Genomic DNA, 56,099 nt, shown 5'->3' on the forward strand with positions numbered 1-56,099 from the left:
TATCGGTTTCAAGGGTACCGAAGACCTGGGCAACGGCTACAAGGCAATCTTCAACCTGGAAGCGCGCGTCGAGCTCGACACCGGCACCCAGCAGCCGACCCTGATGAACGACAATCCGGGCACCTACCTGCTGCGCGGCATGACCGGCATCCCCCCTGCGATCCTGTCGCGCCTGCAGTCCCTGATCCAGCCGCCGGGCGGCCCGGCCGTCAACCAGGAACGCGCGCTGTTCGACCGCACCGCGATGGTCGGCCTGATCACGCCGGTAGGCGCCGTCCTGCTGGGCCGCATGTACACCCCGGGCTACGAAGTGTTCAACAAGGCCGATACCTTTGAATCGGGCACCGGCGGCACCTGGGGCCACGTGACCGGCGGCACCGCCGGCTTCACCGCGCTGGGCGCGGACATCCGCTCGCAGGAAGCCATCCAGTACCGCATCGCCCTGCCGAACGGCATCGGCGCTTCGCTCATGTACGGTCCGAAGGGTTCGGGCTACCTGGGCCGCTACAACAAGTTCCGCGCCGGCGCCGTCACCTACACCGCCAATGGCTTCGACGTCGGCATCGGCTACAACCACGGCTACGACCAGCAGAACCGTCCAAGCCTGCGCACCACCACCGTGGGCGGCTCCTACCAGCTGAACGAGACCTGGAAACTGTTCGCCGGCTTCCACAGCCAGCGCAACAGCAACTCGGTCCTGATCGCCGACTACACCGCCGGCTGGGACCAGGGCGTGACCCCGGTCCTGACCCAGCAGGGCATCCCCGCGACCACCCAGGCTCAGCTGCGCGGCATCTTCACCCGCGCGATCTCCGCCAACACCCAGCAGGACGCCAACAGCTACCAGGTCGGCGCACACTACAAGCTGGGCAGCGGTCGCATCATGGCGCAGTACGCACACCAGAACGACCGTACCGCCACCAACAGCGACGCCAACCTGTACGCGCTGGGCTACGACCACTTCCTGTCGAAGCGCACCGACGTCTACACCGTTGCAGCCTTCATCAAGAACAAGGGCCTGGCGCAGTACTCGCCGGGTACCTCGGGCAACCCGGGCGGCTTCACCGAGACCCCAGGCGCGGACGGCCGTTCGCTGCAGATCGGCATCCGCCACCGCTTCTAAGGCGCTGCCGGCCCCAAGAGACGCCCCACTGGGGCGTCTTTTTTTATGTCCGTCGATATCTGACCGTCAGGTAAAATGACGGATAGACTTTTTTACCTGCCTACTTCCATGACCATCGAGACACTCGACGCCAACGCCGTTGCCCAATACCTCATCGACCACCCGCAATTCTTCGAGGAGCACGCCGGACTGCTGGGCCAAGTGAAGCTGTCGAGCCCCCTGACCGGCCGCGCCGTGTCGCTGCAGGAGCGCCAGATGGAAGTCATGCGCGACAAGTACCGCGTGCTGGAACTGCGCCTGGCCGAACTGACCCGCCGCGCCGAGGAAAACCACGCGATCGCCAACCGTTTCCATGCCTGGAACCAGGCCCTGCTCGCCTCCAGGGGCGGCGCCGCCATGCCGCGCGACCTGGTCGATGCGCTGCGCACCGAATTCATGGTGCCGCAGGTCACGCTGCGCCTGTGGAACCTGGCGCCGGAACATGCCGACACCTGGTTCGCCAGCGGCGTGTCGGACGACGCCCGCCTGTTCGCGGCCAGCCTGCGCGCGCCTTATTGCGGCCTGAACAACGACTTCGAAGCCGTACGCTGGCTCGACGACCCGGCCACGGTGCGCTCGACCGTCCTGATGCCGCTGAGCATGGAGGGCAAGACCTTCGGCATGCTGGTGCTGGGCGCGCCGAACGACGACCGCTTCACGGCCACCATGGCGACCGACTTCCTGGTCCACATCGCGGCCACCGCCAGCACCGCGCTGGCTCCGCTGCGCGCCTGAACCCATGACGGCGGCGCCGACGGACCTTGCCGCACGCTACCTGGGCGAGCTGGCCACCCAGCGCCAGCTCTCGCCCCATACGATCGCGGCCTACCGGCGCGATCTGCAGGAACTTTCTACCCTGGCCGGCCACGAGGACTGGCAGAAACTGAGCCACCACGACGTCCGCCGCTTCGCCGCCAAACTGCACGCCGGCGGCCAGTCGCCGCGTTCGATCGCGCGCAAGCTGTCCGGCTGGCGCGGCTTCTTCGACTGGCTGGCGCACCAGCTTGTGCTTAGCGCCAATCCGGTCGAGGGCGTACGCGCGCCGCGCCGTCCGAAAACCCTGCCGAAAGCCCTATCGGTGGACGATGCGGTGCAACTGATGGAAGCGAATGCGCACGGGCACCCGGAACCGGCCGAGCTGTGCGACCGCGCCATGTTCGAGCTGCTGTATTCGAGCGGCCTGCGCGTGTCGGAACTCGTTTCGCTCGACATGGTCTATACCGAGGGCGGCAATGGCCTACCCGCCTCGCTTGGCTGGCTGGACCTGCAGTCCGGCGAAGTGGTCGTCACCGGCAAGGGCCGGCGCATGCGCCGCGTGCCCGTCGGCGCACCGGCGCGCGCCGCTTTGTCCGCCTGGCTGGCCGTGCGCCCCGTGGCCCGCGACGGCAGCGCCGCGCTGTTCCTGTCAAGCCGCGGCACCCGCATGACGCCGCGCGTCGTGCAGACCCGGCTGAAGGCGCACGCGCTGCGCGCCGGCACGCCGGTGCACGTCCACCCACACGTATTGCGGCATTCGTTCGCGTCGCACGTGCTGCAATCCTCGGGCGACCTGCGCGCGGTGCAAGAGCTGCTCGGACATGCGAGCATCACGTCGACCCAGATCTATACGGCGCTCGATTTCCAGCACCTGGCCGCGGTGTACGACAAGGCCCATCCGCGCGCAAAAACCAAGTAAGCGCAAAATAGGCGGACACAACGTGAAGCTTGAGCAACGTCAAGACGCTGCACGGTTCATGGTGATGTAACACGAAATCCGGCATAATCGCCCGATTCTCCCGCGCAGACAGCGGGCCCAAGCGACAGCAAGGCGAACATGGAACCAATCCCAAGCACCATCCTGACCGGCTTCCTCGGCGCAGGCAAGACCACCCTCCTCAACCGCATCCTGCACGAGGAGCATGGTCTGCGCATCGCGGTCATCGAGAACGAATTTGGCCAGGAAAACATCGACAACGAGATCCTGGTGCGCGACACCGGCGAGCAGATCGTCGAGATGAACAATGGCTGCATCTGCTGCACCGTGCGCGGCGACCTGATCGTCGCCCTGACCAGCCTGGCGCAGAAGCGCGCCGCCGGCGAAATCAGTTTCGATCGCGTGGTCATCGAAACCACCGGCCTGGCCAATCCGGGGCCGGTGGCCCAGACCTTCTTCGTCGACGAAGAAGTGGGCGCCAACTACATGCTGGATGCCGTGGTGACCGTGGTCGACGCGCGCCACGCCATGATGCAGCTGGACACGCACGAAGAAGCCCAGCGCCAGGTCGGCTTTGCCGACAAGATCCTGCTCTCGAAAACGGACCTGGTGGATGCGGCCGCGGTCGACGCCTTGAAATCGCGTCTGCACCGCATCAACCCGCGCGCCCCGATCTCGACCAGCGACTTCGGCCGTGCGCCGATCTCGGAAGTGCTGGACCTGCGCGGCTTCAACCTGAACGACAAGCTGGAGCTGGATCCGGACTTCCTGCGCGCTGAAGAGCATGCGCACGATCACGATCACGATCACGATCACGAGCATGAGCACGGCGAGCATTGCGGCCACGATCACGACCACGCCCACGGCGAAGCCTGCAATCACCAGGATCACCACCACAGCCACCACACCGACGACATTGCCGCCTTCGTCTTCAAGAGCGAGCGCGCCTTCGATCCGGAGCGCCTCGACCAGTTCCTGGGCAGCATGGTGCAGGTCTTCGGGCCGCAGATGCTGCGTTATAAGGGCGTACTCTCGATGGCGGGCGCCGACCGCAAGGTCGTGTTCCAGGGCGTGCATCAAATCATGGGCAGCGACCTGGGGGCAAAGTGGGGCGAAGACGAAACCCGTGGCAGTAAAATGGTGTTTATTGGTAAAAATTTACCAAAAGACGTATTTATCCGCGGACTGGAACAGTGTTTGGTATAAACTACATCAGTTTTGCGGGCGCGCCATGGCCCGCCTGACGCCCTGCCACAGGGTTGGCGGGCCGCGGCGCTACCGCGCACATCGTCCTGCCGCCAGCCGGCGTGTCGGGACAGGCAGTGAAGGACGGCGGTCGCCGTCCGGGCAGCGCTCACATATGCATGAGTTGCAAATGTGCTAATGCTGAGTTGCTGCTAAAATGAAAACCTCTGTCGTATCGAAGGCATCATGACTAAAACAACGAAACCGAATACCGCCGCGCAGCTCGAAGAACGCCTTCTGACGGAAGAAGAAATTCGGGCGATGAGCGACGACGACTACATGAATCCGGCACAGCTGGCGTTCTTCCGTAACCGCCTGCAAGAGCTCGAGAAAGAGCTGCTGAAAAATGCCGGCGAGACCACGGAACACCTGCGCGAGACCGTGCTGGTGCCGGACCCGGCCGACCGCGCGACCATCGAAGAAGAACACGCGCTGGAACTGCGTACCCGCGACCGTGAACGCAAGCTGCTCAAGAAGGTCCAGCAATCGCTGCAGGCCATCGAGAACGGCGAGTACGGCTGGTGCGACGAAACCGGCGAACCGATCGGCGTTGCGCGCCTGATCGCCCGCCCGACCGCGACCCTGTCGCTGGAAGCCCAGCAGCGCCGCGAACTGAAGCAGAAGCTGTACGGCGACTGATTCTTCCCCCCTCCACAAGAAAAGCATGCACCGCAAGGCGCATGCTTTTTTTATGCGCGCCAATACCTGGCGTGCATATCTTTTGTTTCCCATCGGATACACTAGCGGACGGCGTGCGTGAAGCGCGTGCGCGCAGCACGTGCCGCGCGCAGCCGTGCTACCGTCATGTTCGTGCCGAGCAGGTGTGTAGGTAACTATTGATCCGCGGGGACCATGGGGCTGTTCTCCTTCCTGAAGAAAAAAAGCGATCCGGCAGACGCGGAGCTCGTCGTGCTGGACACGCGCCTGCGCGCGGGCGAGCCTTCGCGCCTGGACAGCGAGGCTGAACGGGAGCGCCAGCGCGCCATCGCCCGCGCCACCGCCGCCAAGATCGACGAGATCGAGCTGGCGATGGCCTCCGACATTTTCGATGACGAGCCGGCCTGGGGCAGCGCGGCGCGCCACCCGGCCGCGGCTGCCCCTGCGGCCCCTCAGGCAGTGCCCGCCGAGGAACTGCCCGACGCCGCCGCCCTGCCCGCCAGCGCGCCGGCCGTCGAGGAAAGCGCCATCCTGTACGCCAACGGCCAGGCTGCGGCCGCCGAAAGCCTGCTGCGCGACAGCCTGCAGGACTTCGGCCGCCACGAACGCCTGCCGTGGTGGATGCTGTTCGACCTGTACCAGGCCACCGGCCAGGAAGCGGCCTTCGAGAGCATCGCGATCGACTACGCCAGCCACTTCGAAACCTCGCCGCCGGCCTGGCAGCCGCTCCTGCCCGGCCCCGGCACGCCGCAATCGGCCGGCGTGGCCGCCACCGAAAGCCTCGGCCCCGTGCTCGACGACGCCATCGCCCCGCGCCTGGCGCGCCTGCTGGCATCGAACGCGGCGCTGGTGCGTATCGAGCTGGGCGCGGTGCGCAGCGCCGACGCCGGAGGCTGCGCCCAGCTGCTGCAGGCCCTGCAGACGCTGCGCAAGGAAGGGCGCGAGCTGGTGCTGGCCGGCGCCGACACCCTGATGACGACCCTGCGGCCCATGCTGGCGGTGGGCGACCGCGCCTCCGGCGAGGCGCCCTGGCTGCTGCTGCTCGAACTGCTGCTGCTGTCGAACCGCGAGAAGGATTTCGAAGAGTCGGCGATGGATTACTGCGTCACCTTCGAGGTCTCGCCGCCCTCCTTCGAAGCGCCAAGGCGCGTCTCGACCGCGGCGCCGGCGGCGGGCAGCGGCGACCGCTTCCTGCTGCCGGCGCTGGCAACAGGCGACTGCGCGGCCCTGCTCGACGCCATCGATGCCTATGCCGCCGGGCGCGACCTGCTGGTGCTGGACTGCTCGCGCCTGGCGCGCATGGACTATGCCTGCGCCACCGCCCTGCAGGGCCCCTTGCGCGTGCATACGGAGCAAGGACGCCGCGTCGAGCTGCGCGAGCTGAACCACCTGGCGGCAGCCCTGCTGCGCCTGCTCGGATACGGACAGGAGACCGAGAAACTGCGGGACAGCCTGCGGCTCTACCCGCACCGTTACTGAACATCGACCGTTTTTCCTGCGCGACAGTTTTTAGCCGCGCTTGTCTTGCAATTTAATGCACTCACCCCATCTGCGGGTGGCTAGACAACCACGAGGCTAAAAATGGAACAATTTCACGGCACCACCATCGTCAGTGTGAGGCGCGGCAGTCAGGTCGCGCTGGGCGGCGATGGCCAGGTCACGCTGGGCAACGTCGTTATGAAGGGCTCGGCGCGCAAGGTGCGCAAGCTGTACCAGGGCAAGGTCCTGTGCGGATTCGCCGGCGCCACCGCCGATGCCTTCACCCTGCTCGACCGCTTTGAAGCCAAGCTGGAAAAGCACCAGGGCAACCTGATGCGCGCCTCGGTCGAACTGGCCAAGGACTGGCGCACCGACCGCATGCTGAGCAAGCTCGAGGCCATGCTGCTGGTCGCCGACAAGGAAGTGACCCTGATCATCACCGGCAACGGCGACGTGCTCGAGCCGACCGACGGCATCGGCGCGATCGGCTCGGGCGGCGTGTACGCGCAGTCGGCTGCCAAGGCCCTGTACGAGAACACCGACATGGCGCCCGCGGAGGTCGTCAAGAAATCGCTCACCATCGCCGGCGAGCTGTGCATCTACACCAACCTGAACCACATCATCGAGACCCTGGAATGAACCAGTCCCCCATCATGAACATGACGCCCCCCGAGATCGTCTCGGAGCTGGACAAGCACGTGGTCGGCCAGGGCAAGGCCAAGCGCGCGGTCGCGATCGCGCTGCGCAACCGCTGGCGCCGCCAGCAGGTACAGGAACCGCTGCGCCACGAGATCACCCCCAAGAACATCCTGATGATCGGCCCGACCGGCGTCGGCAAGACCGAAATCGCGCGCCGCCTGGCCAAGCTGGCCGACGCGCCCTTCATCAAGATCGAAGCGACCAAGTTCACCGAGGTCGGCTATGTCGGCCGCGACGTCGACACCATCATCCGCGACCTGATCGACATCGGCGTCAAGCAGACCCGTCTCAGTGAGCAGAAGAAGGTGCGCCAGCGCGCCGAGGACGCGGCCGAAGACCGCATCATCGACATCCTGGTGCCGCCGGCGCGCGACTTCGGCTTCAACGTGAGCAACGGCGACAGCAAGGAAGGCGACGCCACCCGCCAGACCTTCAGGAAGCGCCTGCGCGAAGGCTCGCTCGACGAGCGCGAGATCGAGATCGACGTGGCCGAACCGAGCCCGCAGATGGAAATCATGGCGCCGCCGGGCATGGAAGAAATGACCGAGCAGATCAAGTCGATGTTCGCGGGCGTCGGCAATGCGCGCAAGAAGCCGCGCAAGCTCAAGATCAAGGACGCGATGAAGCTGCTGGTCGACGAGGAAGCCGCCAAGCTCGTCAACGAGGACGAGCTCAAGCAGAAGGCGATCGCCAACGTCGAGCAGAACGGCATCGTGTTCCTGGACGAGATCGACAAGATCGCGACCCGCTCCGAGCACGGCGGCGCCGACGTCTCGCGCGCCGGCGTGCAGCGCGACCTGCTGCCGCTGGTCGAGGGCACCACGGTGAACACCAAGTACGGCATGATCAAGACCGACCACATCCTGTTCATCGCCTCGGGCGCGTTCCACCTGTCGAAACCATCGGACCTGATCCCGGAGCTGCAGGGCCGCTTCCCGATCCGCGTCGAGCTGGAATCGCTGTCGATCGAGGACTTCAAGAGCATCCTGACCTCGACCGACGCCAGCCTGACCAAGCAGTATGAAGCGCTGCTCGCGACCGAGGGCGTGAAGGTCGACTTCACGGAGGAAGGCATCCACCGCCTGGCCGAGATCGCGTTCTCCGTCAACGAGCGCACCGAAAACATCGGCGCGCGCCGCCTGTACACGGTGATGGAAAAGCTGCTCGAGGAAGTCTCGTTCACGGCCGGCGCGGAAAAAGACCAGACGGTCACGATCGACGGCGCCTATGTCAACGCAAGGCTGGACGCGCTGGCGGTCAACGAAGACCTGTCCAGGTACGTGCTGTAATCATTGTTGAAGGAGGACTGGCGATGGCAAACAAGGCACTGGCGACGCGGCAAAAGATGCGGCTGCGGGTGGAGCCGTCCCAGAATTTCGGCAAGCCGCGCAACCCGATCGCAGCCCTGGCCAAGGCCAGGTCCGCCGGGGCACACGCGAAGCCACTCTCGAACGAGCGGCAGGAGGCCAAGCGCATGCTGAAGAAGGTCAAGCTGGTCGCGGACGACGAAGAGTAAACCTTTCACCTCCCCAGACTTTCCCCTTGGCGGGCCGCGCGAGCGTGCCCGCCTTTTTTGTGTCCGACTCAGCGTGGATATTGCCTGGAGCACTGTTCACAGGTAAATTCACTCGACATTACACATTCAGGAAAACCATGAGTTCACCGGAGCTGGTACTCGACGTGCTGCGCGCCGAACTGCGGGCGGCAGGCATCACCTACAAAAGCCTCGCGGACCGCATCGGCGTGAGCGAATCGAGCGTGAAGCGCATGTTCGGGCAGAAAGACATGGCCCTGTCGCGCCTGGCCCAGATCTGCCAGGTGACCGGCATCGCCCTGGAAGACGTGCTGCGCCGCGCCGCCGACGCCCGGCCCCAGGCCGACGCCCTGACGCTGCCGCAGGAAACCTCGCTGGTGGCCAACCCGCGCCTGCTCCTGATGGCGATCTGCTGCCTCGGACACTGGTCGCTGGAACAGGTGATCGAGACCTATCGCCTGACGGAACCGGAATGCATCACCCTGCTGGCCGAACTCGACCGGCTGGGGCTGATCGAACTCAAACCCCTGAACCGCTACAGCCTGCGCGTGTCGAATGCTTTCCGCTGGCTGCCGGGCGGCCCGGTGCAGCGTTACTTCCGCGAGCACGTGGTGGCCGACTATTTCGCGGGCGGCTTCGACCGCCCGGGCGAGACCCTGATGTGCCTGCCCGCGCGCCTGTCCAGCGCCAGCGCCCAGGAACTGGCCCAGAAGATCGAGGGTCTGGCCGGCGAACTGGCGCGCCTGCACCGCAACGACCGCCGGCTGCCCCCGCCGGAACGCGACGGCTATACCCTGCTGCTGGGCTTCCGGTCCTGGGAGTTTGCCGCATTCACGGCCTTGCGGCGGAGCTAGGAAGCGCTCAGCGCACGTCCAGCAGTTCGATATCGAAGATCAGGGTGGCGTTCGGCGGAATCGGACCGACGCCGGAGGCGCCGTAGCCTTTGTCGGCCGGCACGATCAGGGTGCGCTTGCCGCCCACCTTCATGCCCTGCACGCCTTCGTCCCAGCCCGGGATCACCTGGCCGCCGGCGACCTGGAAGCTGAAGGGCTCGCGGCCCACCGAGGAATCGAACTGGGCGCCGTGCTGGGCCTCGGCCTTCGGGTCGTACAGCCAGCCGGTGTAGTTCACGACGGCAGTGCTGCCGGCCACGGCTTCCTTGCCGGTGCCGGTAACGGTGTCGATCTTCTGCAGGGCGGCGGCGCCCGCCTGCGGCGCCTGCGGGGCTTCGTTACGCTTGCAGGCGGTGACGCTCATGGTCAATGCCAGGCCGAGGAGGCAGGAGGAAATCAGCTTGTTCATGGGTTCTTTCGTGGTTGCGTGATTGCCGCTGGAGCATACAGCGTGGATGCCTTCATGACAATACGCGCCCTTCCGGCATCAGCCACAGGATCGCCAGCAGCACGTGGATCAGCGCGCCCAGCGGCGGATACCACAGCGACAGCACGACGGCCAGGGCGTATAGGAGGATCGAGATCCGGTTCTTGCGGCTGCCCCAGGCCATCGCGTGCCTGGCGTCGACGTCCAGGCGCCAGGACAGCAGCATGAAGGAGATCGAGCACAGCAGCAGCACCACGCCGTACAGCGCCACCGGCACGGGCGCCATCGGGTGCTCGCCGGCCCAGGCGGTCACCCAGGGAATCAGCGACATCCAGAACAGCAGGTGCAGGTTGGCCCACAGGGCCGCGCCGTCCACCTTCGCCACCCGGTCCAGCAGCGCATGGTGGTTGACCCAGTAGATGCCGACGTAGACGAAGCTGAGCGCATAGCGCAGCCAGCCCGGCAGCGTCTCCAGCAGGTCGGCGACTTCGGTGCCGTGCGGCGGCTGCAGCTCCAGCACCATGATCGTGATGATGATGGCGATGACGCCGTCGCTGAAGGCCTCGAGGCGGTTCTTGCTCATCGCGAGATTCACGCCGCCTCCGGTTCCGGCAGCACCAGGTGCAGGCACAGGATCGCGACCGGCACGATCAAGGCCACGAAACCGACGGCGAGGTAGGCAAAGGCAGCCAGCGCGCAGCCGAGGGCGAAGGCCAGCACCGGCCAGAAGAACTTGGCGCAGCGGGCTTTTGTCGCCGCGTCGGCGGCGCCGCGCAGGCGGTCGACCGTGTCGATCACGAGCTGGGTCACGTTCCCCGTCATCATCGAGGTCGGCGCCAGGTGGGTGAGCAGCAGCTTGCTGGCCGCGCTGTGCGCGCCCATTGCCCCGGCGCCCAGCAGGCCGGCAGCCATCGCCAGCGCGCCGACATGATCACCCACCGGCTCGGCCAGCATGCCGCACACCATGAAACCCAGCAGCAGCACCAGCTGCAGCGCATAGGATGGCTTCACCGCGGAGCTGCCGCGCCGCTCGCAGCGCGCCACCAGCAGCCGCGCCGCCGCCACGCCCAGGATAAAGGCCGGGAAGGCCAGCAGCTTGAGCAGCGAAGGTGTCTGCGCCGGGTCGGCCAGGGACACCGCGATCAGCACGAAGTTGCCGGTGACGTGGGCCGTGAACAGGCCGAACAGGGCGATGAAGCCGAGGGTGTCGACATAGCCGGCCAAAAAGCCCATGCCTATGCCCTGCAGGCGCTGGAAGGAAGCGGTCTTCATGTTCAGAACGCGAAGCAGCTGCAACCGAAGGCGCCCCAGAAGCCGCCGAAGTCTGACACGGGAACATTCGACTTGCGCGCGCGGTCGTGGCTGTGGGCATGCACGCCACAGGGGCCGCTGCACTGGTGCGGCAGGGCCATGTGCGACTGCTGCGCTTGGGGGGCCGCCTTGCGCCAGTGGCCCGGCACCTTCTGGACCGGCGACCATTCCGGCAGCACCGGGATCGGCGCCGGGCCCAGATCGCTGAATTCGGCAGCGCCGTAGACCACCTTGCCGCCCACGATGGTCAGGACCGATTCGATCGCCTTGATGTCTTCGGCGTCCACGGTGAAAAAGTCTTCGGACAGCGCCACCAGGTCGGCCAGCATGCCTTCCTGGATGCGGCCCTTGCGCCCCTGTTCGTTCGAGAACCAGGCGCTGCCCGCGGTCCACAGTTCGAGTGCGACGCCGCGGTCGAGCAGGCCGTTCTCGCCGTACAGCGGCAGGCCGCCGACGGTGCGGCCGGTGACTAGCCAGTACAAGGCGGTCCACGGGTTGTAGCTGGCCACGCGGGTGGCGTCGGTGCCGGCGCCCACCGGCACGCCCATTTCCAGCATGGTCTTCACCGGCGGCGTGGCCTTGGCCGCTTCCGCGCCGTAGCGGTCGACGAAGTACTCGCCCTGGAAGGCCATGCGGTGCTGGATCGCGATGCCGCCGCCCAGCGCTTTCACGCGCTCGATGTTGGCCGGGCTGATGGTTTCGCAGTGGTCGAACATCCAGTGCAGGCCGTCGAAGGGAATCTCGCGGTTGATCTTCTCGAACACGTCGAGCATGCGGCTGATCGATTCGTCGTAGGTGGCGTGCAGGCGGAAGGGCCAGCGCTCGCTCACCAAGTGGCGCACCACCCGTTCCAGCTCGCCTTCCATGCCTTCGGCCAGCTCCGGACGCGGCTCCAGGAAGTCCTCGAAGTCGGCGGCCGAGAACACCAGCATCTCGCCGGCGCCATTGTGGCGGTAGTAGTCGCTGCCCTGCCCCGGCGTCACCATGCCGGTCCAGCGCTGGAAGTCTTCCAGCTCCTGGCCCTTGTTCTGGGTGAACAGGTTGTAGGCGATGCGGATGGTGAGCTGCTCGGCGCGGTCGAGTTCTTCGATGACATTGTAGTCTTCGGGGTAGTTCTGGAAGCCGCCGCCGGCGTCGATCGCGCTGGTGATGCCGAGGCGGTTCAGCTCGCGCATGAACTGGCGCGTCGAATTCACCTGCAGGTCGTAGGGCAGCTTCGGCCCCTTGGCCAGGGTCGCGTACAGGATCATCGCGTTGGGACGGGCGATCAGCATGCCGGTCGGGTTGCCCGCGGCGTCGCGCTGGATCTCGCCGCCCGGAGGATTCGGCGTGTCTTTGGTATAGCCGACGGCGCGCAGGGCGGCGCGGTTGAGCAGCGCGCGGTCGTACAGGTGCAGGATGAACACCGGGGTGTCGGGCGCGGCGGCGTTGATCTCTTCCAGCGTCGGCATGCGCTTTTCCGCGAACTGGAATTCGTTCCAGCCGCCCACCACGCGCACCCACTGCGGGTTCGGGGTACGGTCAGCCTGGTCCTTCAGCATGCGCAGGGCATCTGCCAGGGAGGGGACGCCTTCCCAGCGCAGTTCCAGGTTGTAGTTCAGGCCACCGCGGATCAGGTGCAGGTGCGAATCGTTCAGGCCGGGGATCACGGTGCGGCCGTTCAGGTCGATCACCTGGCTGCCCGCCTGTGCGAAGCGCATCACGTGCTCACGGTCGCCCACGGCGAGGAAGCGGCCGTCCTGGATGGCGACGGCGCTGGCCTGCGGGCGGGCGCGGTCGAGGGTGGCGAACTTGCCGTTGACGAGGATGAGCGGCGCGGCGCTCGGGGTGGACTGTGCTTGCATGCTGTCTGCTCCTGGCTGGATGGCGGCGGTCCGCCGTCGGGCGGACCGGAACTCGTTGTACTTAGCGGACCGGGGCCGGAACCGGCGCCAGCACTTCGTTCGTGCCCTGGTTGCGGGCCGCTGCCTTGTGGACCATGGTGTAGGCATAGTCCACGCCCATGCCATAGGCGCCCGAGTGTTCGGTGACGATCTTGATGACGGCGTCGTAGGTGTCGCGGTGCGCCCAGTCGCGCTGCCACTCCAGCAGCACCTGCTGCCAGGTGACCGGGACCACACCGGCCTGCACCATGCGCTGCATCGCGAAGTCATGGGCGTCCTTCGAGGTGCCGCCCGAGGCGTCGGCCACCATGTAGATCTCGTACTCGCCTTCCAGCATGGCGCACAGGGCGAAGGTGGTGTTGCAGACTTCGGTCCAGAGGCCGGCCACGACGACCTTCTTCTTGCCGTTGCGGGCCAGCGCGTCGCGCACCTTCTGGTCGTCCCAGGAGTTCATCGAGGTGCGCTCGAGGATCGGGTGGTCCGGGAACACGTCCAGGATTTCCGGGTAGGTCTTGCCGGAGAAGGACTCGGTCTCGACGGTCGTGATGATGGTCGGGATATTGAAGGCCTTGGCAGCCTTGGCCAGGCCGACCACGTTGTTCTTCAGGGTCTGGCGGTCGATCGACTGCACGCCGAAGGCCATTTGCGGCTGGTGGTCGATGATGATCAGCTGCGAGTTTTCCGGGGTCAGGACTTCCAGTTTAGCGTTGCTCATGATGTTCTCCTTCAGTAAATGTTGGACTGCGGTTGGACTTCAGTTCTTGCTATCGTCTTTGGCGTTCGACACGCCGGTGATACGGGGCTGGCATTCGCTGGCGAACCAGGCTTTGGTAATCGGTACGCCTTCGATCACGCGCTTGGCGACCGGGACCACCTGTTCGCCGATCAGCATGCCGAGCAATCCGACCAGGGCGATGGCCGGTGGCGCCGGCGAGCGGACGTTGATCAGTCCATACAGGATTCCTGCGAGGATGCCGGCGCCGAGAGAAATCAGGTACATGATCAGCTCCTTGTTCTATGTGAATACCATCGAAGGTTTCGATGCTCTAGGAACAGTGATTCCCTGCTCCTTATCGCTCGTTCTCTCGATGCGATGGAGTCATTATGCGTGGCTAAAACTGAAATGAAAAACGGATAATTTGCAGCTATACAATCGAAATTTTCGAATGTTCCCATGCAGGGGCGCGGGCCGGACGGCCGCGCGGGATGCGATGGCATCCTTGCCGTATGCTGCGACGGGGATGCAAGGGAAGCAAGTTAAAACAAGTTAACCGACGTGAAAAGAAAACGGGCGCCAGAGGCGCCCGCAAGTTCAGTCGATCTGCGTGGATCAGGGGACGTTGCGCTTGACCACGTTACCGCCCAGGATCACCACCGCCGGAGCTTCCAGCAGCTGCACATTCACGGTCGGGTCGCCCTGCACCGCCACCATGTCGGCGAAGCGGCCGGCCTCGACGATGCCGACATCGCTGCGGCCCAGCGCCTCGGAGGCATTGATGGTCGCGGCCTGGATGGCTTGCACCGGCGTCATGCCGTACTTCACCATCACGGCGAACTGCTTGCCGTTGCCGCCGTGCGGGTGCACGCCGGCGTCGGTGCCGAACACCATCTTGACGCCGGCCGCGTGCGCCTTCCTGAAATTCTGGCGCTGGATTTCCGTCACCTCGCGGTCCTTGCGCAGGTTGTCTTCCAGCACGCCGTTCTTCTTGCCTTCCGCCGCCGTGTAGTCGCCGTTGTAGATGTCCATCGACAGCCAGGCGCCGTGCTTCTTCGCCAGGGCGATGCCTTCGTCGTCGATCAGGCTGGCATGCTCGATGGTGGTGACGCCGGCGCGGATCGCGTCCTTGATGCCGGCCGCGCCGTGCGCATGGGCCGCCACCTTCAGGCCCCATTGCGCAGCCTCCTCGACCGCGGCGCGCAGCTCGGCCAGGTTCATCTGCTGCTGGCCCGGTTCGGTGTTACGCGAGAACACGCCGCCGGTGGCGCAGACCTTGATCACCTGGGCGCCGTACTTGCGCAGCGCGCGCACCGACTTGCGCACTTCCTCGGGGCCGTCGGCGTTGTACGGGTTCTTCTCTTGCATCGACGGCGGGAAGTAGGTGCTGTCGCAGTGGCCGCCGGTCGCCCCGAAGGACCAGGCAGCGGGCACGATGCGCGGGCCGCGCACCTTGCCGGCAGCGATCGCCTGGCCCAGGCCGACGTCGTTCCAGTCCGAGGCGCCGACGTTGCGCACCGTGGTGAAGCCCGCGTCCAGGGTCTTGCCCGCATGGGTAACGGCGAGTGCCGACCAGAAGCGGTCGTTGTATTCGAGGTTGCTGTAGCCGCCGTAGGTGGGGTCGGAATCCAGGTGGACGTGCATGTCGATCAGGCCCGGCACCAGGGTCATGCCCGGCAGGGCGATGCGGTCGGCGCCGCCGGCGGCGGGAGCGCTGCTGTTCGGCTTGACGCTGACGATGCGGCCGTCGCGTACCAGGATTTCCGGGTTCTGCACCAGGCGTCCGGTGCGCACGTCGAGCAGGCGGTCGGCGGTGATGGTGACCTCGGCAGCCTGGGCGGCGGACCAGCTCAGGGCGGCCAGGCAAGCGAGGGCAAGGCGGGACAGGACATGGGTGCGATTCAAGAGCTACCTCCGGTGCGTTGTAGATTTAACAGCTAGCAACTTTATACCGGGATATGCATGGACCGTCCAGCACGTGGTGCGCCATAAAAAAAAGCCGCATCGCTGCGGCCTTACTGGACTTGGGGCGGCGGGCCCACCGGGCTGCCCACCGAGCGCGTTGGCGGCGGCAGCTGCACCTGGTTCGGCGGCGGCGGGTTCTGGCCCTGCTGCTGGTTGGGCTGGGCAGGCAGGGTCCCATCCGAGTTTGGCTCCGGCACGTAGCCCGCCGGTACCGCGTTTTCCGGGGTGGTCGGGGTGCCGCCTGGCGCGCCGCCCGGCGGCGGCACCGATTGCATGGTCGGCGGCGCCGCCACCACGCCCGGCGAGGTCTGCGGCTCGACGCCGGGCGCCGGCGCCGCGGCCACCGGCGCCGGTCCCACGACTGGCGGAGCCGCCATGCCGCCCGGGCTACCTGCCGCGCCGGTATCCGGCGCCAGGTCGACCCGTTTCATCACGCCGCCCTCGGACAGCATCACGTAGCGTGCGTGCACTTCTGCCACGGTCACGCCCGGCACGATCTCGCGGCCGATGCGCACCGCCTTTGGCGGCGAACCCTCGGCCACCAGGATCACGGCGCTGTTGGCGCCGGCTGCGATGACGCCGGTCAATTGGTAGTTCGAGATCGCCACCGCGGTCGGCTGGCCGCCGAACAGGTAGGCGGCCGCTTCCGGACTCGGTTCGGCCTGGGCCACGGCGGGCGGGGGCGCCAGCGGGCGCTGCTCGGGCTTGTACAGCTGCAGGAACCAGTAGGCGATCGAGGCCACCAGCAGGACCAGCGCGAGCAGGGTGAAGAGGAGAGGCAAACGCTTGTTCATGGTTTCCTTGTTATTTTTTTCTCAGCGCACCAGCTGGTTAATCTCGATGATCGGCATCAGCACCGCCAGCACGATCAGCAGCACCACCAGGCCCATGGCCAGGATCAGCACCGGCTCGAGCAGGCCGGCGATGGTCAGCGTGCGGCGCTCGAGGTCGGCCTGCTGTGAATTGGCGGCGCGCTCGAGCATGGCGGGCAGTTCGCCGGTAATCTCGCCGGCACGGATCATGTGCACCAGCATCGGCGGGAAGTGCTTCTGCGCCGACAGCGCGCGCGCCAGGCTCACGCCTTCGCGCACGCTGGCGGTGGCCTGTTCGACCAGTTCGCGCATCGCCACGTTCGACAGGGTGTCGCGGCTGGTGTCGAGCGCGCGCAGGATGGGCACGCCGGAACCGGTGGTGATCGCCAGCGTGCTGGCAAAGCGCGCCGTGTTCAGGCTGCGCTCGAATTTTCCATACACCGGGGCATTCAGCAGCCAGGTATGCCAGCGGCGTTTCAGGTCCGGGTTGCGCAGCGCGCGCCGCCACAGCCAGAACGCGCCGATGAGCAGGATCGCGACGTAGATGCCGTAGGCGCGCACGAAGTCGGAGATCGCCAGCATCATCACGGTGAGGAAAGGCAGCTTCTGCTTGGTGTTGGCAAACACCGAAACGATCTGCGGCACCACGTAGGTGAGCAGGAAGATGACGATCGCAAAGGCAACCACGGTGACGATGGCCGGATAGGTGAACGCCAGGCGCACCTTCTGCACCAGGGCGTTGCGGCGTTCGATGTAGTCGGCCAGGCGCGACAGCACGCGCGCCAGCTGGCCGATCTGCTCACCCGAGGAGACCAGGGCGCGGTAGATCTCGGCGAAGTCGCGCGGGTGGCGCGACAGCGCGCTCGAGAACGACACGCCGCCCATCACTTCGGAACGGATCGAGGCGATCAGGTCGCGCACGTAGGGACGCTCGGCCTGTTCCAGCAGGGCGGTGAACGCCTGCTCCAGCGGCAGGCCCGCTTCCAGCAGGCTGGCCAGCTGGCGCGTGAACAGGGCCAGCTCGACCTGGGACAGGCGCTCGCCCAGTCCGCGCGAACGGGCTACGCCCGCTTCGTCGACCTGGGCCGCGATCTGCTCGACCGAGAGCGGCGTCAGGCCCTGCACGCGCAGGTCGGCGCGCGCCGAACGCGGGCTGTCGGCGTTGAGCACGCCCTTCTTGGTCGCGCCGCCGGCGTCGACGGCTTCGTAGCGAAATGCCGGCATGGGCTTCCCTTAATCCTTGGTCACACGCACCAGCTCGGCGCGCGTGGTGGTGCCGTCCTGCAGCCAGCGCTCGCCGTCCTCGCGCATGGTCTTCATGCCGGCCTTTTGCGCTGTGTCGCGGATCTCGGCTTCCGAGGCCTGGTTGTGGATCTGGGCCCGGATTTCCTCGGTGGTCTCGAGCAGCTCGTAGACGCCGACGCGGCCGTGGTAGCCGGTGTGGCCGCAGCGTTCGCAGCCCACCGCGTGCCAGCCGCTGGCATCGCTGACCTTGCAGTGCACGCAGAGTTTGCGCACCAGGCGCTGCGCCATCACGCCCAGCAAAGATGACGATAGCAGGAACGGTTCGATGCCCATGTCCAGCAGGCGGGTCACGGCCGAGGCCGCATCATTGGTGTGCAGGGTCGCCAGCACCAGGTGGCCGGTGAGCGAAGCCTGCACCGCGATCTGCGCCGTTTCCAGGTCGCGGATCTCGCCGATCATGATCACGTCCGGGTCCTGGCGCAGGATCGCGCGCAGGGCCTTGGCGAAGGTCATGTCGATGCGGGCGTTGACCTGGGTCTGGCCGACGCCGTTGAGGTCGTATTCGATCGGGTCTTCCACCGTCATGATGTTGGTGGTGGCCGCGTTCAGGCGCGACAGCGCCGCGTACAGCGTGGTCGTCTTACCGGAACCGGTCGGGCCCGTGACCAGCACGATGCCGTGCGGCTGGTTGATCAGGCGGTCGAACTGTGGCAGCAGCGCCGGGCTCATGCCCAGGTGGCTCAAGTCCAGGCGCCCCGCTTCCTTGTCGAGCAGACGCAGCACGGCGCGTTCGCCATGCCCGGTCGGCAGGGTCGAGACGCGCACGTCGACCGGCTTGCCGCCGATGCGCAGGGTGATGCGGCCGTCCTGCGGCAGGCGCTTCTCGGCGATGTCGAGCTGCGACATGATCTTGATACGCGAGATCAGGGAAGCGTGGATGGCCTTCTTGGGCCGTACGATGTCGCGCAGCGCGCCGTCGACGCGGAAGCGCACCACCGAGGTCTGTTCGAAAGGCTCGATGTGGATATCGGACGCGCCTTCGCGCAGCGATTGCGTCAGCAGCGCGTTGATCATGCGGATGACCGGAGCGTCGTCCGAGGATTCCAGCAGGTCTTCGATGGCCGGCACGTCCTGCAGCAGGCGCGTAAGGTCGAGGTCGGCGTCGAATTCGTCGACCACCTGCGAAGCGTCGCCGCCGGTGCCGGCATAGGCCTTGGCGATGGCGTCGTCGAGCTCGCCGCGGTCGAGGCGGCGCAGGGTGATGCGGCCGAAACGGCGCGAGACTTCCGCGATCGCGGCCGGGGCCGTGGCGCCGGAGACGAGGACTTCGATCGCCTGGCCCGGTTCGTCTCCACCGCGCGCCAGCACGCCGTGGTCACGGGCAAAGGCGAAAGGCAACAAATTGTTCATGGTCAGCTTATTTCTGGTTCGATGGCGTCACTGGCCGAAATTGCGACGCGGGCTGTTTGCCCTGCTGTCCCTGCGGAACAGACTGGCCGCTGGCGGCGCCCGGCGCACCGCCGGCGGCCGGGGCGGTCTGGGCCGGCGCGGTCGCCATGGTGCCGCCGACGGGCGGCTGGCCATTGGTCAGCGGCGGCAGCGACGGCGCACCGAGGTTGCGCATCAGGATCGTCTCGTCCTGCGATGCCTGGCCCGCGGCGCCGGCGGCGCGCATGTATTCGTAGCGGTCCATGGCGAGCGAACTCGAGGCTTCCTTGCTGCGCACCACGACGGGGCGCAGGAACACCATCAGGTTGGTCTTGGTCCGGGTGCGGTTGCGGTACTTGAACAGGTTGCCCAGCACCGGAATGTCGCCCAGGCCGCGTACTTTCTCTTCACCATCGCCTTCGGTGTCCTCGATGAGGCCGCCAAGGACGATGATCTGGCCGTCGTCGGCCAGCACATTGCTTTCGATCGCGCGCACGTTAGTGGTCAGGCCCGAAGGAGCATTCCGGGTTGAAGGGTCGACGCTCGAATTTTCGTGGTAGATCGCCATCTTGATCGTACCGCCTTCCGAGATTTGCGGGCGCACCTTGAGCAGCAGGCCGACGTCGCGGCGGTCCACGGTCTGGAAGGGGTTGCCGCCGCCGGTCGCGGCCGTGGTCGTGTACGAACCGGTAATGATCGGCACGTTCTGGCCGACCTTGATCGTCGCCAGCTCGTTGTCCAGCGTGATCATGTTCGGTGTCGACAAGATGTTGCTGTTGCCGTCGTTTTCAAGTGCGCGTGCCACCGCGCCGAGGCCCAGCTCGCCGCCCACCTGGCGGAACAGGCCGAAGGTCAGGCCGCCCGGTATGGTCGGCACGGAAGTGCCCGACAGACCCTGGCGCGCGGCCGCGGCCAGGTTGACGATGTTGCTGCCCTGGGCGCCGCCGGTGAAGGACTGGACGCCGCCGACGCGGTACTTGCTGTCGCTGTCGCCCGAGGCGCCGATCCATTGCACCCCGAATTCGGAGGCCTTGTTGGCATTCACCTCGACCACCAGCGCCTCGATGTAGACCTGGGCGCGGCGTACGTCGAGCTGGTCGATGACGTTGCGCAGGTTGCGGTAGACCGCGTCCGGTGCGGTGATGATCAGGCTGTTGGTCGAGGCGTCGGCCTGGATGAAGCCCGAGCCCTGGCCGCCGCCGGCGCCGCCGGCCGTCAGCTGGCTCTGCTGGCCGTAGGTATTGCCGGTGCCGGCCATGCCGACGCTGCTCTGCTGGCCCTGCTGGCCGCCGAGTCCGCCCTGGCCGCCCTGCCCTCCGGTCGAGCCGGCCTGGATCGAGCCGCCCGAGGTGCCCTGCTGCTGCACCGGCACGGCGGAGGCGTCCTGCGAGACCACGGCGCGCAGGGTCTGGGCCACGCGGCTGGCGTCGGCGTTCTTCAGGTAAACGACGTGGATGTTGCCCTGGCTCGAGGTCTGCTGGTCGAGACGCGCGATCAGCGACTTGGCCAGGTTGGCGCGCGCCTGCGAGGGGGCGCGGATCACCACCGAATTGGTGCGCGGGTCGGCCAGCACGGTGACGCGGCCGGAGTCGCCGCCGGCCGCTGGTTCCATCAGGCGGGTGACGAGGGTGGCGACGTCGGAGGCGATCGCGTTGCGGATCGGGACGACGTCGAGGTCGGCCGCCACCGGCGTATCGAGCGCTCCGATGATCTTGGCCAGGCGACGCAGGTTGTCGGCGTAGTCGGTGATGACCAGGGTGTTGTTACCCGGGTTCGCCATGATGGAATTGTTCGGCGAAATCAGCGGACGCAGCACGGCGGTGAGGTTGGCCGCCGATTCATACGACAGGTAGAACACCTGGGTCGCGATCTGGTCGCCGGTGGCGCGGCTGGCGCGCACGCCGCCGACCTGGGTCGGCGAGGACTGGGCCTTGGCTTCGGCTTCCGGCACCACCTTGGCATAGCCGTCGCCGCTGGTGACCACCGCATAGCCCTGCAGGCGCAGGGTCGAGGTCAGCAGGGCGAAAGCCTGGGTCTTGCTCAGCGATTTTTCCGACACCAGGGTGATCGTGCCCTTTACGCGCGGATCGATGATGAAGGTCATGCCGGTGTAGTGGCCGATCGCCTTGATCACCGATTCGATGTCGGCGTTGACGAAGCTGAGCGCCGCGGCGTTCGCCGTTTCCTGCGCCAGTACGGGCGCCACGGGCACCGTGGTCGCGGCGAAGCAGCACAGCATGGCGCCGGCGGCCAGGCGGCGCAGCGCCGGCAGGCGGAAATTGTTGCGGACGACGGTGGTACGGGAATTGTTGGTCATTATCTGAACTCGAGTGCGATTATGTTTTTGCCGTTCACCATGCGGCGCTGGCCCAGCAGGTTGAGCATGTTGCCCAGCGTCTGTTCGTATCCCTCGGCGGCCGAGGCCTGGCCGGAAAAGCGCAGGCGTCCGTTCTGCAGCATACCCGAGCCTGTCAATACAAGCGCACCGCGCACGGTACGCAAGTTGAGGTCGGCCTGGCTGCCGCGCCAGTCGAATGCCATTTCATAGCTGCCCAGCGGCCGCACGGGCGACATGCGCGAACCCATGTCGGTCATGGTCAATACCGTACGGCCTTGCACCGTCACCGTATTGGGCTGGCGCAGCAGGTCGAGCGTATTCCAGACCAGACGGATGGTGCCGCTCGGCGCGAGCGTGTTGAGCGGGGCGCCCAGGCCGGCCAGGCCTTCGGCCGGCAGCAGCAGTTCGCCGCTGCTCACCTGCCATTGCGACCAGCTGCCGTCGATACGGACCGGGCGCGCCAGCGCTTGCGGGTTTTCCAATTCCACGTGGACTTGGCCCAGGAGCACCAGTGGCGACAGGCGCCAGGCAAAGCGTCCCGGCAGCAGCGGCGTCACGGCGCCGCCCTCGCCCGGCGCGCCGCCGATGAACGCTGAGCCGTTCCAGAGCGTACCCTGCGCATCCCCCAGAGTCAAACGACCGCCGGTCTGCTTCTCGACCATCGGTCCGAGCCAGGTAGCCGGCAGGAATGCCAGCACCGTGACGAGCACGGCCAGGATGATCGGCAGCAGCCACAGGAGCAGGCGCTTCATTGAGCCGTCGCGCTGGCCTGGCGCAGCGTCAGGGTGGCGTCGACCTGTCCTTCCGCAGCCAGGGCGGTGAAGGTGGCGTCCTGCACCTGCACCCGGTTCTCGCGCCGCTGGGCGTCGAGCCAGGACACCAGGTTGGCGAAGGACACGGCATTGAACTGGAGCTTGGCGTATTCGCCCGTCATGGTGAGCGAGCCCGCCTTCAGGCCGCGCTGGGCCATGCTGGCATTCAGAAGCTCGGCCGTCATGGGCGGCACCTGTGGCGCCGGGCTGGCGGCCAGGGACTGCGCCTCGGCTGCCATGCTCTGCAGCTGCGCGGCCTGCTGGCGCAGCGCCGGCAGCGAGCGGCGCAGGTTGTCCCGCCCTTCGAGGGCGGGCGCCAGCAGCAGCCCGTAGACGAGCGCGACCAGGACCACGGCCCCGCCGACGGTGAGGAACTTGCGCTCCTGGTCGGTGCGCCCGAGCCACCAGGCGAGCGCACGCTCGCGCAGGGCGCCGGTCTTGGCGCGGAAATTGGTGACGGCGTTCATGGTGCGGCTCCTGCTGCTGCATTCGATCCCGGCGCAGGCGCCGGCGCGGCGCCGGTGCTGCGGATGACCCAGGTGGCGGGTGGCGTTTCTTCCAGGCTCAGGTTGCGTGCGCCGAGGGCGGCGCGCAGCTGGCCGGTAGAAGCGGGATCGACCGATTCGGGCCGCACGCGCACCGTGAGGGCGCGGTCGCGGAATTCCATCGAGGCGATGGCCGGCGGACGGCCGAGGTTGCGCACGGTCTCGCCGAAGGCGCCCGCGATCCAGCCGAACTCTTCCTGGCCGACCTGGCCGCTAGCGGCCTTGGCGCGCGCGATGTTCTGGCGCATCTGGGCTACCGGGTCGATTACCGGCTGGTTCGGGTAGGCGCTGCGGAAGGTCTGGTCCATGCTTTGGCGCACCGCGTCGGCTTCGCGCTTCAGGCGCAGCCATTCGATGTTGATGCCGATGATGTTGACCACGATGGCGGCGATGGCCAGGCGGATCGGCCAGCGCCAGCGGCTCCAGTCGCGCTGGGCCACGCCGGCGGTGCCCAGGCCCGGCACCAGGTCGAGGGTGCTGCTCTTGCTACCTGCGATCCAGTGTTCCCACGCATCGCTTTCCAGCGTGATGCCGGGGCCGGCTTCCGCCAGCAGTACCTGGTATTCGCCCAGCTGTTCGTGCGGCACGAACAGGATCAGGGGCGCGTCGCCGGCCAGTGCGCGCGCCGTCTGCAGCGTGAGCGTCGGGTTGCCGTCCAGGGCCAGTCCCAGGCCCTCGTACTGGCCCTGGCGCAGCAGCAGTTCGTTGTTGCCGATGGCGGCGCTGACGCTGCCCGGCATCAAGGGCAGGCACAGCTGCGCAGGCATGGCGGCGACGGCGCGCGCCCCCATGCCGAGCAGGGCCCGCACCAGCGGCTCGAGCCAGTCGCGCTGGACCACGCCAACCGGACGGCGTCCATCCGGCAGGGCGGGACCGGCCACCAGCACGCAGTCGAGCGGGTCGCCCAGGATATGTTCTTCGACCAGGGCCGGCAGCGCGGCGCGCAGGCGCGCGCCGGAGAGTGGCGGGGCCTGGACCGGCAACAGGGTCACGTCGGCGCCGGCCAGCAGCAGCACCACGCGGCGGCTGGCGGCGACCGCGTCGCCCAGGTTGCGCAGCAGGCCCTCGCCCTGCTGCGCGATGCTGCCGTTGTCGAGCACCACCGCAAAGCGGCACAACGCGCCCTCGCCTTCGGCTCTCGCCGGATGGCGAATATAAAGAGTAGTCAAACTGTCTCGCTTTCTTCTAGTTCTGGCGGGTCCAGATCACTCGGGTGCCGCCGCCGACGGTGGGTATGGGAGTACGCTGGATCAGCGACTCCGCGTTCAACGCCGCGCGGTCGAGCCGGATACGGCTCTGTACGATAAACCAACTGCTTTTGATGTCCCATGTCGTTTCGGGCAAGTCCTGGCCAGTGTTGGCCTGGCTTGCAAAATCCGCCGGCGTACGCCATGCCGCCGTCTTGCGCCGCGCCACCAGGCTGTTGGCCTGGGACAGCGACATCCCCGGCACGATCGCCGCCAACAGCTCGGCGGGCACGGTATTCACGTTCAGCCTCGTCGCCTCTGCACCCGACGGCAGCACGATCAGGAAGGGCCGCAGCTGCGCCAGGATCTGCGGCGTCACCCCCTGCACCGCCAGCAGGTCGTCCACCTGCAGCAGCGGGATCGGCACGCCGTTCACGGGCGGCACCGGCGGCAGGGTTCCGCCTATCGTTCCGCCTGTCGTCCCACCCGTCGTTCCTCCGCTGGTTCCGCCAGGTATCCCCTGCGGATCCGCCGGCGCCGCCACCTGCTGCCCCTGGGCGACGAAGTTGGCGACCCGGTTGCCCAGGCGTGCGTCCAGGCGCAGGTTGTCCAGCAGCCGTTCGAAGATGCGCACCTGCGCCTCGTCCTTGACGCGGTCGCGCGCGAGGTTGGCCAGATTGTAACGCGACGTGGCGTCAATAATGTTACCGGACAATGTCGCGTCAAAATTTTCACCTTGGACCCGTTCACGCTCGATGTACTGGTCGAGGCGGGTTTCGGCCAGGGGCGTGGCCCAGACCTGGTCGAGCGAGGTGTACTGCGAGGTGTAGGCGTCCTGGCGCAGCACCAGGCTGGCCCAGTCGAGGGCGCCGCGCAGGATCCATTTGGTCTGCAGGTGCAGGCGCTGGTTTTCCATCGAGCGCACCTGCACCTGCTGCTGCCAGAACAGGCTGGCGACGATCGAGATGGCCAGCGTGGTGAGCAGCAGCGCGGTGACGACCGCGACGCCGCGCTGGCGAGTCAGGTTGTAGCGGCGCATCAGGTGCCTCCCAGCAGGAAGGACTTGACCATCGGCTGGGCCAGGCCGGTGGCGGTCAGGCCGACCTGAATGCCTTCGGGGTCGGGCGCCGCGGTGCCGTCGGTGACGGCCTGGGCTTCCTTGCGCCAGGCATTGTTCTGCCAGGCCTGGATCTGCATGGCGGCCACGCCGGTCTGCAAGGCCACCGGCGGCGCGACGTCGGACGGCGCATCGCTCGCGGCCGCCTGCCACAAGCCTTCGAGCTGGGTCAGGTCGCGCGTGCCGCGCGATTCGCGCCGCACCAGGGTGCCGCCGGCAACACGGTAGGACACCACCACCAGTTGCGAGGGTTCGTTTTCGTTATAGGTCTTGCGCACCAGCACCAACCGGTCGTCAGCCCATTGCAGATTGGGCCGGCGGCCGATGATCTCGCGCCCCGCAAGGTGTTCGCAGTCGCTCTGCATCTGGGCGAAGGCCAGCTGCATGCCGCGCGTGACTTCCATCTGCTCGGTCAGGGCGATGCGGGCGCGCACGATGCCGTCCAGGCCGCGCCAGCCGAGCACGGCCAGGATGGCGAGGATGCTGATCGCCACCAGCAGCTCGACCAGCGTAAAGCCGCGGCGGCGGGTGTGAATGGACGGGGTCATGTGCTTCATGTGCGAGATGGCCTCAACACGAGCTGAACCAGTTTGACGATGCGGCGCTCCGGACGTTCGGCGTCAAACACCGAGACTTCGATCCGGCGCAATTGCGGGTTCGGGCTGGTCAGCACTTCCTCCTCGCAGACCAGGTTCAGCTCGCCCTGCGCGCAGGGGAAGCTGCGCTTGCCCACTTCGGGGAATTCCTTGCCCAGGCGGATTTGCACCAGGCGGTTCTCGGCCGACCAGGTGGCCATCATGGAGGCGCGCAGGCCGTCGCTGTTGGCGGTCAGGCTGCCGACCGCGCGCAGGCCGGCGCCGAGCGCGGTGCCGACGATGACGAGGGCGACCAACACTTCGAGCAGGGTGAATCCGCGTTGGGGGCGTGGGCGCATGATGGGCTTCCTATTCGACCGTGAAGTGACCGACGCCGTCGGCGCGGATCGCGACCGCGTTGCCGCCAGTGGCCAGGGTCAGCAAGAAGGGCTTGTCGACCGGTTCGCGCCCGAAGGTGATGCGCACAGTGCTGGGATCGCTGCTGGCGGTCGGCTGCAGCACCAGCTGCAGCGGCGCGCCGCGGAAAGTGCGTTCGCGCAGCAGGTCGTCGCGCGTGACGGGCTCCCAGCCGGTGTCGTTGCGCACCACGAAGCGGTAGCGCTCGCCATTGGCCTCGAAGGCCACCTGGCGGTTGCGCACGATGGCTTCGTCGCGCGCCAGCTGCAACAGCAGGGCCAGGCGCTGGGCTTCCTGTTGCAGGTCCTGGCGCGGCGAGGGAATGGCGTTGAGCGAAGCGAGGCCCAGCGTGATGCCGATGATGACCATCACGACCAGCAGCTCCACCAGGGTGAAGCCGGCGCTGCGTGCAGGGGCGCCCAGGGCCCGCATCAGGAATTATTCCCAGGAACCGACGTCGGCATCCTCGCCGGTGCCGCCAGGCTGGCCATCGGCGCCCAGCGACATGATGTCCACTTCGCCATGGATGCCCGGCGACAGATACTGGTAGGCATTGCCCCATGGGTCTTTCGGCAGCTTTTCCATGTAGCCGCCGGCCTTCCAGCCGTTGGCGGCCGGGCCCGCGGTAGGCTTGGTGATCAGGGCCTGCAGGCCCTGCTCGGTGCTCGGGTAGCGCTGGTTGTCGAGCTTGTAGAGCTTGAGCGCCTGCATCATGGTGGCGATGTCGGTCTTGGCGGCGGTCACGCGCGCTTCACCGGTACGACCCAGCAGTTTCGGCACCACCAGGGCGCCCAGGATGCCGATGATGACCACGACGACCATGATCTCGACCAGGGTGAAACCGCCGGCGCGGCGCTGCTTGCGTTGCGAATCAATGTGCATGGATGCTCTTCGTAAAGTAGGTCGGTGGGAGGCTGACAGTATAAGCCACCCTGTCTGCACGGGCTACCACGTGCACCGGAGAAATTCTACCCAGCCGCCCGGTTTAATTCTGTCTTAAAGAGGTCTTGTTTTTGTACTCATTGTGCGCCGGGTTGGCCCGATTCGCACACACCGGACAGGAGGGATTGCGCGCAACTTTGACGCCGCTCCACTCCATGGCGCGGCCGTCGAGCAGCAGCAGGTGCCCGGCCAGCGGCTCGCCGATGCCGGCCACCAGCTTCATGGCCTCCGCGGCCTGCATGGCGCCCACCACCCCGACCAGGGGTGCGAACACACCCATGGTGCTGCAGGCAACATCTTCGAAATTGCTGTCTTCAGGGAACAGGCAGGCATAGCAGGGAGCGTCCGGGTTGCGCGTGTCGAACACGGACAGCTGGCCGTCGAAGCGGATCACGGCGCCGGAGACCAGCGGCTTGGCTTCCTGCACGCAGGCGCGGTTGACGGCGTGGCGGGTGGCGAAGTTGTCGCTGCAATCGAGCACGACCGTCGCGGCGCGGACCAGTTCGCGCAGGCGTTCGCCGGCGGCGCGTTCCTTGAGGGCCGTGACGGTGATCTCGGGGTTAATGGCGAGCAGAGCCTGGCGGCCGGAGTCGACCTTGGGCTGGCCGATGCGCCCCGTGGTGTGCATGACCTGGCGCTGCAGGTTGGTGAGGTCGACCTCGTCGTCGTCGACCAGGGTGATGTGGCCGATGCCGCCGGACGCCAGGTACAGGGCCGCCGGCGAACCGAGGCCGCCGGCGCCGATGACCAGGGCGTGGGCGTCGAGCAGGCGCTGCTGGCCGTCGATGCCGATGTCGTCGAGGAGGATGTGGCGGGAGTAGCGCAGGAGTTGGGTGTCGTTCATCGTGCCGGGTGTGCGACGTAGGGTGGGCGGCTATGCCGCCCACGCGGATAGTTAGCAGCGAAATCATCCGCCGCGAGATCGGAACCTGTCGCGATCACCGCGTGGGCGGGAGAACCCGCCCACCCTACTTTTTAGGCCCCTTGATCTCCGCCGGCTTCTGCTCCGCCCCCGGCAAGGCCTTCGGCGCCGCCGGCTTCAAGGCTTCCGGCTCCGACTTGGCCAGCTCGACCTTCTGCCCCTTGAAGTGATTGATCGCCTGCGCCAGCTGGAAGTCGTCCTTGCTGCCGTAATCCAGCGGCTTGCGGTCCTTCAGCTGGGCGAGCGCGCGCTGCTGGGCCTCGAGCGCTTCTTTCTGGTCCTTGGCGGCCGGGGTCTTTTCGCCCTCGCCCGCCAGGTGGCGCTGCAGGTCGGCTTCGCGCACGCGCAGCACGGCCAGGGCGTCGCCTTCCGCCGTTTCGTCCACGCGCATGTCGGGCACGATGCCGGTGGCCTGGATCGGGCGACCCTTCGGGGTGTAGTAGCGCGCCGTGGTGAGTTTCACCGCGGTGTCGGGCGAGAGCTGGCGCAGGGTCTGCACCGAGCCCTTGCCGAAGGTCTGGCTGCCCATGATGATGGCGCGCTTGTAGTCCTGCAGGGCGCCGGCCACGATCTCGGAGGCCGAGGCCGAGCCGCCGTTGACCAGCACCACCATCGGCACGGTTTTCAGGCCTGCCGGCAGGCCGGCCAGCGGATCGGCGCCGCGCTGGGCATAGAACTCGCGGCGGCCATAGAACTGGTGGTTCGAATCGGGCAGCTGGCCCTTGGTCGAGACGATCAGCTGATCCTGCTGCGGCAGGAAGGCAGCCGAGACGCCGACCGCGCCCGGCAGCAGGCCGCCCGGGTCGTTGCGCAGGTCAAGCACCAGGCCCTTGATCTGCGGGTCTTCGGCATACAGGGCCTTGGCCTTCTTGGCCAGTTCTTCGAGCGTGTTTTCCTGGAACTGGCTGACGCGCAGCCAGGCATAGCCCGGCTCGATCATCTTGGCCTTGACGCTGGCGACCGTGATTTCCTGGCGCTGCACCGGCAGCACCCACGGACGGTCCTCGCCGCGGCGGGCGATGGTGAGCGTGACCTTGCTGCCGGCCTTGCCGCGCATGCGCTTGATCGCTTCGTCGAGCGACATGTTGCGTACAGGGACGTTGTCGATGCGGGTGATCAGGTCGCCGGACTTGATGCCGGCCTTGTGTGCGGGCGAATCCTCGATCGGAGCGACGATCTTGACGTAGCCGTCTTCGCTGGCCACTTCGATGCCGACGCCGACGAACTTGCCCTGCACCGCTTCCTTCATCTCCTTGTAGGCCTTCTGGTCCAGGTAGACGGAGTGCGGGTCGAGCGAGGCCACCATGCCGCCAATCGCTTCGGACAGCAGCTTCTTGTCCGAGACCGGTTCGACGTAGTCGGTCTTGATCAGGCCATAGACGTCGGCCAGCTGGCGCAGTTCGTCCAGCGGCAGCGGCGCGCCGGTTTCCTTCTGCGCGTGCGCCGAGAACTGGAAGGAAGCGGCCACGCCGGCCACCATGCCCAGTCCGATCAGTCCGATATTCTTTGCCTTACCCATGTATTACGCCCCTAGAATTTGATCCAGCCTGCCGGATCCAAGGGCTGGCCGCGATGCCTGAGCTCAAAGTATAGCCCCGATTCCTCGTTGCCGCCGGTATTGCCCGCGCTCGCGATCACCTCGCCCGCCTTGACCATGTCGCCCGCGCGCTTGAGCAGGGCCGAGTTGTTTCCGTAGGTCGTCAGGTACTCGCCGCCGTGGTCGATGATGATCAGGTTGCCCCAGCCGCGCAGCCAGTCGGCGTGCACCACGCGGCCCGGTCCGACCGCGCGCACCTCGGTCCCTTCGGGGGCCTTGATGAAGGTGCCCTTCCAGGTCGGTCCCTGGCCGCGGCGGCTGCCGAAGCGGGCCGCGATGGTGCCGTTCACCGGGGCATTCATGCGGCCCTTGAGACTGGCAAAGGCGCCGGCCGGCGCCGGCGGCGCCAGCGCCACTTCCGGTGGCGGCGGTGCGCTCGGCTTGCTTTCGACCGGTTTCGGCTGCTCGGCCACCTTCGGCGGTTCCGGCTCCGGTACCGGTTTGCTGCCCGGCTTGGCGTTCTGGCGCGCGATGCGCTCGCGTTCGGCCTTCTCGGCCGCCAGCTTGGCGCGGGCCAGGGCGCGCGCCTTTTCTTCCGCCTCGGCCTTGGCCTTGGCGGCGGCCAGCGCGGCCTGGCGGCGCTGCTCGGCTTCGGCCTGCTCGCGGATCAGGCGCGTCAGGCGGTCCACCAGGCCCGACATGCGCTGTTCGTCGCGCTGCAGGCGGTCGGCCTGCTTGCGCTGGTCGGCCAGCCGGGTCGACAGGTTCTGCAGCAGCGCGCTGCGCTTGGACTTTTCCTTTTCCAGCAGGCTCTTCTGCTCCTGCTGCTCGGCGGCGATTTCCTGCAGTTCCTGCTGGGCGTTCTCGACCTTGTCGCGGTTGGCCTCGACCTCAGCCAGGTTGGCGCGCAGCGAGCTCAGGAGCTTGGCCTGGGCCTGCGAGACATAGGCCATCATCTGCAGGTCGCGGTTGATGCGGTTCGGATTGTCGCCGGACAGCAGGAGCTTGATGCGGTCTTCGTTGCCGGCCACGTAGTGTTCGCGCAGCAGTTGCGACAATTGTTTCTTTTGAGAAACAATTGTCCCCTGCAGCCTTTCACCTTCCGTCGACAGCGCGTGCAGGCGGGTGCTGGTCTGGTCCTGTTCCTCGGCCAGGTCGCGCAGCGCGCGGTTGGCGTCGGAAATGGCAGCCTCGGACTCGGCCAGCTCGTCGGCGGCGTCGTCCCGGGCATCCTCGGTGCGGGCGATGTCGCGCTTGATCGCCTCCAGCTTTTGCTGGATGCCGGCACGCTGCTTCTCCACGGTCGCCTTCTGGCGGCTGCGGTCGGTCTGGCGTTGGGCAAAGGCGGGATTGGACAGCGCGGCGGCCAGCAGCGTGCACAGGAGCAAGCTGCCGGCCGACTTCGTGAATGGCAAACGCAAGACTTACTTCGCCTTCCCTTGGTTGGCCACGGCCGCCATGGCGGCGGCGATCGCTTCCTGGTCGCCCAGGTAGTAGTGCTTGATCGGTTTCAGGTCCGCGTCCAGTTCATATACGAGCGGCTGGCCGTTCGGGATGTTCAGGCCGACGATGTCGCTGTCGCTGATGTTATCCAGCATCTTGATGATGGCGCGCAGGCTGTTGCCGTGGGCCGAGATCAGGATCTTCTTGCCGGCGCGGATGGCCGGGGCGATTTCCTCGTCCCAGGCCGGCATCACGCGCGCCACGGTGTCCTTCAGGCATTCGGTCAGCGGGATTTGTTCCTTTGCCAGGCTGGCGTAGCGCGGGTCGTTGAACGAGGTGCGCGGGTCGTTCGCTTCCAGCGCGGGCGGCGGGGTGTCGTAGCTGCGGCGCCAGACCAGCACCTGCTCGTCGCCGAATTTTGCTGCCGTCTCGCCCTTGTCCAGGCCCTGCAGGGCGCCGTAGTGGCGCTCGTTCAGGCGCCAGTCGTTCTTGACCGGCAGGTACATCATGTCCATCTCGTCCAGCGCCAGCCACAGGGTGCGGATCGCACGCTTGAGCACCGAGGTATAGGCCACGTCGAAGGTGAAACCGGCTTCCTTGAGCACGCGGCCGGCCGTCTTCGCCTCGTTGATGCCCTTCTCGGTCAGGTCGACGTCGGTCCAGCCGGTGAAGCGGTTTTCCAGGTTCCAGGTGGATTCGCCATGGCGCATGAATACGATTTTGTACATAAGCTCTTCTTAGAAAGGATGAAAAACTGCGATTGAAATCCGGTCCAGCATCTTATTTTATAATGCGCCGATTCAGTACAACCAACGGAACCCTTGTGAATTTCATTCTCGATAATATCTTCGTGGTGGCGATTGCCGTGATTTCGGGCGGCGCCCTGCTCTGGCCGGCCCTGGCTCCGCGCGGCAAGCGCGCTACTCCGCTGCAGGCCACGCAGATGATCAACCGCGGCAAGACCCTCGTGCTGGACGTGCGTTCGGCCGAGGAATTCAACGCCGGCCACCTGCGCGACGCGAAAAACATCCCGCTGGCAGACTTGGGCAACCGAATCGGCGAGCTGGAAAAATCGAAGAACCGCAGCGTGATCGTCGTCTGCCAGACCGGCGCCCGCGCCGACAAGGCCGTGCGCCAGCTCCAGGCCGCCGGCTTCGAGGACGCTCACGCGCTCGACGGCGGCCAGGCTGCCTGGGTCGCGGCCGGCCTGCCGGTGACCAAGTAAATATTCAGGAGGAAGTACCCATGTCCGCACACGTCGTTCTCTACCACACCGCCAGCTGCCCCTATTGCGTGCGCGCCGAGCGCCTGCTCGAAGCCAAGGGCGTGACCGACATCGAACGCATCCGCGTCGACCTCGATCCGGAACAGCGCCAGATCATGATGCAGCGCACCGGCCGCCGCACCGTGCCGCAGATCTACGTGGGCGAGACCCACGTGGGCGGCTTCGACGACCTGTACGCGCTGGACCAGGCCGGGCGCCTGGACCCGCTGCTGAACGGCCAATAAGGCCCCATTTGACGGGCTTCGCGTCCGCGCCGGCGGGGGTATTGCGCGCCAGTTGATTTTGATACAATTGCCGTCGCGTTTGACCAAAGTTCCGGGACGGCGCGCCCGTCCACCCACAATTTAGAAAGCGTTCCATGTCTGACGAAAACCTGCAACCAGTATTCCAAATCCAACGCGTCTACCTGAAAGACATGTCGCTGGAGCAACCGAATTCGCCGGGCATCTTCCTCGAGCAGGAAGCCCCGACCATCGAAGTGTCGCTGGACGTCGGCGCCGAAAGCATCGCCGAAGGCATCTACGAGTCGACCGTGACCATCACCGTCACCGCCAAGCTGAAGGACAAGGTTGCGTTCCTGGTCGAAGGCAAGCAGGCAGGCATCTTCGAAGCCCGCAACATCCCGGCCGAGCAGATGGATCCGCTGCTGGGCATCGGCTGCCCGAACATCGTCTACCCGTACCTGCGCGCCAACATCGCTGACGTGATCAGCCGTGCGGGCTTCCCGCCGGTGCACCTGGCCGAGATCAACTTCGAAGCCTTCTACCAGCAGCGCCAGCAGGCAATGGCCCAGGCTGCCACCACTCCGGCACAATAAGCTTTACCGATTCACGGACGCCGCAAGCAAGCGGCGTTCGTGCCCCCGGCGACCCGGTTTACCCTGTCCTTCGGCCCGCCATGCTTCCAATCCGTCTCCTCGCAAGTGTGCTCCTACTGGCAGCACCGGCCGCGTTCGCCTTCGACTTCCGCAGCGTCGGCGCCGCCCCCGCGATCCTGTACGACACGCCGTCAAGCAAGGGCGCCCGCATGTACGTCGCGCCCCAGGGCATGCCGCTGCAGGTGCTGTCCAGCTACGCCGACTGGGTCAAGGTGCGCGATGCCAACGGCGACCTGGCGTGGACCCCGGCCAAGGGCCTGAGCGCACGCCGCAACCTGGTGGTGCGCACGCCCGGCGCCAAGGTCTTCGCTGGTCCCGACGAGAGTTCGCAGGTCCTGATGACCGCTGACAAGGGCGTGATACTGGAACTGGTCGACCCGACCGCGCTCACCTGGATCCGCGTGCGCCACCGCGACGGCATCGACGGCTACGTGCGCGCCAACGACGTCTGGGGCCTCTGATGCCAGGCCGCTCCCAGCTCAACGCCATGCAAGAACAAAAAACACCCTCCAAGATCACCGTCCTGGGCGCCGGCGCCTGGGGCACGGCCGTGGCCATCGCCCTGGCCCATCGCCACGACGTGCTGCTGTGGGGCCGCAATCCCGAACAGATGGCCGACACGCAGAACGCGCGCGAGAACCTGCATTACCTGCCGGGCCATCCGCTGCCGCAACCCCTGAAGGTGAGCGCCGATTTCGAGGCGGCCCTGGCGCAGGTGATCGATGCGGGCGCCGACGAAGCGCCGCTGCTGATCCTGGCCTGCCCGGTGGCCGGCCTGCGCCCGCTGCTCGGGCAACTCAAGGGCCGCGCGATTCCCAACGTGGTCTGGCTGTGCAAGGGCTTCGAAGCCGGCACCGGCCTGCTGCCGCACCAGGTGGTGGCCGAGGTGCTGGGCGACAGTGTCCCCGGCGCGGCCCTGTCCGGCCCGTCGTTTGCCCAGGAAGTGGCGCGCGCCCTGCCCTGCGCGCTGACCGTGGCCTCGACCTCGGCGCTCCTGCGCGAACGCGTGGTGGCCGCGGCGCACGGCAACAACCTGCGCGTCTATGCCTGCGACGACATGGTCGGCGTGGAAGTGGGCGGCGCGGTCAAGAACGTGATGGCGATCGCCACCGGCGCGGCCGATGGCCTCGGCCTGGGCCTGAATGCACGCGCGGCCCTGATCACGCGCGGCCTGGCCGAGATCACCCGCCTCGGTGTGCACCTGGGCGCGCAGGCCGGCACTTTCATGGGCCTGACCGGCATGGGCGATTTGATCCTGACCTGCACCGGCGACCTGTCGCGCAACCGCCGCGTGGGACTGGCGCTGGCCCAGGGCAAGCAGCTGGAAACCATCGTGGCCGAACTCGGTCACGTGGCGGAAGGCGTACCGTGTGCGAAATCGGTGCGCGCGCTGGCGCGCAGGCTGGGCGTGGAAATGCCGATCACCGAGGCGGTGGCGGCGGTGCTGTTCGATGGGGTGGCGGCGACGGAGATGGCGCAGAGGTTGCTGGCGCGGGATCCGAGGGATGAACTGGCCTAAGGGCTGTTCAGGCAAAATTGGGTACCGGCCTTCGCCGGTACGACGGTCTCTAAACCAGTGGCTTTAACGAAGCCGGTGTCCCGCTAGCAAAAACCAACGTCATTCCCGCGCAGGCGGGAATCCAAGTTCGCTTTAGTTCCCTGACCCCCGCGGATCATTCGTTGGCCCACCCGTGCGCACCGGTCCAAGCAAAATGGTCATGAGCGCCACCGCATCCTTGTTGGCCCGGATCGCATGCGGCTCCCCACCCGCCAGGTACACCATCTCGTTCGGCCGCAACACGGTCGTGCGTCCGTGCGCATCAAACGCGATCTCCCCTTCCAGGCACACGAGCGTCATCTCGCCCTCGACCCGGTGCTCGGGCATCGGCTTTTCCTTGGGGACCACCAGCCGGATCAATTCCATGTGCTCGGTCTTGACGAGCGCAATCGACGTGAAATGGGCGATGTCGTCGTCGCCGCGCTGTAATGCGATGCGCTCGCCCGAAACTGCGTGTTGCAAGGCCATGTCGCCCTCCTTTATTCGGTTGATTCGTCTTCTTCGTGCACCTCGGGCACGCTGCGCAGCCAGGTGACCAGCGCGAACGCATCCTTCATGCCACTGGCCAGCTGCGGCACCAGCAGTTGCGGTGCATTCAGCAGCAGCGGCACTTCGACCCACACGAAATAGCTCTTCAGCTTGAGGTATTCCACCAGCGGGTGGTTCGGGTCGACGCCCTTGGGCGGCCGTTGCAGCACGTCTTCGAACTGCAGGTCGCCGTAGGTCGCGCGGAGATGCTTATTCTTCAACATTTTGCTGAAGCCTGTCGCATCGTTGACCACGTGCTGGCGGATCGCCTTGAGGCGGTGTGCCGGCGGCAGGTATTCGCCGGCGCCGAACAGCAGCTTGCCGTCGGCCTCGATGTGGAAGTAATAGGTCGGCCCGCCCGCCGCACTGGGACGCCGTTTATTCAGCGGCGCAATCCCGGCCGAGAAATGGGTCTTGTAGGGCCGCTTGTCTTTCGCAAAGCGCACGTCGCGGTGAATGCGGAACAAGGCTTTCTTCGGATCGCAACCCGCCACCTGCTTGTCGAAGCTGCCGAGCTCCTGGATGAGTTCGGTGACGACCTGCAGGAATTCGGCGCGCAGGATGTCGTAGCGTGGTTTGTTCCACAGGAACCAGGGGCGGTTGTTGTTCTCGCTGAGCTCGCTTAAAAATTGCGTCAGGTCACGCAGGTGCATGCATCGTCCGGAGGTAAGGGGTTACTGGGGCTGGCGCGGCCGCTTGCCGACGGTGACGTCGACTGTGGACTCGCGGTTCTTGCGCAGGATGCGCATCGGGGACTTGGCGCCCGGTTCGAGCGCGGCGATCAGCTTGAGCATCTCGCTGGTGTTGGCGACCGCCTTGCCGCCAACCGCGACCAGGATGTCGCCCGGGCGCATGCCGGCGCGGTCGGCCGGGCCGCCGCGCACCACGCCGGCGATGATGGCGCCGCTGGAGCGGCCCAGGCCGAAGCTTTCGGCCAGTTCGGGCGTGATGTCCTGCGATTCGATGCCGATCCACCCGCGCACCACCTGGCCGTGCTTGACGATCGAGTCGAGCACGGTCTTGGCGGTGCTGACCGGGATGGCGAAGCCGATGCCGACCGAGCCGCCGGTCTGCGAATAGATGGCCGAGTTGATCCCCAACAGATGCCCGTTGGTGTCGACCAGTGCGCCGCCGGAGTTGCCGAAGTTGATCGCGGCATCGGTCTGGATGAAGTTCTCGAAGTGGTTGATGTGCAGGTTGTTGCGCCCCAGCGCGGAAATGATGCCGAGGGTGACGGTCTGGCCCACGCCGAAGGGGTTGCCGATGGCCAGCACCACGTCGCCCACGCGCGCCCGATCGGGGTCGCCCAGCACCATCACCGGCAGGTTGCGCGCCGCGATGCGGATCACGGCCAGGTCGGTTTCCGGGTCGGTGCCGACGATGCGCGCCGCCGTCTTGCGTCCGTCGGCCAGGCCGACTTCGATGATGTCGGCGCCTTCGACCACGTGGTTGTTGGTCAGGATGTAGCCGTCGCCGCTGACGATCACGCCCGAACCGAGGCTGGCCAGTTGCTCGTCGGGCGGCATGCGGTCCCCAAAAAAGCGGCGGAAGAACGGGTCCTTGAGCAGCGGGTGGGTTTCGCGCGAGGCCTTGCTGGTGAGGATGTTGACCACCGCCGGCATCGCACGCCCGGCGGCATCGCGGTAGCTGCCGCTGGTCGGCAGGCTGGGCGCCTGCAGCACCGGCACCGCGCTGGGGCCGAGTGCGACCTGGGTCGGCGCGCGCTGCAGCCACTCGGGGCGCATGGCGGAAATCACGAAATACAGCGCCAGCAGGACCGTGACGGCCTGCGCGAACAGCAGCCACAGGCGCTTGACGCCGCCGGGCTGGCGCCGCGGACGGGTGCCCGGCGGCCTGAGTTCATGGACGCTGTCGTTCACGGATTACTTTCTCAAGGAGTCGCGGATCTCGCGCAGCAGCAGGATTTCTTCCTTCTCGACCGGGGTCGGCGCCTCGACCGGGCCGCGCAGGCGGTTCACCAGGCGCACCATCTGGAAGATGACAAACGCGAGCAGGATGAAGTTCAGCAGGATGGTCAAAAAATTCCCGTAGGCGAGCACGGCGCCGGCTTTCTGGGCCTCCGCCAGCGGCAATCCGGTGCTCTGGCCGTTCAGGGGAATGTAGTAATTGGCGAAATCGAGGCCGCCGAACAACATCCCGATGGGCGGCATGATGACATCCTTGACCAGCGAATCGACGATGCGCCCGAAGGCGCCGCCGATGATCACGCCGACGGCAAGATCGACGACGTTGCCGCGCATTGCGAACGTTTTGAACTCTCCCAGCATGGACATGGCTATCCTTTCATTGTTATTGAGTCAAGCTGATTCATGATACCGCAAGCCCGAATGCTGCGGATGCACACGCGCGTTTGTGGTCCAAAGAGGCACAGATATTCCGTCTGGATGTGTCCGCTTGATAATTTTTTTCCAATCGGTATTGCCCTTCACATATAATTTTGTGTTGCTGGAAGCTCTTTATTAATTCTTAAGATTCGTATTTTCACGGAGTGGGGTTGGTATGAGTAATGAAAAGCAGGTCGATTCAGGCCGACGCGGACTGCTCGTCGCGACATGCGCTGCAGGCGGCGTGGTCGGGGTATCCACGGCGGGAGTTCTTGTCAGTACCTTCCAGCCGTCGGAGCGCGCGAAAGCCGCCGGCGCCCCGGTCGAGGTCGACATCTCCGACGTCAAGCCAGGCGAAATGAAAGTGGTCGAATGGCGCGGCAAGCCGGTGTGGATCCTGCGCCGCACGCCCGAGATGCTGGCCACCCTCGAGAAGGACACGGCCGAGCTGGCCGATCCGAACTCCGAAAAAGAGTACCAGCTGCCCACCCCGGAATACGCCCGCAACCCCTTCCGCGCCCGCCAGGAGCACAAGGACGTGCTGGTGGCGGTCGGCATCTGTTCCCACCTCGGCTGCTCGCCGTCCTCGCGCCTGGCGTCGGGACCGCAGCCGAACCTGCCCGACAACTGGCCGGGCGGCTTCCTGTGCCCTTGCCACGGGTCGACCTTCGACCTGTCGGCGCGCGTGTTCAAGAACAAGCCGGCGCCGACCAACATGGATGTTCCCCCTTACATGTACCTGTCCGATAACAAGCTGGTGATCGGCAAAGACGAGAAAGGCGAGGCATAACATGGGCGGCCCATTCAAAGAAACCCAGGTTCCGGCGAACGCCGGCGCAGGCACCAAGGCCCTGGCCTGGGTCGACGACCGCTTCCCGCTGTCGAAGCTGTGGAACGACCAGTGGGGCAAGTACTACGCTCCCAAGAACTTCAACGTCTGGTACCTGTTCGGCTCGCTCGCCATGCTGGTGCTGGTGCTGCAGATCGTCACCGGCATCTTCCTGACCATGCACTACAAGCCGGATGCCAACCTGGCCTTCGGTTCGGTCGAATACATCATGCGCGAAGTGCCGTGGGGCTGGCTGGTGCGCTACATGCACTCGACCGGCGCCTCGATGTTCTTCATCGTGGTCTACCTGCACATGGCGCGCGGCCTGATGTACGGTTCCTACCGCAAGCCGCGCGAGCTGATCTGGCTGTTCGGCTTCGCGATCTTCCTGTGCCTGATGGCCGAAGCCTTCTTCGGCTACCTGCTGCCGTGGGGCCAGATGTCCTACTGGGGCGCCCAGGTGATCGTCAACCTGTTCGGCGCGATCCCTGTCATCGGCCCGGACCTGTCGCTGTGGATCCGCGGTGACTACGTCGTGTCCGACGCCACCCTGAACCGCTTCTTCGCCTTCCACGTCATCGCCCTGCCGCTGGTGATCCTGGGCCTGGTGGCGGCGCACCTGATCGCGCTGCACGAAGTCGGCTCGAACAACCCGGACGGCATCGAGATCAAGGACAACCTGGGTCCGGATGGCCACCCGGTCGACGGCATCCCCTCGCACCCCTACTACTCGACCAAGGACTTCTTCGGCGTGGCCGTGTTCCTGACCATCTTCTCGGCGATCGTGTTCTTCGCGCCTGAGATGGGCGGCTACTTCCTGGAGTACAACAACTTCCTGCCGGCCGACTCGATGAAGACCCCGCCGCACATCGCGCCGACCTGGTACTTCACCCCGTTCTACTCGGTGCTGCGCGCCACCACGGCCGACTTCATGTACGTGCTGATGGCTGCGGTTGCCGCCTACGTCGTGTTCATCTGGCTCAAGTCGCGCCTGTCGCACAAGGCCAAGATCGCGGTGGCCGTCATCGGCCTGGTCCTGATCATCGGCATGCTGCCGCAGGTGCTGGATGCGAAGTTCTGGGGCGTGGTGCTGTTCGGCTCGTCGGTGGTGATCATCGCCTTCCTGCCGTGGCTCGACCACTCGCCGGCACGTTCGATCCGCTACCGTCCGGACTGGCACAAGTACGTGTACATCCTGTTCGCGATCTGCTTCGTGGCCCTGGGCTACCTGGGCACCCAGCTGCCGACGCCGGCCTACACCATCATCTCGCAAGTGGCGACCCTGCTGTACTTTGCGTTCTTCCTGTTGATGCCGTGGTGGAGCACGATGGGCCGGTTCAAGCCGGTCCCGACGCGCCTGACCTTCACGCCACACTAATCGCGGACCAGAGCACAAGGACAACCACATGAAATTTGCGAAGAAACTGATCGCCGTCCTGGCCCTGGTGCCGGGACTGGCATTCGCCGCGGAAGGCGGCTTCCCGCTCGAGAACGCGCCGGAGCGCACCGACCTGTCGTCGCTGCAGAACGGCGCCAAGCTGTTCGTCAACCACTGCCTGAACTGCCACTCGGCCTCGAGCATGCGCTACAACCGCCTGCGCGACATCGGCCTGACCGAAGAGCAGATCAAGAACAACCTGTTGTTTTCGCAAGACAAGGTTGGCGGCATGATGACGACGGCCATGCGCCCGGACGACGCCAAGGCCTGGTTCGGCGCCGTGCCGCCGGACCTGTCGGTGATCGCGCGGGCCAAGGCGACCCCGTCGGGCACCGGTGCGGACTACCTGTACACCTACCTGCGCACCTTCTACAAGGACGATACCCGCCCGACCGGCTGGAACAACATGGTGGTGCCGAACGTGGCGATGCCGCACGTGCTGTGGCAGCAGCAGGGCGTGCGCCAGGCCAAGTTCAGCAACGTGCCTGATCCGCACGAGCAGGGCAAGACGATCCACAAGTTCGTCGGCTTCGAACAGGTAACGCCGGGCACCATGAGCCAGCAGGAGTTCGACACCGCAACCGCTGACCTGGTTGCCTACATGGTGTGGATGGCTGAGCCAGCGCAAGATACCCGCAGGAAATTGGGCGTAATTGTGTTGCTCTTCATGACTGCTTTTGCCTTCCTGGCTTGGCTTCTGAACAAAGCGTATTGGAAAGAAGTGAAGTAAATTCGCTTTCATTGCCCGGTTGGCTATAATACGGGCAATCATTTTTCGGGGTGAATCGCTAGGCGCTTCACCCCATTGTTTCTTGAGGAACTACAAACCATGATGGTTCTCTACTCCGGCACCACGTGCCCGTTCTCCCAACGCTGCCGCCTCGTCCTGTTTGAAAAGGGCATGGACTTCGAGGTGCGCGACGTCGACCTGTTCAACAAGCCGGAAGACATCTCGACCATGAACCCGTATGGCCAGGTCCCGATCCTGGTCGAGCGCGAACTGATCCTGTACGAGTCGAACATCATCAACGAGTACATCGACGAGCGCTTCCCGCACCCGCAGCTGATGCCGGCCGACCCGCTGATGCGCGCCCGTGCCCGCCTGATGCTGTTCAACTTCGAAAAAGAACTGTTCGTCCACGTGCACGTGCTGGAAAGCGAGCGCAACAAGACGAACGACAAGAGCCACGACAAGGCCCGCTCGGAAATCCGCGACCGCCTGACCACCCTGGCTCCGCTGTTCCTGAAGAACAAGTACATGCTGGGCGACGAGTTCTCGATGCTGGACGTGGCGATCGCCCCGCTGCTCTGGCGCCTGGACCACTACGGCATCGAACTGTCGAAGACCGCGGCCCCGCTGATGAAGTACGCCGAGCGCATCTTCTCGCGTCCGGCCTACATCGAAGCGCTGACCCCGTCCGAGAAGGTGATGCGCCGCTGATGCCGTCTGCGGGCGCGTTCCTGCGCCCGCATGCTGCGTCTTACGATTCGGTATGCGCCGGTTTTCGGACGCCGTCCCGGCGAATCCGTTAAACTGGCGCGTACAGATTTGCTTTTTTAATCACATCCATGTCAGAGATCTCCACCAAGCCCTACCTGCTGCGCGCCATCTACGAATGGTGCACGGACAGCGGCTACACGCCCTACCTTGCCGTCAAGGTCGACGCCGCCACGACGGTGCCGATGGAATACGTGCGCAAGGGCGAGATCATCCTGAACATCAGCTACGGCGCCACCTCGGGCCTGAAGATGGACAACGACGCGATCCACTTCCGGGCGCGTTTCAACGGCGTGTCGCGCGAACTGTACATTCCGGTGCAGAACGTGCTGGCGATTTATGCCAACGAGAATGGCCAGGGGATGGCGTTCGAGGTCAATGTGACGGCGGCCGAGATGGCGCCGCCGGCTGTGGAAGAGGCATCGGTGCCGTCGCTGTCGGCAGTGCCTGGCAAGCACGAGGTGCCGGCTGCCGAGCCAGTTGCGGCGCCCAAGGACGATGACGAGCCGCCGAAGAAGGGCGGACGTCCGACCTTGACCCGCATCAAATAGCGTATAATCGTTGCTTCAAAGTTAAGCCGACTTAGCTCATCAGGTAGAGCAGTTGATTTGTAATCATCAGGTGGCGGGTTCGAGTCCTGCAGTCGGCACCAGTTTCCACAGCAAAAGCCCAGCACCGTGCCTGGGCTTTTTCTTTTGTAGCTGTCCTCATGCCGTCTGCCCACCGCCCGCGAGATACGCAGTCAGGAAGTCCTCGAACTTCACATAGCGTTGCGGCGGATAATGGTTGGATTGCCCCGGCCCCTTGGGCAGCGCAGCCCAGATCCTCGCGACCTTGGGCATAACCTCGCCGAGCCGCCCGTCCTTGATGGCGTCGATGACGCCAAGGCTGCGCAGGATCTCCACCGCGATCAGGTCCTGGGTGCGCGGCGAAAAATCCTTCAAGCCTAACTTGCCGCCATGGTGTTCCCAGGTCGGCCGCGTGATCTGGTACATCCCGGCCGCGGTCGTCTTGCCGTCGATGCCGGGGCCCGGGTGGGTCGAGGTATCGCGAAAGCGCCAACGATCATTACTGCGTCCCTTCAGCGCACCATACTTGAAATCGTAGCCGCCGCCCTCGGCTTCGGCGATCGCTTTCAGGAAAGCGGCGACATTCGGATGGGCCAGGTGCCTGGCGTTTTCCTCCAGCAGCGCTGCGCTGCGCGATGATGGCCGGACTGAAGGCTCCGGCGAAGCCGTGCGTTTTGCGTCGGACATGATTCCTCCCAACGATGCTGGCCGGTGCCGGCGCCGCCATGGCACCGGCTCCTGAACTCATCTTAGGAAGGGAGCGCGCCCGGCGGTTGCGCGGGCGCAGAGAGGATGTCGGCTGCGTCCAGATTCTTTGCGCAAACAACTTGCAGCCGAGTACAAAAGTCTGGAAGGAAATCAGGAACTCGCCTGCTCCACCAGTTGCCGGTGCTGGGCCCGGTTCAGCTTCGGATGCACGATCGGGATCGTCAGCATGGTGCTCATCACCGCCATCAGCAGCAGCGCGGTAAAGGTCTCGCTGGTGATGATCTGCTTGTCCAGCAGGATGTTGGCGAAGATGATTTCGATCAGGCCCTTGGTCTGCAGCAGCCAGCCGATGATCGAGGCCTCGCCCTTTTTCCAGCCCAGCACCCTGCCCGCGATACGGGCACCGACCAGCTTGCCGCCCACCGACGCCAGCAGCAACAAGCCCGCCACGAAGAACACCGGATAGCTGCCCACATCCCACTTGGTGCGCAGCCCGGTGCTGAGGAAGAACACCGGCATCAGCACCAGCAGCACGTTCTTGAACAGCGCGTCCAGCTGTTCCTGATCGAACCAGTCCGCATCCATCACCACGCCGGCCAGGAAAGCGCCGACCATGTAGTGCAGGCCGGCCCAGTCGGCGCCGAAGCTGCAGGCGATCAGCCAGATCAGGGCGACGTACCAGCGGTCCTTCTGCGGCAGGCGCACCATCAGGCGGCGGAACAGGATGGTCAGCACGCCGAAGGCGACGAGGAAGCCCAGCTGGCGGCCGACGCGTTCCCAGTCCAGCATGATCAGCGCCAGCACGCCCCAGATGGCGACGTCGTCCAGGCTGGCGTAGCGCAGAATGCGCTGGCCCATCGGCTGGCGCAGGATATTGAGCTTTTCCAGCAGCAGCACCAGCACCGGCAGCGCCGTTACCGCGCAGGCCATGCCGATGCCCAGCATGAATTGCCAGTCCGCCCCCTTGGCGCCGATCCAGCCATCGTAGCCGAGCAGCAGCAGGGCCGCGCCGCAGCCGAACAGCAGAGGCATGCCGAGCGACAGGCCGGCCGTGGTCACGCTCTCGCGCCGGTACTGCCACACCTTCTTGAGGTCGAGCTCGATCCCGGCAAGCATCACGAACAGCATCACGCCCCACCAGGCGATGCCATTTAGGGTCTTCACGACGTCCGGGTTGAACACGAAGCGGTGGTACTCGGGATAGACCGCCCCCAGGATGCCCGGGCCGAGCAGGATGCCCATGATGATCTGGACCACGACCAGCGGTGCGAAGTAATCGGTCTTGCAGAGCCGCCACACCAGATAGGGTGCGACGAAGATCAGCAACATGGCGATGAGGAAAATCTCTGTGGTATTCACGGCGTCTCCCAGTCCTGTCATTTTTATGATTGGAAACGATACCACAGGTATTTACCGTCAGTACACAGCCTGTTGCACAGTTTTTTATTTCAGCCGCACACCATTGAAAACTTGACTTATGGACACGAAAAATGTGCCAGAATCCTGATTGCAATATTTTGTTTGACCCTGATTTTACCCGGTGCTATAGTCGGGCAAAGCCACTGGTAACGTTTCCAACTTACCAAGAATAACGGCGTAGAACGGAGACACGATGTTCACAGTACGCACCCTGGCGACGGCCTGCGCATGGCTGTGCGCCGCGGCGTCGGCGCAGGCTGCGTCGATGTCCACCACGCCGGCATCCACTGCCCCACGTGCTGAAGTCATCCACTGGTGGACATCCGGCGGCGAATCGGTCGCGGTCAAGCAGGTGGCCCAAGCCTACCGCAGCGCGGGCGGCGTCTGGATCGACACCGCGATCGCCGGCGGCGACCAGTCGCGCGCCGTCACCATCAACCGCATCGTCGGCGGCAACCCGCCCACCGCGGCCCAGTTCAACACCTCCAAGCAGTTCCTCGACGTGATCGAAGCGGGGATGCTCAATAACGTCGATGCCGTGGCGCGCGCCCAGAACTGGGACCAGATGCTGCCCGCGCCGATCATCGACGTGATCAAGGTGCAGGGCCACTACTACGCGGTGCCGCTGAACATCCACATGCAGACCTGGTTCTGGTATTCGAAAGCCGCTTTCCAGAAGGCCGGCATCGCCAGGGAACCGGCCAGCATGGACGAATTCTTCGCCGCGCTGGACAAGCTCAAGGCGGCCGGCATCATCCCGCTCGCCCACGGTGGCCAGTCGTGGCAGGAGACCGTGCTGTTTTCGGCCATCCTGGCCAACATGGGCGGCAAGGAGCTGTACCTGAAAGCGATGCGCGACCGCGACCAGGCCACCCTGCTGGGGCCCGAATTCCGCAAGGTGCTGCTGGCCTTCAAGCGCCTGAAGTCCTATGTCGACGCCGGCTCGCCGGGCCGCAACTGGAACGACGCTACCGCCCTCGTCATCAGCGGCCGGGCGGGATTCCAGGTGATGGGCGACTGGGCCAAGGGCGAATTCACCAATGCGGGGCAAACCGCGGGCCAGCACTATGGCTGCATGGCCGGCTTCACCCCATCGACGCCCTACCTGATCCAGGGCGACGTGTTCGTCTTCCCCCGTACCGACAAGGCCCAGGCGGTGCGCGCCCAGCAGCTGCTGGCCAAGGTGGTGTCGCAACCGAACCTGCAGGTGAACTTCAGCAAGCTGAAAGGCTCGATCCCGGTGCGCACCGACGTCGATGCGACGAGCCTGGACCTGTGCGCCCGCAAGGGCATCGAGATCATGAAAGACCGCGCGCGCCAGGCCGGCGTAACCGAGGTCTACCTGACGCCGGACCAGAACGGCGCCATGCAGGACGTGCTGACCGCCTACTGGAACACCAGCATGCCGGTCGAACGCGCCCAGAAGAGCATCGCCAACGCACTCAAATACTGACATGCTCTCCCTACGCGCCCACAAGCTCTCTCCTCACGTCGCCCTGCTGCCGATGGCGCTGACCGTGCTCGTCGCCTACATCGGCGCAGCGCTGTGGACCTTCCGCACCTCGTTCACCTCCTCGCGCACCTTCGCCTCGGATAACTTCATCGGCGCCGCACAGTACGTGCGCCTGTTCGACAACGAGCGCTGGCTGATCTCGCTGAACAACCTGGCCATGTACGGCGCGCTGTTCATCCTCGCCTGCATGGTGCTGGGCTTCCTGCTGGCCGCCTTCATCGACCAGAACGTCAACGGCGAAGGCTTTCTACGCACCGTCTTCCTCTACCCCTACGCGATGTCCTTCATCGCCACCGGCCTGGTGTGGCAATGGATGCTGGCGCCGGGCGCCGGCATCGAGGGCGCCGTGCGCCAGCTGGGTTTCACGAACTTCAGCTTCGACTGGATCATCGACCAGGAGATGGTCATCTACACCATCGTCATCGCCGCCGTCTGGCAGGCCTCGGGCCTGGTGATGGCCATGATGCTGGCCGGCCTGCGCGGCGTCGATCCGGAGATCTACAAGGCGGCGCGCCTGGACGGCATCCCGGCCTGGCGCGTCTACCTGCAGATCGTGTTGCCGATGCTGGGACCGACGGTTGCCACCGTGTTCCTGCTGCTGTGCACCGCCGTCGTGAAACTGTATGACGCGGTTGTTGCGATGACGGGCGGCGGACCAGGCACGGCCAGCGAGGTCCCGGCCAAGTTCATCATGGATCACCTGTTCCTGCGTTCGAACATCGGGCTGGCCTCGGCCGGCGCCGTGACCCTGCTCATCCCGGTGCTGGCCCTGCTGGCGCCCTATGCCTACGCTCGCAGCCGGAGGAAACGCGCATGAGCGACACTGTCCTTGAGGCCCCCGTTCCCGTGATGAGCTTTGCCGCCCCCCGCGTGCGCCGCAAGCGCTTCAGCCCTGCCCGCATCGGCGTCTACGCGTTCCTGTTCAGCGCCGCGCTGTACTTCCTGCTGCCGCTGTACGTCATGATCATCACGTCCTTCAAGTCGATGGACGAAATCAGGAACGGCAATGTGTTCGCCCTGCCCCTGCTGGCCACGATCGAACCGTGGACGAATGCCTGGAACCAGGTCAGCGGCGGCTTCTGGAACTCGGTGGCGATCACGGTGCCGAGCACCATCATCCCGATCCTGCTGGGCGCCATCAACGGCTATGCCTTGTCGTTCTGGAAGCCGCGCGGCGCCAATCTGCTGTTCGGCGTGCTGCTGGCCGGCGCCTTCATCCCGGTGCAGGTGATGATCTATCCGCTGGTGTGGATGATGGCGCGCGCCGGCGTGTTCGGTTCGCTCCCGGCGATCGTGCTGGTCCACGTCATCTTCGGCATGCCGATCATGACCCTGCTGTTCCGGAATTACTATGCCTCGGTGCCGCACGAGCTGTTCCAGGCCGCGCGCATCGACGGCGGCGGCTTCTGGCGCATCTTCCTGCAGGTGATGCTGCCAATGTCGCTGCCGATCGTGGTGGTGGCGGCCATCATGCAGGTCACCGGCGTCTGGAACGACTACATCCTCGGCCTCGTGTTCGCGGGCCGCGACAACGCGCCGATGACGGTGCAGCTGAATAACGTGATCAACACCACCACCGGCACCCGCCTGTACAACGTCAACATGGCCGCGACCATGCTGACGGCGGCGGTGCCGCTGGCGATCTACTTCATCTCGGGACGCTGGTTCGTGCGTGGTATCGCCGCCGGCGCCGTGAAAGGTTAATGGGTTCACCATGGCGAACGTCCACCTGCGCAAACTGTGCATCACCCGCGGCAGCAACCAGGTCATCCGCGACCTCGACCTGCACATCGAACCGGGCGAATTCCTGGTCCTGCTGGGCCCTTCGGGCTGCGGCAAGTCGACCCTGCTGCACAGCATTGCCGGCCTGATCGACCTGGCCGACGGCTCGATCGAGATCGGCGGGCGCGACATGAGCTACGCCGACCCCAGCGAACGGGGCATCGGCATGGTGTTCCAGTCGTATGCGCTGTACCCGACCATGACGGTCGAGAAGAACATGTCCTTCGGCCTGCGCATCTCGGGCGCGCCCAAGGCCGAGATCCAGCGCCGCGTGCAGCGCGCTGCCGAGATGCTGCAGCTCGACGCGCTGCTGGACCGCAAGCCGGCCCAGCTCTCCGGCGGCCAGCGCCAGCGCGTGGCGATCGGCCGCGCCCTGGTGCGCGAAGCCGGGGTCTACCTGTTCGACGAGCCGCTCTCGAACCTGGACGCCAAGCTGCGCGCGGAGCTGCGGCGCGAACTCAAGCTCCTGCACCAGAACCTCGGTTCGACCATGGTCTACGTGACCCACGACCAGGCCGAAGCGATGACGCTGGCCACCCGGATCGTGGTGATGCAGGGCGGCCGCATCCAGCAGATCGGCACCCCGGCCGAAGTCTACGAGCGTCCCGCCAACCGCTTCGTGGCCGGCTTCCTCGGTTCGCCCTCGATGAACTTCGTCGACGGCCACCTGGAAGGCGAACTCGATGTGCGCAGGCGCTTCAGCGCGGGCGGGCTGGCGCTCGACCTGGCCTCCAGCTGCGTGGCGCCGCCGGGCGCGGTGACCCTGGCCGTGCGGCCGGAAGACATCCACATCGCGTCGGATGGTCCCTTGCAGGCGACCGTGACCCTGGTCGAACCGATGGGCAACCACCAGGTCGTCTGGTTGGACTGCGGCGGCCACCAGCTTTCCAGCATCGTGCACGACCCGCGCCCGCTGGCCAGTGGCCAGGCGGTGCGCTTCGACATCGACGCCGCGCGCGTGTCCCTGTTCAACCCGAAGGATGGCAAGCGCCTATAAAGACAGGTGCCAGTGTCAGTTGAATGCAGTATGCTTCAGTGTTTATCGAATAACTAAACAACAGGACAGGGATCGTCAGTGGCAACCATCAAGGACGTAGCGCGTCTCGCCGGCGTCGGCCTCGGCACCGCATCGCGCGTGGTGAGCGGCAAGGGCTCGGTCTCCCCGGCCACGCTGGAACGCGTGCGCAAGGCGATCGACGAGCTGGGATTCCGCCCCTCGCATGCGGCGCGCGCCCTGCTGTCGGGCACCAGCCAGATGGTGGGCGTCTACATCCCGGTCCTCTCCGGCACCTTCTACACCCCGATCCTACAGATCATCGATACCGAGCTGCGCGCCGCCGGCCTGCACATGGTGGTGGCCTTCGGCGTCGGCCTTGGCGACGCACGGCGCCAGGCCATCGAGGGCATCGAGTTCCTGATCGAGCGCGGTTGCGACGGCATCGTCATGATGACCAGCGCCCTCACCGACGACGACCTGGCCGCGATGAAAGGCAAGCAGAAGCAGATCGTGGCGCTGAACCACGAGTTCAGCCAGATCCCGGACCAGTGCTTCACAGTCGACCATGCGCTGGGCGGACGCCTGGCTGCGCGCACCCTGCTCGACTACAAGCACCGCGACATCGCCGTCATCTCCGGTCCGGCGGCACTAGCCGACAACGTGGCGCGCGTGGACGGCTTCATGCGCGAGCTGCAGGCCGACGGCATCGATCCAGCCAAGGTCTGGATGGCGGAGAGCGACTTCTCGCCCCAGGGCGGCTGGTCGGCGGCCAAGGCGCTGATCGACTCGGGCACGAAGTGCAGCGCGCTGTTCTGCGCCAACGACGAGATGGCGGTCGGCGCCCTGGCCTACTTCCAGGAAGCCGGCATCAGCGTGCCGCGCGACCTGTCGGTGATCGGCTACGACGACACGCCCAGCGCAGCCTTCTCGGCGCCGCGCCTCACCTCGGTCCACATGCCGTGGCGCGAAATGACGCTCAACGGACTGAATGCCCTGCTCAACCGCTGCTACGACCTGCACCGCCCGGTCACCCGTACCTTCCCGGTCAGCGTGACCCTGCGCGCCTCCCTGGCGAAAGTGCCGACCGCAGCGAAAGGGAAGAAAAAATAAGGGCTGGCCGCTCGCCGGCCTTTTTTTTTAGATTGCAATTGGAAAGCTTTCCAAATATCCTAGCGTAACGATTTATACAGACCCGACCATGACAACAACCAAGCGTCCCGAGCCGAGCGCCCCATCGCGCGCCGATTTCGCCCCCGACTTCTTGTGGGGCTGCGCCACCTCCTCGTACCAGATCGAAGGCGCCGGTCAGGAAGACGGCCGGGTCGAATCGATCTGGGACCGCTTCGCCGCCACGCCCGGCAAGATCAAGGACGGCTCCAACGGCTCGGTCGCCTGCGACCACTACCACCGCTGGCCGGAAGACTTCGACATCGGCCGCGACATGGGCCTGAACGCCTACCGCTTCTCGATCGCCTGGCCGCGCATCTTCTCGGAAGTCGGCGGCAAGCCGAACGAAAAGGGCCTGGACTTCTACTCGCGCCTGGTGGACGGCATGCTGGAGCGCGGCATGCAGCCCTGGGCCACGCTCTACCACTGGGACCTGCCGCAGTACCTGGAAGACCGCGGCGGCTGGAACAACCGCGCCACCGTCGACGCCTACCTGGCCTTCGTGGATGCGATGACGCGCCGCCTGGGCGACCGCGTGCAGCACTGGATCACCCACAACGAACCCTGGTGCACCGCCATCATCGGCAACTTCGAAGGCTGGCATGCGCCGGGCAATACCGACATCAAGACCGCGCTGCAGGTGGCCCACCACGTGCTGCTCTCGCACGGCAAGGCGGTGCCGCTGATCCGCGCCAACGTCCGCAACGCCAGGGCCGGCATCGCCCTCAGCCTGCATCCGGTGCGCCCGGCTTCGAGCCACCCGGACGACATCGCCGCTACCGAACGCCACGACGGCCTGCGCTACCGCTGGTTCCTCGACCCGCTCTACGGCCGCGGCTACCCGAAGGCGACCCTGGAAGCCTTCGGCGACGCCGCCCCGGTGGTGCATCCGGGCGACATGGAAGCGATTGCGGTGCCGACCGACTTCCTCGGCGTGAACTACTACTTCCCCGAAACCGTCCAGCATGCCCCTGGCCACGCGCCCCTGGATGCGCGCGTGCTGCCGCCCGCCGACGGCGCCGAGACCACCTACATGGGCTGGGAAGTCGCACCGCAGGGCCTGGCCGAACTGCTGCTGCGCATCGAGAAGGATTACCACCCGGGCCCGATGTACATCACCGAAAACGGCTCCTGCTTTGCGGACGAAGTGAATGGCGACGGCGAGATCGACGACGTCGAACGCCGCCACTACCTGATGCGCCACCTGGCTTCCTTGCGCGCCGCCATCAAAGACGGCGTGCCGGTGAAAGGCTATTTCGCCTGGAGCCTGCTCGACAACTTCGAATGGGCCGAGGGTTACCTGAAGCGCTTCGGGCTCACCCACATCGACTACACCACCCAGCAGCGCCGCCTGAAGGGCAGCGGCAAGTGGTACCGTGCCTTCCTGCACGGCGAATAACGACAACACACAATAACCATACAGCGAGACAAACCATGACACCCAAGCTTCGCAACCCCGTACTTGCGCTGGCCATGGCGCTGGCCATCGCGCCGGCCCTGCCGGCCACCGCGGCCCCTGCTGCTCCCCTGACCGACTGGCCCCAGGTCCGCAGCGCCATCGGCAAGGACGCCGCGCTCGAGCAGCGCGTGCGCGAGATCGTGAGCAAGATGACCCTGGCCCAGAAGGTCGGCCAGATGACCCAGCCCGAGATCAAGAGCGCCAGTCCGGAAGATGTAAAACGCTACTACCTCGGCTCGGTCCTGAATGGCGGCGGCAGCTGGCCGAACGGGAACAAGCACGCCAAGGCGGCCGAATGGCTGGCGCTGGCGCAGCGCTACCACGAAGCTTCGATGGCCACCGACATGGCGATCAAGGTGCCGGTGGTGTGGGGCACGGATGCGGTCCACGGCCACAACAACGTGTTCGGCGCCACCCTGTTCCCGCACAACATCGGCCTGGGCGCGGCGCGCAATCCGAAGCTGCTGGAAGAAATCGGCGCGGCCACGGCCAAAGCCACGCGCGCCAGCGGCATCGCCTGGGTGTTCGGGCCGACCCTGGCCGTGGTCCGTGACGACCGCTGGGGCCGCACCTACGAAAGCTATGCCGAGAACCCGGAAGTGGTGAGCAGCTATGCCGGCGCCTACGTGCGCGGCATGCAGGGTTCGCTGAAGGATGACGCCAACACCATCGCCACCGCCAAGCACTTCATCGGCGACGGCGGCACCGAGAACGGCAAGGACCGCGGCGTCAACAAGTCGACCACCGCGCAGATGATCAACATCCACGGCGCCGGCTACTACCCTGCCCTGCATGCGGGCGCCCAGACCGTCATGTCTTCGTTCAACTCGTGGAACGACGTCGCCGGCGGCACCAACTACGGCAAGATGCACGGCAGCCGCGCCATGCTGACCGACGTGCTCAAGACGAAAATGGGCTTCGACGGTTTCGTGGTCACCGACTGGAACGGCATCGGCGAAGTGCCGGGCTGCCGCAACGACAGCTGCGCCCAGGCCATCAATGCCGGCAACGACATGATCATGGTGCCGGACGACTGGAAAGCCTTCATCGCCAACACCATCAAACAGGTCGAGAGCGGCGAGATCCCGATGGCGCGCATCGACGATGCGGTCAGCCGCATCATTCGCGTCAAGCTGCGCGCCGGCCTGTTCGACAAGAGCCCGGCGCAAAACGCCCATGCCGGCAAGGATGACGCCATGCAGGCGCGCGACCTGGCGCGGCGCGCGGTGCGCGAGTCGCTGGTCTTGATCAAGAACGAGCAGCCGGTGCTGCCGATCGCCCGCGGCAAGAAGATCCTCGTGGTCGGCAAGACCGCGGACGACCTGTCGAACCAGACCGGCGGCTGGTCGATCACCTGGCAGGGCACGGCCAATACCAATGCCGACTTCCCGAACGCCGACACGATCCTGGCCGGCATTCGCGATGCCGCCGGCAAGGACAATGTGAGCTTCAGCCTGGACGCGAAGGGCGTGGACGTGTCGAAGTTCGACGTGGTGGTGGCCGTGATCGGCGAGCGCCCGTATGCGGAAGGCGACGGCGACATCGGCCCGAACGGCACCCTGCGCCATTCCAGCCGCTATCCGGAAGACCTGGCCGTGCTGCAGGCAGTCGCAGGCAAGGGCAAGCCGGTGGTGACCGTGTTCGTCTCCGGCCGCCCGCTGTATGTCAACGACCTGCTCAACCTGTCGGACGTGTTCGTGGCCGCCTGGCTGCCGGGCACCGAGGGCAAGGGCGTGTCCGACCTGCTGGTCGCCGGTTCGAAACGCTACGACTTCACCGGCAAGCTGCCCTTCTCGTGGCCGAAGTCGGCCTGCCAGACCGATCTCAACATCGGCGACAAGAACTATGCGCCGCTGTTCGCCTACGGCTACGGCTTGAAGAGCGCGACCCGCTCGAAGCTCGGCAAGCTGGATGCGACCTACCCGGCCGGCGGCTGCAGCGTCAGCAACAGCTTCCCGGTGTTCAGCCAGGCCGACCGCGCCAGCTTCCCGCTCGCCATTCGCAGCGGTTCCCAGCAGCTGGTGCTGGGCGCCGACCTGAATTCGACTTTCACCCTGCCTGGCGTGACGGTGCAGACCTCGCAGGTCAACACCCAGCAGGACGCGAAACTCGTGACCTGGACCGGTCCGGCCGCCGTCGAGGCGCGCGGCGCCCGTGCCATGGTGCTGCCGGCCGCCGCCAGCGCCAATGCGGCGCTGCGTTTCGACACCATCGTCTCGAACGCACCCGCCGGCAAGGTGAGCATGGCCATGGGTGGCGGCGTGCTGGACACCACGGCCCTGTTCAAGCGCCTGGCCGGCAAGGGCAAGCAGACCGTCAAGATTCCGCTGAGCTGCTTCCAGGCCAAGGGCACCATTCTTTCCAAGGTCGATACGCCCTTCAGCGTCACCAGCAATGCGGCCTTTGCCGCCGCCTTCGCCAACATCGAGATCGCCGGCGGCGCTGCCGGCGAGCCGGATGCCGTGCGCTGCGAGGAACTGCAATGAAGCTGTTGGCCGACATCGGCGGCACCAACGCCCGCTTCGCCCTGCAGTCCGGCCGTGATGGCTTCGACGACATCGAGGTGCTGGCCTGCGCCGACCATGCCACCCTGGGCGAAGCAATGCAGGCCTATCTCGGCAAGGCCGCCGGCCGCGGTTTCGCGGTGGACGGCCTGCGCCACGCGGCCATCGCGATCGCCAATCCGGTCGAGGACGATCGGGTCAGCATGACCAACCACCACTGGAGCTTCTCGATCGAGGAACTGCGCAAGCAGCAAGGCCTGGAGACGCTGCTGGTGGTGAACGACTTCGCCGCGCTGGCGATGTCGCTGCCGCACCTGGAAGCCAGTGGCCGCGAGCGCATCGGCGGCGGCCTCGAGCTCCCGAATCGTCCCATCGGCCTGATCGGCCCGGGTACCGGCCTCGGTGTCTCGGGCGTGATCCCGGCCGGCAAGCGCTGGATCGCGCTGGCGGGCGAAGGCGGCCACGTGAGCTTTGCTCCGTCCACACGCGAGGAAGTCGCGATCCTGGAGGCGCTGTGGGGAGAATACGGCCATGTGTCGGCCGAGCGCCTGCTGTCGGGCATGGGGCTGGAGCTGATCCACTGGGCCTTGACCGGCAAGCGCATCGACGCGCCGGGCATCACCGGCGCGGCGATCGACGGCAGCTCTGTCGACTGCGTGAAGACCGTCGAGGTCTTCTGCGGAGTGCTCGGCAGCGTGGCCGGCAACGTCGCGCTGACCCTGGGCGCGACCGGCGGCATGTACATCGGTGGCGGCATCGTGCCGCGTCTTGGTAAACTGTTCACCGAGTCGGCGTTCCGCGCGCGCTTCGAGGACAAGGGGCGCCTCAGTCCCTACCTGGCGCGCATTCCGACCTACCTGATTACCGAGCAGTACCCGGCGCTGCGCGGCGTGTCCGCCATGCTCTCGGATCACATCGCAGCAACGGCATAACAATACGGAGACATCATGCAAAACGCCGCACCCAATCCTGTACTGGCGCCAGCCACCGAAGCGGAACACAACCCGCACACCGGCGCGCTGATCATCGTCACCATCCTGTTCTTCATGTGGGGCCTGCTCACGTCGCTCAACGACGTCCTGATCCCGCACCTGAAGTCGATCTACACCCTGACCTACCTGCAGGCGATGCTGGTGCAGTTCTGCTTCTTCGGCGCCTACTTCATCGTGTCGCTGCCGGCCGGCGCCCTGATCCGCCGCATCGGCTACCAGAACGGCGCCGTCACCGGCCTGATGATCGCGGCCGCGGGCTGCGCCCTGTTCTATCCGGCTTCAAAAGGGGGCTATGGCCTGTTCCTGTTTGCCTTCTTCGTGCTGGCAAGCGGCATCACCATCCTGCAGGTGGCGGCCAACCCCTACGTCACCGTACTGGGGCCGGCGCGTACCGCGTCCAGCCGCCTGACCCTGACCCAGGCCTTCAACTCGCTCGGCACCACTGTCGCCCCATCGTTGGGCGGCATCCTGATCCTGTCCACGGTGGCCCTCAGCGCCGACCAGCTGGCGGCGCTGCCGGCAGCGGAGCAGGCCGCGCACAAGGCGGCGGAAGCGGCTGCGGTGCAGGGTCCTTACCTGGGCCTGGCTGCGGCGCTGGCGATCCTGGCGGTGCTGTTCGCGCTGGCCAAGCTGCCGAAGATCAACCACGCCGTTGACGGCAAGCCGGCTGTCGACGGCAAAGGCGGGGCCATGGCCTACCGCCACCTGGTACTGGGCGCGGTCGCGATCTTCCTGTACGTGGGCGCGGAAGTCAGCATCGGCAGCTTCCTCATCAACTTCCTCGGCGAGGGCAATATCGCGGGTCTGAGCCACGCGGACGCGGCGCAGTACGTCAGCCTGTACTGGGGCGGCGCCCTGGTCGGCCGCTTCGTGGGCTTTGCCGTGATGCGTTACGTCAGCCCAGGCAAGTCGCTGGCCGTCACCGCGCTCGGCTCGATCCTGCTGGTGCTCACCGCAACCTTCGGCGAGGGCTCGCTGGCGATGTGGGCGATCATCGCGGTCGGCCTGTGCAACTCGATCATGTTCCCGACCATCTTCAGCCTCGCGCTGCACGGCCTGGGCAAGTTCACCGGCCAGGGTTCGGGCATCCTGTGCATGGCCATCGTCGGCGGCGCCATCGTGCCCTTCATCCAGGGCATGTTCGCCGACACCATCGGCCTGCAGCCGTCCTTCCTGGTACCGGCCGTGTGCTACCTGTTCATCATGTACTTCGGCATGAAGTACGCGAACCTGCACAAGCAGCCGGTGGCAACCGCCTGAGTTTGACCATCCGGTTAAAAATGGGCCTGCATCTGCAGGCCCATTTTCATTCCACGGTACGCCACCAGGCCTGCCCGGCGTGCGGCTGCGCCAGCGCCAGCGGCTCGCCCATCTCCGGCGTCGTCAGCTGGACGCCCTTCTCCGCGGCCAGCGCCGCGATGCGCTCGAGCGGATCCTGCCAGCGGTGCAGCGCCAGGTCGAAGGTGCCGTTATGGACCGGCAGCAGCCATTTGCCCTTCAGGTCGAGGAAGGCCTGCAGCGTCTCTTCCGGTTGCATGTGCACGTCCGGCCACTGCTTGTCGTAGGCGCCGGTTTCCACCATCGCCACGTCGAAAGGACCGAAGCGTTCGCCGATCTCCTTGAAACCCTTGAAGTAGCCGCTGTCGCC

General features: G+C 66.0%; 59 protein-coding genes and 1 tRNA gene (2 of these 60 cut by a window edge). 30 read left to right on the top strand and 30 right to left on the bottom strand.

Translation table 11 applies throughout. The annotated features are described in order from the left end of the window. The 10 genes from LK539_RS22125 to LK539_RS22170 form a co-directional block, all read left to right on the top strand. Positions 1–1,123, top strand: partial view of a porin gene (locus LK539_RS22125; RefSeq protein ID WP_227803231.1) — the 3' portion only. It extends 158 nt beyond the left edge of the window; 1,123 of the gene's 1,281 nt are visible here — the last part of the coding sequence; its start codon lies off the left edge, out of view; it ends in the stop codon at positions 1,121–1,123. A gap of 108 nt (positions 1,124–1,231) precedes the next feature. After that, the gene (locus LK539_RS22130) at positions 1,232–1,897 is read left to right on the top strand and encodes a DUF484 family protein (RefSeq protein WP_227803232.1); all 666 of its coding nucleotides are present in this window, start codon (positions 1,232–1,234) and stop codon (positions 1,895–1,897) included. Between the two features lie 4 nt (positions 1,898–1,901). Then, complete coding sequence (gene xerC / locus LK539_RS22135; protein WP_227803233.1) at positions 1,902–2,837, top strand: tyrosine recombinase XerC; 936 nt, start codon at positions 1,902–1,904, stop codon at positions 2,835–2,837. 138 nt (positions 2,838–2,975) lie between these two features. Beyond that, on the top strand, positions 2,976–4,061 hold the full coding sequence (locus tag LK539_RS22140) for a GTP-binding protein (RefSeq protein ID WP_227803234.1): 1,086 nt from the start codon (positions 2,976–2,978) through the stop codon (positions 4,059–4,061). A 225-nt stretch (positions 4,062–4,286) separates the two neighbouring features. Further along, entirely contained in the window at positions 4,287–4,739 is a 453-nt protein-coding gene (dksA, locus tag LK539_RS22145; RefSeq protein WP_227803235.1) for an RNA polymerase-binding protein DksA, read from the top strand. A gap of 213 nt (positions 4,740–4,952) precedes the next feature. Further along, positions 4,953–6,236, top strand: a complete 1,284-nt coding sequence (locus tag LK539_RS22150; protein ID WP_227803236.1) for a hypothetical protein — start codon at positions 4,953–4,955, stop codon at positions 6,234–6,236. 102 nt (positions 6,237–6,338) lie between these two features. After that, on the top strand, positions 6,339–6,875 hold the full coding sequence (gene hslV, locus LK539_RS22155; RefSeq protein WP_227803237.1) for an ATP-dependent protease subunit HslV: 537 nt from the start codon (positions 6,339–6,341) through the stop codon (positions 6,873–6,875). A 14-nt stretch (positions 6,876–6,889) separates the two neighbouring features. After that, positions 6,890–8,224 carry an ATP-dependent protease ATPase subunit HslU gene (hslU, locus tag LK539_RS22160; RefSeq protein WP_227803303.1) on the top strand — a complete coding sequence of 445 codons (1,335 nt, stop codon included), beginning with the start codon at positions 6,890–6,892 and terminating at the stop codon, positions 8,222–8,224. 23 nt (positions 8,225–8,247) lie between these two features. Beyond that, positions 8,248–8,451 (top strand): hypothetical protein, encoded by a 204-nt coding sequence (locus LK539_RS22165; protein ID WP_227803238.1) that lies wholly within the window; start codon positions 8,248–8,250, stop codon positions 8,449–8,451. Between the two features lie 137 nt (positions 8,452–8,588). Further along, entirely contained in the window at positions 8,589–9,323 is a 735-nt protein-coding gene (locus LK539_RS22170; protein WP_227803239.1) for a helix-turn-helix transcriptional regulator, read from the top strand. Positions 9,324–9,330: 7 nt separating this feature from the next. Here the strand turns inward: LK539_RS22170 and LK539_RS22175 are convergent, their stop codons facing one another. From LK539_RS22175 to gpmA, 23 genes are all read right to left on the bottom strand, one after another. Continuing rightward, positions 9,331–9,771 (bottom strand): FKBP-type peptidyl-prolyl cis-trans isomerase, encoded by a 441-nt coding sequence (locus tag LK539_RS22175; RefSeq protein WP_227803240.1) that lies wholly within the window; start codon positions 9,769–9,771, stop codon positions 9,331–9,333. A gap of 52 nt (positions 9,772–9,823) precedes the next feature. Further along, entirely contained in the window at positions 9,824–10,372 is a 549-nt protein-coding gene (locus LK539_RS22180; RefSeq protein ID WP_227803304.1) for a TMEM175 family protein, read from the bottom strand. An 8-nt stretch (positions 10,373–10,380) separates the two neighbouring features. Beyond that, positions 10,381–11,061 carry a YoaK family protein gene (locus tag LK539_RS22185; RefSeq protein WP_227803241.1) on the bottom strand — a complete coding sequence of 227 codons (681 nt, stop codon included), beginning with the start codon at positions 11,059–11,061 and terminating at the stop codon, positions 10,381–10,383. 2 nt (positions 11,062–11,063) lie between these two features. Continuing rightward, the gene (locus LK539_RS22190) at positions 11,064–12,944 is read right to left on the bottom strand and encodes an amidohydrolase (protein ID WP_227803242.1); all 1,881 of its coding nucleotides are present in this window, start codon (positions 12,942–12,944) and stop codon (positions 11,064–11,066) included. Between the two features lie 61 nt (positions 12,945–13,005). After that, positions 13,006–13,698 (bottom strand): hydrolase, encoded by a 693-nt coding sequence (locus LK539_RS22195; RefSeq protein WP_227803243.1) that lies wholly within the window; start codon positions 13,696–13,698, stop codon positions 13,006–13,008. A gap of 39 nt (positions 13,699–13,737) precedes the next feature. Continuing rightward, on the bottom strand, positions 13,738–13,983 hold the full coding sequence (locus tag LK539_RS22200; protein ID WP_373889587.1) for a XapX domain-containing protein: 246 nt from the start codon (positions 13,981–13,983) through the stop codon (positions 13,738–13,740). 330 nt (positions 13,984–14,313) lie between these two features. After that, positions 14,314–15,603, bottom strand: a complete 1,290-nt coding sequence (locus LK539_RS22205; protein ID WP_307729132.1) for an amidohydrolase family protein — start codon at positions 15,601–15,603, stop codon at positions 14,314–14,316. Between the two features lie 110 nt (positions 15,604–15,713). Then, positions 15,714–16,457 (bottom strand): hypothetical protein, encoded by a 744-nt coding sequence (locus tag LK539_RS22210; RefSeq protein ID WP_227803244.1) that lies wholly within the window; start codon positions 16,455–16,457, stop codon positions 15,714–15,716. Positions 16,458–16,478: 21 nt separating this feature from the next. After that, positions 16,479–17,699 (bottom strand): type II secretion system inner membrane protein GspF, encoded by a 1,221-nt coding sequence (gene gspF / locus LK539_RS22215; RefSeq protein WP_227803245.1) that lies wholly within the window; start codon positions 17,697–17,699, stop codon positions 16,479–16,481. Between the two features lie 9 nt (positions 17,700–17,708). After that, positions 17,709–19,130, bottom strand: a complete 1,422-nt coding sequence (gene gspE / locus LK539_RS22220; protein WP_227803246.1) for a type II secretion system ATPase GspE — start codon at positions 19,128–19,130, stop codon at positions 17,709–17,711. 7 nt (positions 19,131–19,137) lie between these two features. After that, positions 19,138–21,465, bottom strand: coding sequence for a type II secretion system secretin GspD (gene gspD / locus LK539_RS22225; RefSeq protein WP_227803247.1), 2,328 nt, complete (start codon positions 21,463–21,465; stop codon positions 19,138–19,140). Next, on the bottom strand, positions 21,465–22,238 hold the full coding sequence (gene gspN / locus LK539_RS22230) for a type II secretion system protein N (protein ID WP_227803248.1): 774 nt from the start codon (positions 22,236–22,238) through the stop codon (positions 21,465–21,467). The genes gspD and gspN overlap by 1 nt, the downstream gene beginning before the upstream one ends. Further along, the gene (gspM, locus tag LK539_RS22235) at positions 22,235–22,765 is read right to left on the bottom strand and encodes a type II secretion system protein GspM (RefSeq protein WP_227803249.1); all 531 of its coding nucleotides are present in this window, start codon (positions 22,763–22,765) and stop codon (positions 22,235–22,237) included. The genes gspN and gspM overlap by 4 nt, the downstream gene beginning before the upstream one ends. After that, the gene (gene gspL / locus LK539_RS22240) at positions 22,762–24,012 is read right to left on the bottom strand and encodes a type II secretion system protein GspL (RefSeq protein WP_227803250.1); all 1,251 of its coding nucleotides are present in this window, start codon (positions 24,010–24,012) and stop codon (positions 22,762–22,764) included. Before gspL ends, gspM begins: the two co-directional genes overlap by 4 nt. Before the next feature lie 16 nt (positions 24,013–24,028). Continuing rightward, positions 24,029–25,069 carry a type II secretion system minor pseudopilin GspK gene (gspK, locus tag LK539_RS22245; protein ID WP_227803251.1) on the bottom strand — a complete coding sequence of 347 codons (1,041 nt, stop codon included), beginning with the start codon at positions 25,067–25,069 and terminating at the stop codon, positions 24,029–24,031. After that, positions 25,069–25,695, bottom strand: a complete 627-nt coding sequence (locus LK539_RS22250; RefSeq protein ID WP_227803252.1) for a type II secretion system protein J — start codon at positions 25,693–25,695, stop codon at positions 25,069–25,071. The genes gspK and LK539_RS22250 overlap by 1 nt, the downstream gene beginning before the upstream one ends. A gap of 5 nt (positions 25,696–25,700) precedes the next feature. Then, positions 25,701–26,081 (bottom strand): type II secretion system minor pseudopilin GspI, encoded by a 381-nt coding sequence (gene gspI / locus LK539_RS22255; RefSeq protein WP_227803253.1) that lies wholly within the window; start codon positions 26,079–26,081, stop codon positions 25,701–25,703. A gap of 10 nt (positions 26,082–26,091) precedes the next feature. Next, positions 26,092–26,571: a type II secretion system minor pseudopilin GspH gene (gspH, locus tag LK539_RS22260; RefSeq protein WP_227803254.1), complete on the bottom strand. Its 480-nt coding sequence runs from the start codon at positions 26,569–26,571 to the stop codon at positions 26,092–26,094. 6 nt (positions 26,572–26,577) lie between these two features. Further along, positions 26,578–27,021 (bottom strand): type II secretion system major pseudopilin GspG, encoded by a 444-nt coding sequence (gene gspG, locus LK539_RS22265; RefSeq protein WP_227803255.1) that lies wholly within the window; start codon positions 27,019–27,021, stop codon positions 26,578–26,580. 103 nt (positions 27,022–27,124) lie between these two features. Continuing rightward, entirely contained in the window at positions 27,125–27,925 is an 801-nt protein-coding gene (locus tag LK539_RS22270) for a molybdopterin-synthase adenylyltransferase MoeB (RefSeq protein WP_227803256.1), read from the bottom strand. A gap of 124 nt (positions 27,926–28,049) precedes the next feature. Then, entirely contained in the window at positions 28,050–29,522 is a 1,473-nt protein-coding gene (locus LK539_RS22275; RefSeq protein WP_227803257.1) for a S41 family peptidase, read from the bottom strand. 11 nt (positions 29,523–29,533) lie between these two features. Continuing rightward, positions 29,534–30,955, bottom strand: coding sequence for a murein hydrolase activator EnvC (locus LK539_RS22280; protein WP_227803306.1), 1,422 nt, complete (start codon positions 30,953–30,955; stop codon positions 29,534–29,536). A 9-nt stretch (positions 30,956–30,964) separates the two neighbouring features. After that, positions 30,965–31,711, bottom strand: coding sequence for a 2,3-diphosphoglycerate-dependent phosphoglycerate mutase (gpmA, locus tag LK539_RS22285; RefSeq protein WP_227803258.1), 747 nt, complete (start codon positions 31,709–31,711; stop codon positions 30,965–30,967). Positions 31,712–31,806: 95 nt separating this feature from the next. Between gpmA and LK539_RS22290 the strand changes: the two genes are divergently transcribed. The 5 genes from LK539_RS22290 to LK539_RS22310 all read left to right on the top strand — a co-directional run bounded on the left by LK539_RS22290 (position 31,807) and on the right by LK539_RS22310 (position 34,664). After that, positions 31,807–32,208 (top strand): rhodanese-like domain-containing protein, encoded by a 402-nt coding sequence (locus LK539_RS22290; protein ID WP_227803260.1) that lies wholly within the window; start codon positions 31,807–31,809, stop codon positions 32,206–32,208. 20 nt (positions 32,209–32,228) lie between these two features. Further along, the gene (grxC, locus tag LK539_RS22295) at positions 32,229–32,492 is read left to right on the top strand and encodes a glutaredoxin 3 (RefSeq protein ID WP_227803261.1); all 264 of its coding nucleotides are present in this window, start codon (positions 32,229–32,231) and stop codon (positions 32,490–32,492) included. Between the two features lie 134 nt (positions 32,493–32,626). Continuing rightward, positions 32,627–33,085: a protein-export chaperone SecB gene (gene secB / locus LK539_RS22300; RefSeq protein WP_227803262.1), complete on the top strand. Its 459-nt coding sequence runs from the start codon at positions 32,627–32,629 to the stop codon at positions 33,083–33,085. A gap of 107 nt (positions 33,086–33,192) precedes the next feature. Continuing rightward, entirely contained in the window at positions 33,193–33,606 is a 414-nt protein-coding gene (locus LK539_RS22305) for an SH3 domain-containing protein (RefSeq protein WP_373889588.1), read from the top strand. A 26-nt stretch (positions 33,607–33,632) separates the two neighbouring features. Then, positions 33,633–34,664, top strand: a complete 1,032-nt coding sequence (locus LK539_RS22310; RefSeq protein ID WP_227803264.1) for an NAD(P)H-dependent glycerol-3-phosphate dehydrogenase — start codon at positions 33,633–33,635, stop codon at positions 34,662–34,664. Between the two features lie 132 nt (positions 34,665–34,796). On the opposite strand, the gene LK539_RS22315 is transcribed toward LK539_RS22310, so the two are convergent. Genes LK539_RS22315 through mscL form a run of 4 tightly spaced genes read right to left on the bottom strand, consistent with a single transcriptional unit; the run spans position 34,797 to position 37,525 of the window. Further along, the gene (locus LK539_RS22315; RefSeq protein ID WP_227803265.1) at positions 34,797–35,171 is read right to left on the bottom strand and encodes a cupin domain-containing protein; all 375 of its coding nucleotides are present in this window, start codon (positions 35,169–35,171) and stop codon (positions 34,797–34,799) included. Positions 35,172–35,182: 11 nt separating this feature from the next. Beyond that, positions 35,183–35,884: a DUF2461 domain-containing protein gene (locus tag LK539_RS22320; RefSeq protein ID WP_227803266.1), complete on the bottom strand. Its 702-nt coding sequence runs from the start codon at positions 35,882–35,884 to the stop codon at positions 35,183–35,185. A 21-nt stretch (positions 35,885–35,905) separates the two neighbouring features. Continuing rightward, positions 35,906–37,111 (bottom strand): Do family serine endopeptidase, encoded by a 1,206-nt coding sequence (locus LK539_RS22325; protein ID WP_227803267.1) that lies wholly within the window; start codon positions 37,109–37,111, stop codon positions 35,906–35,908. A 3-nt stretch (positions 37,112–37,114) separates the two neighbouring features. After that, positions 37,115–37,525 (bottom strand): large conductance mechanosensitive channel protein MscL, encoded by a 411-nt coding sequence (gene mscL / locus LK539_RS22330; protein ID WP_307729133.1) that lies wholly within the window; start codon positions 37,523–37,525, stop codon positions 37,115–37,117. A gap of 226 nt (positions 37,526–37,751) precedes the next feature. Between mscL and petA the strand changes: the two genes are divergently transcribed. From petA to LK539_RS22360, 6 genes are all read left to right on the top strand, one after another. Beyond that, positions 37,752–38,366, top strand: coding sequence for a ubiquinol-cytochrome c reductase iron-sulfur subunit (gene petA, locus LK539_RS22335; protein ID WP_227803268.1), 615 nt, complete (start codon positions 37,752–37,754; stop codon positions 38,364–38,366). A gap of 1 nt (position 38,367) precedes the next feature. Then, complete coding sequence (locus tag LK539_RS22340) at positions 38,368–39,783, top strand: cytochrome b N-terminal domain-containing protein (protein ID WP_227803269.1); 1,416 nt, start codon at positions 38,368–38,370, stop codon at positions 39,781–39,783. A gap of 28 nt (positions 39,784–39,811) precedes the next feature. Beyond that, a complete protein-coding gene (locus LK539_RS22345; RefSeq protein WP_227803270.1) occupies positions 39,812–40,573 on the top strand; it encodes a cytochrome c1 in 762 nt (253 codons plus the stop codon). A 99-nt stretch (positions 40,574–40,672) separates the two neighbouring features. Further along, positions 40,673–41,284 (top strand): glutathione S-transferase N-terminal domain-containing protein, encoded by a 612-nt coding sequence (locus tag LK539_RS22350; RefSeq protein WP_036252914.1) that lies wholly within the window; start codon positions 40,673–40,675, stop codon positions 41,282–41,284. 128 nt (positions 41,285–41,412) lie between these two features. Continuing rightward, the gene (locus tag LK539_RS22355) at positions 41,413–41,892 is read left to right on the top strand and encodes a ClpXP protease specificity-enhancing factor (protein WP_227803271.1); all 480 of its coding nucleotides are present in this window, start codon (positions 41,413–41,415) and stop codon (positions 41,890–41,892) included. 25 nt (positions 41,893–41,917) lie between these two features. Continuing rightward, positions 41,918–41,993, top strand: a tRNA-Thr gene (locus LK539_RS22360). A 55-nt stretch (positions 41,994–42,048) separates the two neighbouring features. On the opposite strand, the gene LK539_RS22365 is transcribed toward LK539_RS22360, so the two are convergent. Both LK539_RS22365 and LK539_RS22370 read right to left on the bottom strand, forming a co-directional pair. Continuing rightward, positions 42,049–42,597 (bottom strand): glycoside hydrolase family 104 protein, encoded by a 549-nt coding sequence (locus LK539_RS22365; protein WP_227803272.1) that lies wholly within the window; start codon positions 42,595–42,597, stop codon positions 42,049–42,051. Positions 42,598–42,768: 171 nt separating this feature from the next. After that, positions 42,769–43,977, bottom strand: a complete 1,209-nt coding sequence (locus LK539_RS22370; RefSeq protein WP_227803273.1) for a cation:proton antiporter — start codon at positions 43,975–43,977, stop codon at positions 42,769–42,771. 253 nt (positions 43,978–44,230) lie between these two features. Between LK539_RS22370 and LK539_RS22375 the strand changes: the two genes are divergently transcribed. The 9 genes from LK539_RS22375 (at position 44,231) to LK539_RS22415 (ending at position 55,711) form a co-directional block, all read left to right on the top strand. After that, the gene (locus tag LK539_RS22375) at positions 44,231–45,490 is read left to right on the top strand and encodes an ABC transporter substrate-binding protein (protein WP_227803274.1); all 1,260 of its coding nucleotides are present in this window, start codon (positions 44,231–44,233) and stop codon (positions 45,488–45,490) included. A gap of 1 nt (position 45,491) precedes the next feature. Continuing rightward, positions 45,492–46,367 carry a carbohydrate ABC transporter permease gene (locus tag LK539_RS22380; protein ID WP_227803275.1) on the top strand — a complete coding sequence of 292 codons (876 nt, stop codon included), beginning with the start codon at positions 45,492–45,494 and terminating at the stop codon, positions 46,365–46,367. Then, complete coding sequence (locus LK539_RS22385; RefSeq protein ID WP_373889589.1) at positions 46,364–47,254, top strand: carbohydrate ABC transporter permease; 891 nt, start codon at positions 46,364–46,366, stop codon at positions 47,252–47,254. The genes LK539_RS22380 and LK539_RS22385 overlap by 4 nt, the downstream gene beginning before the upstream one ends. A gap of 10 nt (positions 47,255–47,264) precedes the next feature. Further along, a complete protein-coding gene (locus tag LK539_RS22390) occupies positions 47,265–48,329 on the top strand; it encodes an ABC transporter ATP-binding protein (protein WP_227803276.1) in 1,065 nt (354 codons plus the stop codon). A 78-nt stretch (positions 48,330–48,407) separates the two neighbouring features. Then, complete coding sequence (locus LK539_RS22395) at positions 48,408–49,439, top strand: substrate-binding domain-containing protein (protein ID WP_227803277.1); 1,032 nt, start codon at positions 48,408–48,410, stop codon at positions 49,437–49,439. Positions 49,440–49,527: 88 nt separating this feature from the next. Beyond that, positions 49,528–50,895 (top strand): GH1 family beta-glucosidase, encoded by a 1,368-nt coding sequence (locus LK539_RS22400; RefSeq protein WP_227803278.1) that lies wholly within the window; start codon positions 49,528–49,530, stop codon positions 50,893–50,895. A 35-nt stretch (positions 50,896–50,930) separates the two neighbouring features. Then, on the top strand, positions 50,931–53,441 hold the full coding sequence (locus LK539_RS22405) for a glycoside hydrolase family 3 protein (RefSeq protein WP_227803279.1): 2,511 nt from the start codon (positions 50,931–50,933) through the stop codon (positions 53,439–53,441). Further along, entirely contained in the window at positions 53,438–54,391 is a 954-nt protein-coding gene (locus LK539_RS22410) for a glucokinase (protein ID WP_227803280.1), read from the top strand. The genes LK539_RS22405 and LK539_RS22410 overlap by 4 nt, the downstream gene beginning before the upstream one ends. Positions 54,392–54,406: 15 nt before the next feature. Beyond that, positions 54,407–55,711 carry a sugar MFS transporter gene (locus tag LK539_RS22415; protein WP_227803281.1) on the top strand — a complete coding sequence of 435 codons (1,305 nt, stop codon included), beginning with the start codon at positions 54,407–54,409 and terminating at the stop codon, positions 55,709–55,711. Between the two features lie 46 nt (positions 55,712–55,757). On the opposite strand, the gene LK539_RS22420 is transcribed toward LK539_RS22415, so the two are convergent. Next, positions 55,758–56,099, bottom strand: the end of a protein-coding gene (locus tag LK539_RS22420; RefSeq protein ID WP_227803282.1) for an MBL fold metallo-hydrolase. Its footprint extends 729 nt past the window's final position; 342 of the gene's 1,071 nt are visible here — the last part of the coding sequence; its start codon lies beyond the right edge, outside the window; its stop codon occupies positions 55,758–55,760.

The sequence above is a fragment of the Massilia sp. IC2-476 genome (assembly GCF_020707295.1).
In the GTDB taxonomy this organism is placed as follows: domain Bacteria; phylum Pseudomonadota; class Gammaproteobacteria; order Burkholderiales; family Burkholderiaceae_D; genus Telluria.

Bases quoted from the DNA above. Each gene is read 5' to 3' on its own strand.
- LK539_RS22130 (WP_227803232.1), top strand. From the start codon at position 1,232: ATGACCATCGAGACACTCGACGCCAACGCCGTTGCCCAATACCTCATC.
- xerC (WP_227803233.1), top strand. From the start codon at position 1,902: ATGACGGCGGCGCCGACGGACCTTGCCGCACGCTACCTGGGCGAGCTG.
- LK539_RS22140 (WP_227803234.1), top strand. From the start codon at position 2,976: ATGGAACCAATCCCAAGCACCATCCTGACCGGCTTCCTCGGCGCAGGC.
- dksA (WP_227803235.1), top strand. From the start codon at position 4,287: ATGACTAAAACAACGAAACCGAATACCGCCGCGCAGCTCGAAGAACGC.
- LK539_RS22150 (WP_227803236.1), top strand. From the start codon at position 4,953: ATGGGGCTGTTCTCCTTCCTGAAGAAAAAAAGCGATCCGGCAGACGCG.
- hslV (WP_227803237.1), top strand. From the start codon at position 6,339: ATGGAACAATTTCACGGCACCACCATCGTCAGTGTGAGGCGCGGCAGT.
- hslU (WP_227803303.1), top strand. From the start codon at position 6,890: ATGAACATGACGCCCCCCGAGATCGTCTCGGAGCTGGACAAGCACGTG.
- LK539_RS22165 (WP_227803238.1), top strand. From the start codon at position 8,248: ATGGCAAACAAGGCACTGGCGACGCGGCAAAAGATGCGGCTGCGGGTG.
- LK539_RS22170 (WP_227803239.1), top strand. From the start codon at position 8,589: ATGAGTTCACCGGAGCTGGTACTCGACGTGCTGCGCGCCGAACTGCGG.
- LK539_RS22175 (WP_227803240.1), bottom strand. From the start codon at position 9,771: ATGAACAAGCTGATTTCCTCCTGCCTCCTCGGCCTGGCATTGACCATG.
- LK539_RS22180 (WP_227803304.1), bottom strand. From the start codon at position 10,372: ATGAGCAAGAACCGCCTCGAGGCCTTCAGCGACGGCGTCATCGCCATC.
- LK539_RS22185 (WP_227803241.1), bottom strand. From the start codon at position 11,061: ATGAAGACCGCTTCCTTCCAGCGCCTGCAGGGCATAGGCATGGGCTTT.
- LK539_RS22190 (WP_227803242.1), bottom strand. From the start codon at position 12,944: ATGCAAGCACAGTCCACCCCGAGCGCCGCGCCGCTCATCCTCGTCAAC.
- LK539_RS22195 (WP_227803243.1), bottom strand. From the start codon at position 13,698: ATGAGCAACGCTAAACTGGAAGTCCTGACCCCGGAAAACTCGCAGCTG.
- LK539_RS22200 (WP_373889587.1), bottom strand. From the start codon at position 13,983: ATGTACCTGATTTCTCTCGGCGCCGGCATCCTCGCAGGAATCCTGTAT.
- LK539_RS22210 (WP_227803244.1), bottom strand. From the start codon at position 16,457: ATGAACAAGCGTTTGCCTCTCCTCTTCACCCTGCTCGCGCTGGTCCTG.
- gspF (WP_227803245.1), bottom strand. From the start codon at position 17,699: ATGCCGGCATTTCGCTACGAAGCCGTCGACGCCGGCGGCGCGACCAAG.
- gspE (WP_227803246.1), bottom strand. From the start codon at position 19,130: ATGAACAATTTGTTGCCTTTCGCCTTTGCCCGTGACCACGGCGTGCTG.
- gspD (WP_227803247.1), bottom strand. From the start codon at position 21,465: ATGACCAACAATTCCCGTACCACCGTCGTCCGCAACAATTTCCGCCTG.
- gspN (WP_227803248.1), bottom strand. From the start codon at position 22,238: ATGAAGCGCCTGCTCCTGTGGCTGCTGCCGATCATCCTGGCCGTGCTC.
- gspM (WP_227803249.1), bottom strand. From the start codon at position 22,765: ATGAACGCCGTCACCAATTTCCGCGCCAAGACCGGCGCCCTGCGCGAG.
- gspK (WP_227803251.1), bottom strand. From the start codon at position 25,069: ATGCGCCGCTACAACCTGACTCGCCAGCGCGGCGTCGCGGTCGTCACC.
- LK539_RS22250 (WP_227803252.1), bottom strand. From the start codon at position 25,695: ATGACCCCGTCCATTCACACCCGCCGCCGCGGCTTTACGCTGGTCGAG.
- gspI (WP_227803253.1), bottom strand. From the start codon at position 26,081: ATGCGCCCACGCCCCCAACGCGGATTCACCCTGCTCGAAGTGTTGGTC.
- gspH (WP_227803254.1), bottom strand. From the start codon at position 26,571: ATGCGGGCCCTGGGCGCCCCTGCACGCAGCGCCGGCTTCACCCTGGTG.
- gspG (WP_227803255.1), bottom strand. From the start codon at position 27,021: ATGCACATTGATTCGCAACGCAAGCAGCGCCGCGCCGGCGGTTTCACC.
- LK539_RS22270 (WP_227803256.1), bottom strand. From the start codon at position 27,925: ATGAACGACACCCAACTCCTGCGCTACTCCCGCCACATCCTCCTCGAC.
- LK539_RS22275 (WP_227803257.1), bottom strand. From the start codon at position 29,522: ATGGGTAAGGCAAAGAATATCGGACTGATCGGACTGGGCATGGTGGCC.
- gpmA (WP_227803258.1), bottom strand. From the start codon at position 31,711: ATGTACAAAATCGTATTCATGCGCCATGGCGAATCCACCTGGAACCTG.
- grxC (WP_227803261.1), top strand. From the start codon at position 32,229: ATGTCCGCACACGTCGTTCTCTACCACACCGCCAGCTGCCCCTATTGC.
- secB (WP_227803262.1), top strand. From the start codon at position 32,627: ATGTCTGACGAAAACCTGCAACCAGTATTCCAAATCCAACGCGTCTAC.
- LK539_RS22310 (WP_227803264.1), top strand. From the start codon at position 33,633: ATGCAAGAACAAAAAACACCCTCCAAGATCACCGTCCTGGGCGCCGGC.
- LK539_RS22315 (WP_227803265.1), bottom strand. From the start codon at position 35,171: ATGGCCTTGCAACACGCAGTTTCGGGCGAGCGCATCGCATTACAGCGC.
- LK539_RS22320 (WP_227803266.1), bottom strand. From the start codon at position 35,884: ATGCACCTGCGTGACCTGACGCAATTTTTAAGCGAGCTCAGCGAGAAC.
- mscL (WP_307729133.1), bottom strand. From the start codon at position 37,525: ATGTCCATGCTGGGAGAGTTCAAAACGTTCGCAATGCGCGGCAACGTC.
- petA (WP_227803268.1), top strand. From the start codon at position 37,752: ATGAGTAATGAAAAGCAGGTCGATTCAGGCCGACGCGGACTGCTCGTC.
- LK539_RS22340 (WP_227803269.1), top strand. From the start codon at position 38,368: ATGGGCGGCCCATTCAAAGAAACCCAGGTTCCGGCGAACGCCGGCGCA.
- LK539_RS22345 (WP_227803270.1), top strand. From the start codon at position 39,812: ATGAAATTTGCGAAGAAACTGATCGCCGTCCTGGCCCTGGTGCCGGGA.
- LK539_RS22350 (WP_036252914.1), top strand. From the start codon at position 40,673: ATGATGGTTCTCTACTCCGGCACCACGTGCCCGTTCTCCCAACGCTGC.
- LK539_RS22355 (WP_227803271.1), top strand. From the start codon at position 41,413: ATGTCAGAGATCTCCACCAAGCCCTACCTGCTGCGCGCCATCTACGAA.
- LK539_RS22365 (WP_227803272.1), bottom strand. From the start codon at position 42,597: ATGTCCGACGCAAAACGCACGGCTTCGCCGGAGCCTTCAGTCCGGCCA.
- LK539_RS22375 (WP_227803274.1), top strand. From the start codon at position 44,231: ATGTTCACAGTACGCACCCTGGCGACGGCCTGCGCATGGCTGTGCGCC.
- LK539_RS22380 (WP_227803275.1), top strand. From the start codon at position 45,492: ATGCTCTCCCTACGCGCCCACAAGCTCTCTCCTCACGTCGCCCTGCTG.
- LK539_RS22385 (WP_373889589.1), top strand. From the start codon at position 46,364: ATGAGCGACACTGTCCTTGAGGCCCCCGTTCCCGTGATGAGCTTTGCC.
- LK539_RS22390 (WP_227803276.1), top strand. From the start codon at position 47,265: ATGGCGAACGTCCACCTGCGCAAACTGTGCATCACCCGCGGCAGCAAC.
- LK539_RS22400 (WP_227803278.1), top strand. From the start codon at position 49,528: ATGACAACAACCAAGCGTCCCGAGCCGAGCGCCCCATCGCGCGCCGAT.
- LK539_RS22405 (WP_227803279.1), top strand. From the start codon at position 50,931: ATGACACCCAAGCTTCGCAACCCCGTACTTGCGCTGGCCATGGCGCTG.
- LK539_RS22410 (WP_227803280.1), top strand. From the start codon at position 53,438: ATGAAGCTGTTGGCCGACATCGGCGGCACCAACGCCCGCTTCGCCCTG.
- LK539_RS22415 (WP_227803281.1), top strand. From the start codon at position 54,407: ATGCAAAACGCCGCACCCAATCCTGTACTGGCGCCAGCCACCGAAGCG.